The sequence below is a fragment of the Klebsiella michiganensis genome, from assembly GCA_000963575.1.
Taxonomy (GTDB): Bacteria; Pseudomonadota; Gammaproteobacteria; order Enterobacterales; family Enterobacteriaceae; genus Cedecea; species Cedecea michiganensis_A.
The window spans coordinates 2766425-2824095 of the sequence record CP011077.1 but is presented as its reverse complement, the minus strand read 5'-3'; the positions used below and the strand labels follow the sequence as shown (position 1 = coordinate 2824095).

Here is a 57671-nt window from a genome sequence, read left to right as displayed (position 1 = left end):
GCTTGAAGAGCTGGTTGATTTACAGAAACGTCAAAACGCCTTGCTGCGTCGTTTGTGTGAAGCGAACGAACCAGAGCCGGAACACAAACCGGCTGAGAAGGCTGAAGAAGAAAATGACGACGATTTTGTTCGTCTGGTAGCAGAACGCTAATCTGGCTGGAGGTGGGATGAGCTGGAAAAACCCCTGGTACAATCCGCAATTATCCCACCATCTGCCCGATGGATTCCGCAACACGGAGCCCGCGATAAGGCAGCCTGGCGACGTCCAAAAGTGGCGGCAGGAGCGCAAAGCGCAGAAGCTGCCACATCCCCCTGCCGACGGTTATTCCTCGTTTATTCAGCGCTGGTGGCAACCGGTCGATCTGCGCGGCAGCGATGACCGCGTATGGTGGCTGGGACATGCCAGTCTGCTATTGCGGCTTAACGGCTATTTTTTGTTGACCGACCCTGTTTTCTCCCGTCGTGCATCCCCGGTTTCTTTTGCCGGCCCGTCCCGGCGAACCGAAGTCCCGCTCGACCTTAACCAGTTGCCCCGGCTGGATGCGGTGCTTATTTCCCATAACCATTACGACCATCTGGACCGCAAAACCGTCCGTCGCTTGATCAAGCGTTTTCCTGACGTTCATTTTTTTGTGCCTCTGGGCCTGAAAGCGTGGTTCAGCCGGCGCGGCATTGAGCAGGTAACGGAGCTGGACTGGTGGCAAAGCTTTAACTGGTGCGGCATGGTTTTCACTGCCGTCCCGGCTCGGCACTGGAGTATGCGAACGTTTTGGGATCGCAACCGTTCGCTTTGGTGTGGCTGGGTTGTGGAGCAAGGGGCTTTGCGTTTTTGGTTCAGCGGTGACTCCGGTTACACCGAGTCGCTGGCCGAGATAGCGAAACGATTGGGGCCATTCGATATGGCAGCGTTACCTATTGGCGCCTACGAACCCCGCTGGTTTATGGGCGATCATCACATGGATCCCCAGCAGGCGGTAACTTTATGGCAAGCGATCGGCAAACCCGTGACAATTCCTATCCACTGGGGCGTTTTCGAACTTGCTGATGAGTCTCTCGATAAGCCGCCGCAGGAGTTGCTTGCAGCCTTGCAGGAGCAAGGGGAAAACGACAACCTGTTTTCACCGCTGCCTATCGGTCAAAGTTTACCCTTCAGCAAAAATAAGAATTAATTATTATTACCTGCAATGACGGCTTTATTTCTATGGGGCTAAATTAACCTCGGAGCAATCACGGGTTAAAGGCATCGAAACGTTTTTATTGCCTTATTCTGGGGCAAAGTGTCATTAAACTTTCATTATATTGGTGCAGAATAACAGCTCTGTTGTACAGGCTTTATTCTGTTGAGCGTAAAAAAGGCTGCAATGTAATCCGGTGACCGGTCACGATGACTTGCTTTAGGTTGATTTGTGCATAGGTATGCATAAAAAATCATAAAGATATATCCTTATAAAAGGATTTTATTGTGCCCGCGTCTGGACGAAATGTACGCTTTACGCTAAGGTTCAGAAGTTGTCGGAATGTTGTTAAAACACAACCTGTTGCGACAATTTTTAATGATGGAAATATACGTCAAAAAGCGCGGATTACTTTCTCAAAGTAATCGTGTAATTTTCTGAATCTGTGCGGCAGATCGACACATGCTTAAAAATGGCTTTCCATTGTTTACGTTGTGTGTGATAACACGTTGGGTTAAACGAGGTACAGTTCTGTTTATGTGTGGCATTTTCAGTAAAGAAGACCTGAGTAAACACGTTGTCGTTGAATACCGCTTCTCTGCCGAGCCTTATATTAGTGCCTCATGCAGTAATGTCTCTGTTTTATCTAAGTTATGCCTGCGGGCGAAGAATACAATCTAAGGAATTTGCAAAATGGCAAAGATTAAAGGTCAAGTTAAGTGGTTCAACGAGTCTAAAGGTTTTGGTTTCATTACTCCAGCTGACGGCAGCAAAGATGTATTCGTACACTTCTCTGCAATCCAGGGTAACGGCTTCAAAACTCTGGCTGAAGGCCAGAACGTTGAATTCGAAATCCAGGACGGCCAGAAAGGCCCTGCTGCAGTTAACGTGACTGCCATCTAATTCTTCTGGATTAGAGCTCAGGCGCGAATAACGCCGAATTGTGATAAAAGCCTCGTTTCGACGGGGCTTTTTCATTTCTGTCGCTAATCTACTGTTTTTAAAGTTATTAACAAACTGAATCATTTGTTGCCTCTTGTTGCAAAGCTGCGAAGGTTTTAGCACTGTTCTCCCGGCAAAACGCGTCGAATCTGGTTAAATCTTTCAATCGCTTAGGCTGAGCAAGGAATGGTTGTGAAGAAGGGTGTTCCCGCATTAACCGGTAATTTTATCCAGTGGCGTTTTGGGCTTCTGTGCGTGGCCATCACGGGGAGTCTGATTTTTCTGCTTGGACGTATCGCCTGGCTGCAAATTATCTCCCCGGATAACCTGGTTAAGCAGGAGGATATGCGTTCCCTGCGCGAGGAGCCGATTGAGGTGCCCCGGGGGATGATCGAAGATCGCAATGGAAAGCCCTTAGCGGTCAGCGTGCCGGTTGAAGCAGTATGGGCCGACCCGAAAACGGTGATGGAGAAGGGTGGCGTACTGGTCAACAGCCGCTGGCAGGCGCTGGCCTCTGCGCTGCATGTCCCTCTCAGTGAGATTGCCGCACGCATTCACAGCAACGAACGCGGCCGTTTTATCTACCTTGCCCGCCAGTTGGACCCTCAGCAGGCACAGTACATCGACAAACTAAATATCCCTGGCATCGCACTGCGCGATGAATCTCGCCGTTTTTATCCTGCGGGCCGGGTAGGGGCGAACCTGATAGGATTTACCAACATTGACGATCAGGGCATCGAAGGGATCGAGAAAAGCTTCAATCAACAGCTCACCGGCAAAGAAGGTGAACGCCTGGTACGCAAAGACCGCTACGGCCACGTAGTGGAAAATATTACCGAGAACCCCGCCAGCCCCGCGCATAACATTCAGCTCAGCATTGATGAACGCCTGCAAACCGTCACGGAAGATGCGCTTAGCAACGCCGTGTCCTGGAACAAGGCAGAGTCCGGTGCTGCGGTGGTCATCGATGTGCAGACCGGTGAAGTATTGGCGATGGCCAACTACCCAACCTTTAACCCGAATAACCGCGATAATGCAAAGCTGGACGACTTCCGTAACCGCGCGATAAGCGACACCTTCGAACCCGGCTCGACGGTGAAACCGATGGTAGTGATGACGGCGCTGCAGCAGGGAATTGTCCGGCCTGACAGCGTTATAGATACCCACCCGTTTACTCTGGATGGGCACCACATCCGCGACGTTGGGTACTATCCGCAACTGACCCTGACAGGCGTGTTGCAAAAATCGAGTGATACCGGCGTGTCACGTCTGTCACTGGCAATGCCCGTGCAGAATATTTGGGACACTTATCATAAATTTGGCTTTGGAGTGCCAACGGCCATCGGCCTGACGGGGGAAAGCCGTGGCCTGTTGCCGGTGCGTCAGCGCTGGGGGGAACTGGATCGGGCCACTTTTGCATTTGGCTATGGCCTGATGGTGACTCCGCTGCAGCTGGCCCATGTTTACGCCACTATCGGTAGCTTCGGTATTTCACGCCCGCTGTCCATCACGCGCGTTGATCCGCCGGTGGAAGGGCAAAGGGTGATGCCTGAAGAAATCGTGCATGAAGTGGAACACATGATGGAGAGCGTGGCGCTGCCCGGCGGCGGCGGGGTTAAGGCGGCGGTGCATGGTTACCGCGTGGCGGTGAAAACCGGTACGGCCAAAAAGATCGGCCCCGATGGTAAATATGTGGATCAGTACATTGCCTACACCGCGGGTGTGGCACCGGCCAGCAATCCTCGCTATGCGCTGGTGGTGGTGATTAACGACCCGTCCAATGGCAAGTACTATGGGGGAGCGGTTTCCGCCCCCGTTTTCAGCCAAATCATGGGCGATGTTTTAAGGCTCGAAAATATTGAGCCGGATGGACTGCCCGCCGGAGACAACAGCATGATGGTGCTGAACAAAATGGAGAATGACCGCGCCGCCATGTAGCGGTTTGGCAAAAGGGGCGTTACACTTGCGCCCTTTGTTGCCTCTGGAGTTTTCTATGTCCTGGCTTTGTCCACTCTGCCATTCCGTGCTAAGCGCCAATGCGAACAGCTATCGCTGCCCTCAGGGGCATCAGTTTGATATCGCCAAAGAAGGTTATGTCAATTTGCTGCCCGTTCAGCATAAACGTTCGAAAGACCCGGGTGACAGCGCGGAAATGATGCAGGCTCGCCGGGCATTTCTCGATGCCGGACATTATCAACCGTTGCGCGATACCCTTTGCCAGCTGTTAAAAGCGCTGGCGCCCTCTGCGCTATTGGATATTGGCTGTGGGGAAGGTTACTACACGGCGGGATTTGCAGCGGTAGTGGCAGAGAAGGGCGGTGAGACCTGGGGGCTGGACGTTTCAAAAGTAGCGATTCGCTACGCGGCCAAACGTTACCGCGAGATTAAGTTCTGCGTGGCGTCCAGCCACCGCCTGCCGTTTGCCGATGAGAGTCTGGACACCATTGTGCGTATTTTTGCTCCCTGCAAGGCCGAAGAGCTGGCGCGAGTCGTGAAACGTGGCGGCGTAGTGGTGACGGCTACGCCGGGTCCACGCCATTTGATGCAGCTAAAAGGGCTGATTTATCAGGATATTGTTTTGCACAGTGAAGAGGTTGAAGCCATGCCTGGCTTTACGCTACAGCAGACGCTGCAGCCAGGCTGGATGATGAACCTGCGCGGTGATGAGGCTGCCGCTCTGCTGCAAATGACGCCGTTCGCCTGGCGTGCACGCCCGGAAGTCCGGGATGCGCTTAAGGCGGAAACGGCGTTTAGCTGTGAAACTGACTTTGTGGTGCGGGTCTGGCAGCGCGATTGATCAGTTAAAAGGGGCGAAGTGGCTGTACATAATCTGGCAGCCGATGCCTATCAGCACGATACCGCCGAGGATCTCGGCGCGTTTGCCCAGCATAGGCCCGATAAAGCGGCCGACCATCATTCCCAGCGTAGACATGATAGCGGTAGCGCAGCCGATGGCTAACGCAGTCTGAATAATATTCACCTGCAGGAAGGCAAGCCCCACGCCCACGGCCATCGCATCAAGGCTGGTGGCAATTGCGGTGGTGACCAGCAGCCAGAAACCGTGGCGATGAATTTTTGGGGCATCTTCCTGAGCCGCCCCGCGGAAACCCTCCAGCACCATACGTCCGCCGAGGAATACCAGCAGAACAAAAGCCACCCAGTGGTTCCATTCCAGCACAACCTTGCTGGCGAGCAGGCCAAGGCCCCAGCCGATAAGCGGGGTAATGGCTTCAATGACGCCAAAGATCAAACCGGTGCGCAGTGCTTCAGAAAATTTAGGTTTATGCAGTGTGGCACCCTTGCCGATGGAAGCGGCGAAGGCATCCATGGACATGCCGAAAGCGAGCAGGAGAGTTGCGGAGAGATTCATAGTTACGCCTCAGTTGGGGATATCCATATACACGCAAACCATCCCCAACTTTACGATGGCGCGTGCCTATGGTCTCGCCTACTCAGAACTCTGAGGCGTACATGCCACGTTAATCTCAGGAGCGGATATAACGAGTATGTTGACATGTACATTTCTGCCTGTGGCAGAAATCGGCTACTCCCCAACGACGGGCGCAACCTTAACATATTTTTTTAAATTAAAACAATCTTTGAATTCTATTTTTTTCATTACTTATTGATAACGATTTTCATTTTAACGGGATATGCAATGAAAAGGTTAAAATAAAGCCATGCAAATCTTATGAAATAGCAAAGGCTATGTTTCGAGTGGCTAAAAACGACCCACAAATATAGACTTTGCTATAATTGTAACTCACTGAGTTGAAACCATTAATTTGTAAATCTTTTCGAGGTCATCAATATTCTTTACGCGAATCAATAAGCGACGCTGCTCTAATTGCATCACCAGCACGCCATCTTCCGATAAATTCATTTCTTTAATACGGTTATATTCCACCCAAACATTGGCGAAGAAAAAACCATGACTTTTGAAGATGATCTTCGGCTGCCTAAACCAGGAAAGATAAATGGCCATTAGCGCCAGAGCAGATAATAACCATGTGGTTAGCGGGGTGCCGTGAGAGGTCACGTTGTTGTAGATAAGGATGCCGACAAGGAAGACAAAGATGGCGCTGTCGACGCGATTGCGGCGAAGCAGCGGGATTTTGAGCAGGGTTTTTCCCTTCAGTTTGTCCATTACGAACTCATCGTAAACGGCAAAAGCCAGCAGCAACGCGATAAAAATAACCAGCACGACATCCGTTAACGTCATGAAACCTCCCGTCAAAGATAAAAAAACCGGGGGCGTATAGCCCCCGGTTATCAGTACATATTACAGGCCCAGCAGGCCGATAGCGTAACCCACAATCCCGATGACGAAGAAGCCCATGATGATCCACAGCGCGTTGACTTTTTTACGCAGCAGCCACATACAGGCAAAGGTCAGCAGCAACGGCACCAGGCCCGGCATCAGCTGGTCGAGGATGGTTTGCACGGTGGTCACTTTAACTGCCCCGGTCTGGTCGGTAATTTTTGACACCACCAGCGGGATGTTAACGTGCGTCCACTTGTTAACCAACGCCCCCATGACAAAGAGGCCGAGAATAGACGCCCCTTCCGTCAGTTTTTGCAGGAAGCCGCCGCCCATATCCTTAACGATATCGACGCCTTTGCGGTAGCCATAGGCCACGCCATAGTAGCGGGTCAGCAGGCGCACTGCGTTGAACAGAATAAAGAACAGCAGTGGGCCAAGTAGGCTACCGCTCATGGCGATACCGGCACCCAGGGCGGCAAAGACCGGGCGCACGGTACCCCAGAAAATAGGGTCGCCTACGCCTGCCAGCGGCCCCATCAGACCAACTTTGATGCCGTTAATCGCACCGTCGTCAATCTCTGCGCCGTTAGCGCGCTGCTCTTCCATTGCCAGAGTAACCCCAAGCACAGGGGCGGCAACGTAAGGGTGGGTGTTAAAGAACTCCAGATGACGTTTGATAGCCTGACGGCGGGCGTCGTTGTTTTCCGGGTACAGTCGTTTGATAACCGGCACCATACAGAAGCAGAAACCTAACGCCTGCATACGCTCGAAGTTCCATGAACCCTGGAACAGGTTAGAACGCAGGAATACGCCACGGATATCACTCTGGGTGATTTTCTTCTCAGTCGCTAATTTAGTGGAATCAACCATTTCGCTCACCTGTTAGTCCAGTTCGTTATCAAGATCGTTAGCGGCAGCAGCCTGGGCCGGCGCGCCGGCGCTACGGTTATATTTCGGGCTCAGCTGAATGTAGAGAATGGCCATTACTGCGCCAATCACACCCAGTGCCACCAGGTTGAAGTTGGTGAACGCCGCGGTAACGAAACCGAGGTAGAAGAACGGCATCAGGTAGCCCGCGCGCATCATGTTGATGACCATCGCGTAACCGACCACCACGATCATGCCGCCGGCGATGTTCAGGCCGCTGGTCACCACTTCTGGAATGGCGTTCAGCATGTTCTGAACTTCACTGGTGCCCACGGAGATGGCGACGATAACCGCTGGAATAGCGATACGCATTGCCTGCAGGAACAGGGAAGAGACGTGGATCCAGGAAAGCGCCGTCAGGTTGCCGTTATTGGCCGCCTTATCCGCAGCGTGCTGGAAGCCCACGGTGATAGTACGAACGATGATGGTCAGTACCTGGCCCGCTGCAGCCAGTGGGATAGCCAGGGCGATACCCGCCCCAATGCTTTGATGCCCGGCGATGACGAGGATGGTTGAGATAATAGAGGCGAGGGCGGCATCCGGGGCCACGGCGGCACCGATGTTCATCCAGCCCAGGGCAATCATCTCCAGCGTACCGCCGATGATGATGCCGGTTTTCATGTCGCCAAGTACGGCGCCGATTAAAGTACAGGCGATAAGCGGACGGTGGAACTGAAATTCATCGAGCACCGACTCCATACCGGCGATACAGGCTACGACAAACACCAGCACAATCTGAAGAGTGGTAATCTCCATTGTACTTCTCCTATTGACGATGACTTATGTGTGAAATCTGAGCAATATTATTAGTGATGACAATCATTTAACTTTAGCGATCAGATCCATCATTTTCAGTTTTTGATCGGTAGACACTTTCCGTGCTTCAAGCTCAATACCGCGGTCATTTAGCTTTTTGAAGGCCTCAATATCTTTCTCATCAACGGAAATGGCGTTGTTAACCTGGGTTTTGCCCTGGCGGAAGGCCATGCCGCCGATGTTGACGGAGGTGATTTTTACGCCACCTTCAACAATGCGCTCCACGTCGGTTGGGTTAGTGAACAGCAGCATCACGCGTTCCCCAGCGTATTTCGGGTTGTTGTAAACGCGGATCATTTTTGCGACATCAACCACATGCGCGGTGACGCCCGGTGGTGCGACCTGGGTCAGCAGCGTTTTGCGAACGGTGTCTGCCGCCACTTCGTCGCTGACGACGATAATGCGGGTAACGTTGGTTTCTTTCGTCCAGCGGGTGGCAACCTGGCCATGAATTAAACGGTCGTCAATACGCGCCAGACCGATGTTCATGTAATCGTTCGGGCCCATCGGTTTGGCCGGTGCAGCGGCTTTAGGCGCTGCGGCAACGGGGGCCGGTGCGGCTTTCTCAATCGGCTTGGCTTTCAGCGCTTTCACACCTTCACGGCCGGTTTCAACCGCGTGTGCAACCAGATCGTCGAACGTTGGATTGTCGTCCCGCGACATAAGGGTTTCGACCAGCATCGGGATATTCACCCCGGCGACCACTTCGTAATTTTCTTTATCCACAACGATACGACTTGCTGCGTTGAATGGACTGCCACCCCAGGTATCCACGAGGAATAACACGCCTTTGCTGGTGTCTAACTTCTCCAGTTGAGCGTTATATTTCTCGATCAGGGTTTCAGCATTTTCACCCGGCACGAAATCTATCCAGCCAACGTTCTCTTGTTCGCCTAATAGCATTTCGGCGGTTTTCAGCAATTGTTCCGCTGCCCAGCCATGTGTGCCTATGACAATAGCAATAGTCACTTGCTACCTCCTGTTTTTGTCATTACAACACCCCTCGAAGGGTGCGGTGGTGTATCGGTATCGTTTTTAGCGAATCGATTCAGATAACACGTTCAAGTAAAGAACAAACCATTTGCCGGAATTATTTTAGACAGTGAAAAAATAATTTATGTGATGAAGATCCGTAATTTAACTTTGCCGTGATTTGATGCCATTACGCTGTAAAATATGGTCAGCGTAAGTTGCAAAAAAATTGCAAAGTCAGGTAAATCTTTGCCAAGCCCTGGTTTACTTTGATAATGTTAGCGTCCGATTCACTTTCAGGAGTAGCGGGCAGTAGCCCACCCTATGGACCGTCACCGACGTCTTTTCACTGCCGGGATGCCGAAATCCCACCCTCTCAGCGGCGTTTTATGCCCGCAAATACGATTCATTAGCCGCTTTGCGTCCGTAACCTACGGAATGCCGATTTGCTGCGCCCTTAACGGGAGTCTGACATGGAACTGTTAATGGACCCGCAAATCTGGGCCGGTTTGCTTACGCTGGTTGTGCTGGAAATCGTACTGGGTATTGATAACCTGGTGTTTATCGCCATTCTTGCGGACAAACTTCCGCCTAAGCAGCGTGATAAGGCCCGACTGATCGGCCTGTCGCTGGCGCTGATTATGCGTCTGGCACTGCTGTCGCTGATTTCGTGGCTGGTCACGTTAACCGCGCCGCTGTTTAGTATCGCGGATTTCACCTTCTCGGGCCGCGACCTGATTATGCTGGTGGGCGGTATCTTCCTGCTGTTTAAAGCGACCACGGAACTGCACGAGCGCCTTGAAAACCGTCAGCATGATGACGGGCACGGCAAGGGCTACGCCAGCTTCTGGGTAGTGGTGCTGCAGATTGTCGTGCTGGATGCTGTCTTCTCGCTGGATGCGGTGATTACCGCCGTGGGGATGGTGAACCATCTGCCGGTGATGATGGCTGCGGTCGTCATTGCGATGGGCGTCATGCTGCTTGCTTCCAAGCCGCTGACCAACTTTGTTAACCAACATCCGACGGTGGTTGTGCTCTGTCTGAGCTTCCTGCTGATGATTGGTCTGAGCCTGGTGGCTGAAGGCTTCGGTTTCCATATTCCAAAAGGTTATCTGTACGCGGCCATTGGCTTCTCGATCATCATCGAGCTGTTTAACCAGATCGCTCGCCGGAACTTTATTCGACATCAGTCGCGCCAGCCGCTGCGCGCGCGTACCGCCGATGCGATTCTGCGCATGATGAGCGGCAAGCGTCAGGAACGCGTACAAAACAGCGAAGACAGCAAGGTCATGACGCCAATCGAGGCGGAATCCTTTGCGGATGAAGAGCGCTACATGATTAACGGCGTGCTGACCCTGGCTTCACGCTCATTGCGCAGCATTATGACGCCGCGCGGTGAGATCTCCTGGGTTGATGCGATGAAGAGCGTGCCGGAGATCCGTGAACAGCTGCTGGCCTCTCCCCATAGCTTGTTCCCGGTATGCCGTGGCGAACTGGATGAAATCATTGGCGTCGTGCGCGCGAAAGAGCTGCTGGTGGCGCTGGACGAAGGCGTTGATGTGGCGGCGATTGCCGCTCAGTCCCCGGCCATTGTCGTGCCGGAAACGCTGGACCCGATCAACCTGCTTGGCGTGCTGCGTCGCGCTCGCGGTAGCTTCGTTATCGTAAACAACGAATTTGGCGTGGTACAGGGGCTGGTCACACCGCTGGACGTACTGGAGGCGATTGCCGGTGAATTCCCAGATGCGGATGAAACGCCTGAAATCGTTCGCGATGGCGACGGCTGGCTGGTCAAAGGTTCAACGGACCTGCATGCGCTTCAGCAGCGGCTGGATATCCATCGCCTGATGCACAGTGAAGAGGATATTGCCTCTATCGCTGGCCTCGTGATTGCGGTGAATGGCCATATCCCTAAAGTTGGGGATATCATCGAAGTGGCACCGTTGCGTATTCAGATAGTCGAAGCCAACGATTATCGCGTCGATTTGGTTCGCGTGGAGAAAGAACGTTCCCCACACGAAGACGAAGAAGAATAAGTCAGCGCAGAGGGAAGGCCGGGATAGCCCGGTCTTCATGGCGAGGGGGCGGCGGTGTGTTGCCCTCGAGCCAGTGGGCAAAATCCTTCAGCGGCATGGGTTTGGCATACAAAAAGCCCTGCAGCACATCTACACCGTTACGTCGTAAATATTCCGCCTGTTCCTGCGTTTCCACCCCTTCAGCCACCAGATCGATGCCCAGCCTTTGCCCGAGCGCAATAATAATGTCCGTAACCGTCGAGTTTACCGCATCGGTGCCGATGGCGGCGGTAAAGGATTTATCGATTTTCAATACGTTGGGATTCAGTGTTTCAAGATAGGCGAGTGAGCTGTGGCCGGTGCCGAAATCATCAATAGCCAGGTCGATACCGAGCCTGTGCAGCTCCTGAACGACGCTGTGATCCATTGCGGGCAGGGCGTTACGCTCGGTGAGTTCCAGCGTCAACTTTTGCTTAGGCGTAGCCGGGAACCAATAACGTTTCAGGTCGCGAATAATGGCGCCGTCGTGAAAGTGGCTGGCGGCAACGTTGAGGCCGATATGAAACCCCGGCGTTTTGGGGAAAATCTCCAGATGGCGAACGGTTTCATCCAGCACAAAGCGCGTGAGCGGGGCAATTTGCTGCTGCTGTTCCGCGAGGGGGATAAACACCTCCGGCGAAATCCAGCCCAGTCTTGGGTTATTCCAGCGCAGCAGCAGTTCCACGCCAACACACTGTAAATTTCGGGCGCTGACCAGCGGCTGGCAGAAGACTTCAAATTCCCGGGCGGCGAGGCCGAGGTTGATCTCCCAGGAAAAGCTCATGCGATTGGCGGTCGCGAGCCAGGCAATATAGCCCACCAGCAGGCTGAGCAATAAAGCCAGCGGGAGCTGGGCCGGTAAATTCTGTAGCGTTAGCTGGTCGGCAGAAGGGCCAATTGCGGTAATGGAATAGGGATAAAGTTTAGATGCGGTTTGCCTGGCAACCTGATCCTCATCCGTTTTAACCGTGCCGAGCAGACCACCTCCGTATTCCAGATGATCGCCGCCGACGTTAAGTACCGCTCGCGTCACCCAGGGATGCTCGGGCTTAAGCAGCAGACTGGTCAACATCTGAATATTAATAATCTGCATGACGCCATCGCGGGTTTTCCCCGGCTGCGGGCGCCAGAAAATCAGTACCGGCGTGCCTTTTAAGAGCGAACTGTCCCGCGATAAAAAGAGCAAAGGATCGGGTGAGGGCAGGCGCGTGTGAAGCTAATGAATTCCCACGTCGCGGCCGCCATAAATACTGGAGCAGTACAGGACGCCATCTTTAATTAAACCAATGGCGCGCACCGTTTGCATTTTGGCGGCGTGTTCGCGAATTTTTAATTGTGCATTATCGCAGGAAGTGCCGATAAGCTGCATGATGTCGTCGCTGACGGTATTCAGTGGGGCGAGAAGTGTATCGAGCGTGGTAATGATTCGGTGGTTAAACTGGATAACGCGCTGTTCGTTAAGGTTGCGTTCGGTCGCGTACCGGACGCTAAGCGTGACAATTAAAACCAAAATGGCAAGCGCCACGCAGACAATAACTCGCCTGCGGCGATAGTCAGAAATAATCCGCTGTGCCGTTTGCATCCCTGTGTCCCTGTTTCTCGCCGCAAGAGGTAAGGCGTAACGTTATCATCAAAGTGTAGCGGGATATCAGAGAGCTAAAAAATAAAAAAAGATAAGATAAAAAAAACGCCGCATAAGCGGCGTTTCGTTATTACTGTTTAATCGCACTGAACCTTAATGGCCAGCCCGCCTCGCGATGTTTCGCGGTATTTGGCGTTCATGTCCTTACCGGTTTCGTACATGGTCTCAATGACCTTATCGAGCGAAACGCGCGGGGCGCTGGTACGACGCATTGCCATTCGGGTGGCGTTGATAGCTTTCACCGAGGCAATCGCGTTACGTTCGATACAAGGCACCTGTACCTGCCCGGCGACCGGGTCACAGGTCAGGCCGAGGTTATGCTCCATGCCAATTTCAGCCGCAACGCAAACCTGCTCCGGGCTAGCGCCCAGAATTTCAGCCAGTCCTGCCGCCGCCATCGAACAGGCGACGCCCACTTCACCCTGGCAGCCCACTTCTGCCCCAGAAATAGAAGCATTCATTTTGTACAGCACGCCAATTGCGCCGGAGTCCAGGAAGTAGCGAGTCCAGGTGTCCGGCGTGACCGGTTCAATAAAGTGGTCATAATAAGCCAGTACCGCAGGCACGATCCCGCAGGCACCGTTGGTTGGCGCGGTTACCACGCGGCCACCGGCGGCGTTCTCTTCGTTCACCGCCAGGGCAAACATGTTCACCCAGTCAACCACGTTCATCGGGTCGTTGGAGAGCTTGTCGGTGGACACCAGCATCCGGCGCAGGGCAGAAGCACGACGCGGGACACGCAGCGGGCCGGGCAGTACGCCTTCGGTGTTCATACCGCGATCGATACAGGCGCGCATGGTCTGCCAGATATTTGCGAAGTACTCTTCAATCTCCTGGCGGCTATGCAACGCCAGTTCGTTCTGCATCACCATGCCGGACACGGAAAGTCCGGTGTCCTTGCAGTGCTGCAGCATTTCCTGCGCGGAATGGAACGGGTAAGGCACGGAGACTTCGCTGACCGCGTCTTTACCAAAGTGTTCCTCGTCGACGATGAAGCCGCCGCCGATGGAATAATAGGTTTTGCTGTAAATCTCTTTGTCGCCGCTGTAGGCGTGGATCTGCATGCCGTTTTCATGCAGCGGCAGGTTGTCGCTGCGAAAACGCATGCCGTTATCCTGCGGGAAATCCACTTCATGACGACCTTGAGCAATTAGCAGGCGGCCACGGGTTTCAACGTCGCGAATAAAAGCAGGAATAGCGTCGATATCTACGTTATCGGGCTGGTTGCCGGCCAGACCCATAATAATCGCGATATCGGTGTGGTGGCCTTTCCCCGTCAGGGAAAGGGAACCGTAGACGTCCACCGCGATGCGGGTGGTACTGTCCAGCAGCCCTTGTTCGATCAGTGCGTCGACAAACTGTTTCCCGGCCTTCATTGGCCCGACGGTATGGGAGCTGGATGGCCCGATGCCGACTTTGAACATGTCGAATATGCTAATCACTCTAAAACTCCTCTGATAGCACCCTGTTTCATGGAACATGATGCTTTGAAATGGCTAAGCGCTAGTTTAAAAATTTATTGGTTCCACCAGGAAACTATTCACATGAATTAAACTAATGCTTAACCATAAATCACCTAATAGCAGATGATTTATGGTCTTTCTGTTGCTTAAATATAGCCATTTTCAGCGTTTTAAAGTGTCGCCTGGATCGCTATCTACCTGTAAAGAGAGTTCGCGAATAATGCCCGCCGTCATGCCCCAGACAAAATAGCGTTGATACCAGGAGAGCCAGACGCGATGCGCATTGCCGCGGCGATGAATATCTAACGGATGATAGCGCCCAAGGCGCAGCGCTTCGGCGAGCGGCATTTCAAACACCGCAGAGACTTCATCTTCACTGGCGCGCCACGGCAAATCAGGGGGAATGATGCCAACAATAGGCGTTACCTGGAAACCGGTCACGCTGTCTACCGGGGGAAGAGTACCGATAACCTCGACGGATTCTGGCGGAATGGCGACTTCTTCCTGCGCCTCCCGCAGCGCGGCGGCTATCAGCGAACTGTCGGTGTCGTCTACCGCTCCGCCGGGGAAGGCCACCTGACCGGCGTGTTTGCGTAGCATCAGCGAGCGCTGGGTGAGCAAAAGCCCCGGCTGAGGCCGCCGCACAATCGGCACCAGTACCGCCGCCTGACGTTTGTTGCTGACCGGCCCGCTGTCTGCCGGGCGTAGCAGTTGAAATCGGGCAAGGAAATCATTCAGCGTCAGGGACGAACCAGGCATGCATTAATTCTCCAGTAAGGGCAGGATACGATTAACTTTATCAAAAGTTTCCTGATATTCCGCCGCTTCGTTACTGTCGGCGACGATCCCGCCCCCGGCAGAACAGTATAATTTCCCGCCTTCGGCAGTCAGCGTGCGGATGGTGATGCTGGTATCCATCTTTTCGCAGAAGCTAATGTAGCCGATACTACCGCACCATGCGTTGCGACGCTGAGGCTCGAGCTCTTCAATAATTTCCATGGCCCGAACTTTGGGCGCACCGGTGATTGAACCGCCGGGGAAGGTGGCGCGCAATAGATCGCAGGCGCTAAGCGTCTCGGGCAGCGCGGCGGTAATGGTGCTCACCAGGTGATGTACCGCCGGGAAAGGTTCCACGACAAAAAGCTCCGGCACTTTGACGCTGCCCGGGACTGCGACGCGGCCGATATCGTTTCGCAGCAAATCAACAATCATCAGATTTTCAGCGCGATCTTTGGCTGAGTTAGCCAGGCGTTCGGCTTGCGCGGCGTCTGCCTGCGGATCGGCAAGGCGAGGCAGAGTGCCTTTAATCGGGCGAGTTTGGATTTGCTTGTCCTCAAGCAGTACAAACCGTTCCGGGGAATGGCTAAGAATACAGCTCTGCGGTAGCCGCAGAAAAGCGCTGAACGGCGCGCGGTTCGCCTGATTTAGCGTTTCGAAAGCCTGCCATTCATCCCCTTCAAAGCTGGCGCTGAATCGCTGAGCCAGGTTGACCTGGTAGCAATCCCCGCTTCTGAGATAAGCCTGGATCTGGCGGAATTTCTCACCGTATGTTTCCCGGGACATATTGGACTGCCATTGGCTGGTCAGCCGGAAAGGCTGAATCTCCTGCCGGGGGGAGAGTGCATTCAGCCAGGCCAGACGAGCCTCAATGTCTCCCCGGCAGACCAGCGTCAGGCGCTGCAGGTGATGGTCTGCAATTAACGCCCAGTCATAAATGCCGACGGCCATGTCCGGCGTGGTTAAATCCTGTTCAGCCGTCGCCGGGAGTTTTTCAAAGCGGCGGCCCAGATCGTAACTGAATAACCCAAGCGCACCGCCGCAGAATGGGATATCGGCATTGGGTGGGGTGGTCAGGTCAAAGCTGTCCAGCGTTTGCTGTAACAGCTCCAGCGGGCATTCGCCGTACCGCGATGAAAGGCCGTCGCGTTCAATAACGGTTTCCTGGCCACGGGTGACCAGCGTCGCAAGCGGGCTGGCGACCATAATATCGAAACGATTATGCGGGTGTTCGGCAAAGCCAGAATGAAGCAGCATGGCCCAGGGCTGAGCGGAAACAGCACGGAAATAGTGCTGAACGGCATCGGCCTGCCAGCTGAGTTCGCGAAAAGCGGGGGAGGTTGTAACATTCATCTTGGTAGCATCGTCAGGAGCAGAGTAAAATAGCGACTTCAGCACTGTAACAGGAGTTCAATATGATTTCAGGATTACCGGCGCTTAGCCACGAGCAGCAGCAGCAGGCCGTCGAGCGTATTCACGAACTGATGGCCGACGGCATGAGCAGCGGCGAAGCCATCGCCCTGGTTGCCAGTGAGATCCGTGCCTCGCATACCGGAGGTAACATCGTCGTACGCTTTGAAGATGAAGACGGCGAAGAAGAAGACCCGCAGGACTAGCCGGGCCTCAGCGACTTAGCGTTACACGGCGGCGATGATTTTGATTTCCACTTTGTAACGCGGGTTCATCAACTTAGCCTGTACGGTGCAGCGTACCGGCGCTTTACCCGCCACGACCCACTCATCCCACGCTTTATTCATCGCCGCAAAATCTTCGCCATCGGGCAGGAAAATCGTTGCATCAAGAATGCGGGTCTTATCGCTGCCGAGCTCGGCCAGCAGGGTGTCGATTTGCTGAAGGGTGTTTGCCGTCTGCTGATAAGCGTCGGCATCCAGGTTTTCTGGCACGCCGGTGTAGTACACGGTCTGGTTATGGATAACCGCATCAGACCAGCGGGCTTCAGGTTTAATACGCGCAATACTCATGGCAACTCCTTAACAACAAACGATATGTGCGGCACAGACTGCCACAATCCGCAGCCCGGTGCTACCGCCTGGCTGGATAAACCTCGCCGGGGCTGACATAATCACTGGCAATTTAACCAGGGGGTAACGTGACGGACGATTTTGCAGCAGACGGCCAACTGGCTAAGGTCATTCCCGGTTTCAAGCCGCGTGAGGCGCAGCGCGAAATGGCGGAGGCCGTAACCCGGGCGATTAAAGCCGGCGGTGAGCTGGTGGTAGAAGCCGGCACTGGTACAGGGAAAACTTACGCTTATCTTGCCCCCGCGCTGCGTTCTGGCAAAAAAGTCATTATTTCTACCGGCTCGAAAGCGCTGCAGGATCAGCTGTTTTCCCGCGATCTGCCGACGATATCGCGCGCGCTGAAATTTACCGGTCGCGTGGCGCTGCTGAAAGGGCGCTCTAACTACCTTTGTCTGGAAAGGCTGGAACAGCAGTCGCTGGCGGGCGGTGATTTGCCGGTGCAGGCGTTAAGCGACGTGATGCATTTGCGCGGCTGGGCCAGCGAAACCGTGGATGGCGATATCAGTACCTGTGGTACCGTCGCCGAAGACTCCACCGTCTGGCCGATGGTCACCAGTACCAACGACAACTGCCTGGGGCAGGACTGCCCGCAGTATAAGGACTGTTTCGTGGTCAAGGCGCGCAAAAAGGCGATGGACGCCGACGTGGTGGTAGTGAACCATCACTTGTACCTGGCCGACATGGTGGTGAAAGAGAGTGGCTTTGCGGAGTTGATTCCTGAGGCTGAGGTAACGATTTTCGATGAAGCTCATCAGATCCCGGATATCGCCAGCCAGTACTTTGGCCAGTCTATCTCCAGCCGACAGCTACTCGACCTCGCCAAAGACATTTCTATTGCCTATCGCACAGAAGTCCGTGATGCCCAACAGCTACAAAAAAGTGCCGACAGCCTGGCCCAGCGCACGCAGGATTTCCGCCTGCAAATAGGCGACCCTGGCTACCGGGGCAACTTACGCGAGCTGCTTGCGGACGCCAATATTCAGCGTTCTCTGCTGCTGCTCGATGACGCGCTGGAGCTGTGCTATGACGTGGCGAAGCTTTCTCTGGGGCGCTCAGCCCTGCTGGATGCCGCTTTTGAACGCGCGGTGATTTATCGCGGGCGAATCAAAAGGCTGAAAGAGATTAATCAGCCGGGCTACAGCTACTGGTATGAATGTAACGCCCGCCATTTCACGCTGGCCCTGACGCCGCTTTCCGTGGCCGACAAGTTTAAGGAAGTTATCCGGGAAAAAGCAGGATGCTGGGTCTTTACCTCGGCCACGCTTGCGGTGAATGACAAAATGAGTCATTTCACTGAACGGCTGGGCATCGACGACGCGGAAACGCTGCTGCTTGCCAGCCCGTTTGATTACGCCAAACAGGCGCTGCTGTGTGTGCCGAGGGGGCTGCCAACGCCCAATCAGCCCCACGCTGGCCGCCACCTGGCTAACCTGCTGCGTCCGCTTATCGAAGCCAACAACGGGCGCTGCTTTATGCTTTGTACCTCCCACGCCATGATGCGAGACCTGGCCGAGCAGTTCCGGGCCACCATGACGTTGCCCGTGCTGCTGCAGGGGGAGACCAGCAAGGGTCAATTGCTACAGCAGTTTGTTGAGGCCGGTAACGCCCTGCTGGTGGCAACCAGCAGTTTCTGGGAAGGCGTAGACGTGCGGGGCGACACGCTCTCCCTGGTCATCATCGACAAGTTGCCCTTTACCTCCCCGGACGATCCGTTGCTCAAGGCCCGAATGGAGGATTGCCGTATCCGCGGCGGCGACCCGTTTGACGAGGTGCAACTGCCCGACGCGGTGATTACCCTCAAGCAGGGCGTGGGTCGCCTGATACGAGATGTGGAAGACCGTGGGGTATTGGTTATCTGCGATAACCGTCTTGTCATGCGGCCATACGGCGCTGTTTTCCTCAACAGCCTGCCTCCTACGCCACGTACCAGGGATATAAATCGGGCAGTTGAGTTCCTCAATGCCTCAGGCGCGCAGTAATTTGTGCCAGGCTATGGTATGATGCGCGCCGTTTTTTGACCTTATCTCCGCCAGAGGTTGGCAAGCCCATGCGAATTTTAGCCATCGATACTGCAACAGAAGCCTGTTCTGTTGCCCTGCAAAACGACGCGGCGTCCTACGCCCATTTCGAGCTCTGCCCGCGTGAACACACGCAAAGAATTTTGCCGCTGGTCAAAGAGATCCTGAACCAGGGCGGGATTACTTTGTCTGATGTGAACGCACTTGCCTACGGGCGTGGGCCGGGCAGTTTTACCGGCGTGCGAATTGGGATTGGTATCGCGCAGGGGCTGGCGCTGGGCGCTGAGCTGCCGATGATTGGCGTTTCAACGCTGGCGACGATGGCTCAGGGGGCATGGCGCAGAACAGGGGCCACTCGCGTGCTCGCCGCAATAGATGCCCGCATGGGCGAAGTCTACTGGGCTGAGTATGTCCGTGATGAGCAGGGCGTATGGCACGGCGAAGAAAGCGAAGCCGTCCTCAAGCCTGAAGACGTTGCCGGGCGGTTGAAGCATCTGAGCGGCACCTGGGCTACAGTCGGAACAGGCTGGCAGGCATGGCCTGATATGGCGAAGGATAGCGGGCTTTCATTGCAGGACGGTGAAACCACGCTGCCTGAAGCTGAGGACATGCTTCCTCTGGCGCAGCAGGCGTTTCATGCCGGAAAAACTGTTGCCGTAGAACATGCTGAGCCGGTCTATCTGCGTAACGAAGTCACCTGGAAAAAGCTACCTGGCAGAGAGTAAGACCCACCCCGCCATACGGCGTGGGAGGTTAAGGAGATGAGGTATGGCTGTTTATAATGTCAAAAAATGCAGCTGGCTGCTGGCCGCCGCTGCGGCGCTGGTACTGAGCGGCTGCGTGAGCGTACCGGATGCCATCAAAGGGACTTCCGATACCCCGCAGCAGGACCTGGCGGTGGTGATGAATGCGCCGCAGCTCTACGTTGGGCAGGAAGCGCGCTTTGGTGGGCGAGTGGTGAATGTGGACAACCTGCAGGGCAAAACGCGTCTTGAGATTGCCACTGTTAGCCTCGATGAGGGGGCTCGACCGGCGCTGAATGAGCCTTCACATGGGCGTATTTATGCTGACGTGAATGGTTTCCTTGATCCGGTGGATTTCCGTAATCAACTGGTCACGGTCGTTGGGCCAATCACCGGCACAGCAGAAGGCAAGATTGGCCAGACGCCGTATAAATTCATGACCATGCAGGCGACGGGATACAAGCGCTGGAACGTGGTTCAGCAGGTCGTCATGCCGCCGCAGCCAATCGATCCGTGGTTCTGGGGCGGGCCTTACCCGTATCGCCACCATTACGATATGTGGGGCGGCTGGTACAATCCGGGGCCTGCACAGGTGCAAACCGTTGTAACCGAATAATCTGTTGTTTTTAAAATATTTTCAAACAGCGGCCTGGCCGCTGTTTGTTTTTATCCAGGACGGATGAAAAAATTTAGTGATGTGCTTCGCAACCTTTAATCAGGCTAATTAATAAACTGGTACGCTGAGTTAATATTATGTTAACGAAATGTATTCCCTGGGGTTGTGATGACGACAAATAATAATTTCAGAGGTGGATCCTTGAATAAGGTTTGGCTTAACCGCTACCCGGCCGACGTTGCGGCTGAAATAAATCCCGACCGCTATCAATCCCTGGTTGATATGTTTGAGCAGGCCGTCACTCGCTACGCCGATAAGCCTGCGTTTATCAACATGGGGGAGGTGATGACCTTCCGCAAGCTGGAAGAGCGCAGCCGGGCATTTGCCGCCTACCTTCAGCAGGGGCTGGGCCTGAAAAAAGGCGACCGCGTGGCGCTGATGATGCCAAACCTGCTGCAGTATCCTGTCGCGCTGTTCGGCATCCTGCGCGCCGGCATGGTGGTGGTTAACGTAAACCCGCTCTATACGCCACGAGAGCTGGAGCACCAGTTGAACGACAGCGGCGCCAGCGCGATTGTCATCGTGTCAAACTTTGCCCATACGCTGGAGAAAGTGGTCGAAAAAACGCAGGTGAAACATGTGATCCTGACTCGCCTGGGCGATCAGATCTCCGGGGCCAAAGGCACGCTGGTCAACTTCGTCGTGAAGTACATCAAGCGCCTGGTGCCGAAATACCATTTGCCGCACGCCATCTCTTTCCGCCGGGCGCTGCAAAGCGGTTACCGCATGCAGTACATCAAGCCTGAAATTCTTAATGAAGACTTAGCCTTCCTGCAGTACACCGGGGGGACAACCGGCGTAGCCAAAGGTGCCATGCTGACGCACCGTAACATGCTGGCCAACCTTGAGCAGGTCAGAGCGGCATACAGCCCGCTACTGCATGAGGGTAAAGAGTTGGTTGTAACCCCGCTGCCGCTCTACCACATTTTTGCCCTGACCATTAACTGCCTGCTGTTTATCGACATTGGTGGCCAGAACCTGCTGATTACCAACCCGCGTGATATTCCTGGTCTGGTTAAAGAGTTGGCGAAATATCCTTTCACCGCCATGACCGCCGTGAACACGCTGTTTAACGCTTTGCTGAACAACAAAGAGTTCCAGCAGCTGGATTTCTCGAGCTTGCACCTCTCCGCGGGCGGCGGTATGCCAGTTCAGCACGCCGTTGCTGAACGTTGGGAAAAACTCACCGGGCGCTTCCTGCTTGAAGGCTACGGCCTGACGGAATGTGCGCCGCTGGTCAGCGCCAACCCGCATGATATAGATTACCACAGCGGATCTATTGGCCTGCCGGTACCCTCTACCGATGTAAAACTGATAGATGATGCCGGCAATGAGGTTCCGCCGGGCGAACCGGGTGAGCTTTGCGTTAAAGGCCCACAGGTAATGCTGGGCTACTGGCAGCGTCCGAAAGAGACCGATGAAATTCTGCAAGATGGCTGGCTGCGCACCGGAGATATTGCGGTGATGAACGACGAAGGTTTTATGAACATCGTTGACCGCAAAAAAGACATGATCCTCGTTTCCGGATTTAACGTTTATCCCAACGAAATTGAAGACGTGGTGATGCAGAATGAAGGCGTGCTCGAAGTTGCTGCCGTCGGCGTACCTGCCGGCGTGAGCGGGGAGCAGGTGAAAATCTTTGTGGTGAAAAAAGATCCTGCGCTGACGGAAGAGGCGCTTATCGCCTTCTGTCGCCGTCAATTAACCGGCTACAAAGTGCCGAAACTGATTGAATTCCGCACTGAACTGCCAAAATCGAACGTCGGGAAAATTTTACGACGAGAACTGCGTGACGAAGCGGGCAAGACAGGCAACAATAGCGCCTGAGCTCCAAGTCACTCGTCCTGATGCCGGTTCGCCGGCATTTTTTATGGGCGCAACCTAAGAGAACTGAATTTGACTTACCAGATGATTACTACCGATGAAGGGCTGGCCGCCGTTTGCCAGGCTGCTCGTCAGTTCCCCGCCCTGGCGCTGGACACCGAATTTGTTCGCACCCGTACCTACTACCCGCAGCTGGGGCTGATCCAGCTTTATGACGGCCAGCAGGTTTCGCTGATAGATCCCTTAACTATCAGCGACTGGTCGCCGTTCAAAGCGCTGCTGCAGGATCCTGACACCATCAAGTATCTGCACGCGGGCAGCGAAGATCTCGAAGTCTTCCTGAATGCCTTTGGCATGCTGCCCGATCCATTTATCGATACCCAGATTCTGGCTTCGTTTACCGGCCGCCCGCTGTCCTGCGGCTTTGCCACCATCGTTGAGTCCTACACCGGTATTGCGCTGGATAAAAGTGAATCGCGCACCGACTGGCTGGCGCGTCCGCTCACCGAGCGGCAGTGCGAATATGCGGCGGCAGACGTGCTTTATTTGCTGCCTATCGCGGAAAAACTGATGGCCGAAACGAAAGCTGCGGGCTGGATCAATGCGGCTCTCGATGAGTGCCACCTGATGTGTTCCCGCCGTCGCGATCAGCTTGATCCGGAAGAGGCCTGGCGCGAAATAGGCAATGCCTGGCAGCTTCGTACCCGGCAACTGGCCTGCCTCAAGAAGCTGGCGGCCTGGCGCTTGCGCAAAGCCCGCGAGCGCGACATGGCGGTGAATTTTGTCGTCCGTGAAGAAAACCTGTGGCAGGTGGCGAGATATATGCCTGGCTCTCTCGGGGAACTGGATTCGCTTGGTCTGAGCGGCAGCGAAATTCGCTTCCACGGTAAAACGCTTATTGCTCTGGTTGCTGAGGCGCAGGCGCTGCCTGAAAGCGAGCTGCCCCAGCCGCTGCAAAATCTGGTGGATATGCCGGGTTACCGTAAAGTGTTTAAGGCAATTAAAGCGCTGGTGCAGGAGGTGAGTGAGGCCCAGGGGCTGAGTGCCGAATTATTAGCCTCCCGTCGTCAAATCAATCAGCTGTTAAACTGGCACTGGAAATTGAAGCCACAAAACGTGATGCCGGAATTAATTAGCGGCTGGCGGGCAGAATTAATGGCAGAAGCGTTAACGAAATTACTGGCGGAATACTGATTGCTTATATGACCTGGGAATAATTACAGTATTATTCTCAGGTTGAAATATATTAGCGGACTGCAACGAGAAAGATCTTAATAAACGTTAAGTGACTGCGTAAAAATAAAGCCCCCTGTAAATGCAGGGGGCTTTTTATTCAGGCCGACTTACTGGCTTCTTCCGCTTCCGGGAGCGTGACGTTCAGCTCCAGAATTGAAATATCCCCATCCCGCTGTTCCAACTGGACGCTGACCATTTCCGGGTCGATTTGCACGTACTTGCAAATCACGTCGAGAATGTCCTTACGCAGCTGTGGCAGGTAATGCGGTTCCGCATCGCTACGGCGACGCTCAGCAACAATAATCTGTAAACGCTCTTTCGCGATGTTGGCGGTGTTCTTTTTTCGTGACAGAAAAAAGTCGAGTAATGCCATAACTTATCCTCCGAACAGGCGTTTCAGGAAACCCTTCTTCTCTTCTTCAATGAAGCGGAAAGGGCGTTCTTCGCCGAGCAAGCGTTCCACGGTATCGGCGTAGGCTTTGCCTGCATCCGATTCACCGTCAAGAATCACCGGCTCGCCCTGGTTGGACGCACGCAGCACTGACTGGTCTTCCGGGATAACGCCAACCAGCGGAATGCGCAGAATTTCGAGCACGTCTTCCATGCTCAGCATATCGCCTTTATTGACGCGACCTGGGTTGTAGCGGGTCAGCAATAAATGCTCTTTAATCGGATCTTCACCGTTCTCAGCGCGGCGGGATTTGGACGACAGAATGCCGAGGATCCTGTCTGAGTCACGCACCGAAGAGACTTCCGGGTTGGTGGTAATCACCGCTTCATCTGCAAAGTACAGCGCCATCAGCGCGCCGGTTTCGATACCTGCCGGGGAATCACAAACGATAAACTCGAAGTCCATGTTTTTCAGATCTTCCAGCACTTTGGCCACGCCTTCGCGGGTCAGGGCGTCTTTATCGCGGGTTTGTGAAGCAGGCAGGATATAGAGCTGTTCAGTGCGTTTATCACGGATAAGCGCCTGATTCAGCGTGGCATCGCCCTGAATAACGTTAACGAAATCGTACACAACGCGGCGCTCGCAGCCCATGATCAGGTCAAGGTTACGCAGGCCAATGTCGAAATCAATAACGACGGTTTTTCTTCCCTTTTGGGCCAGACCCGTGGCGATGGCCGCGCTGGACGTGGTCTTACCAACGCCCCCTTTACCCGATGTAACAACAATAATGCGTGCCATAAAGGATTTCCTTGTTAAAAGGGCTTAATTCAAAGATTGAACGGAGAGCGCACCACTCGCCAGATTGAGGCGAGCCGCTTTTCCATAATAATCGGCTGGGATCTGCTCACTCAGCCAGTACTCGCCCGCAATAGAAACAAGCTCTGCTACCAGGTTAGTACAAAATATTTGTGCATCACGATCGCCACTTGCACCAGCCAGCGCACGACCACGCATCATGCCGTAAATATGAATATTACCATCTGCTATAAGTTCTGCACCGGCGCTGACGTGATTGGTCACAATCAAGTCACAGTTTGGCGCATAAATGCGCTGGCCGGAACGGACCGGGGCATCAATTAAACGCGTTTTTGTGACCGGTGTAACATCCGGCGCGGCGACCACAACGGGCTCTGCAGGTGCAGCTTTCGGCGTTCTTGCGGCCTTTTCTTTTCCTTCGGTCAGCAAGGGCAGGCCAGCGCGCTCAATCTCAGCCTTTAGGGCCTCATCTTTACAGCCGCTGATACCCACAACGCGCAGACCAGTTGCGGTGACGGCCTGTTGTACTTTCTTCCAGTTGGCGGAACCATCGAGACTGGCGACGTTAACGACCACCGGGGCATTCTTTAAGAATGCGGGAGCCTGGGCGATTTTATCTTCCAGAGCCTGGCGAATAACCTCAGGTTGTGCATCATGCAAATGAACCACAGATAAGGTAAAACTGCTGCCCTTTAACTCGATTGGCGTGTTTGACATCCTGACCTTACTCAATTCAGTTTCAATCCCCACAATTGTGGGACGATATTCCGAAGTACATCAGGCATGTTATAGTCCAGCTTATATTCAGGCAAGCCACTCGCTGGCGAAAATAGAGTAAAAAAAATGTTTTGTGTGATCTACAGAAGTACTAAACGTGACCAGACATATCTTTATGTCGAAAAAAAAGACGATTTCTCTCGCGTGCCGGAAGAGCTGATGAAAGGCTTTGGTAAACCGGTACTGTCGATGCTGTTGCCGCTGGACGGCAGTAAAAAACTGGCTAATGCCGATTTGGATAAAGTGAAACAGGCGCTGGAAAATGAGGGTTATTATTTACAGATCCCACCGCCAGTAGAAAGCTTGCTCACCATGCACCTGGAAAAGAGTCCTAAAAAATAATTTTCGGACTGAAGGCCAATCTTTTCCAGGTATTCAGCCTGAAAATGTGTAAAACACATTATTGCGGAAAAGACGATGAAAAATGCAGCCCTGCGTTATACCTTCAGCGCCTTAATTCTCGCCAACGGGGCCGGTTATCTCAGCCCCGCAGAGGCGGCCTCTGCCGCCTCAGTGCCTCAAGCCACAACGCTCGCTGAACAAGGGCGAGACCCGGCTGAATTCCCGGCTTACGTCGAAAAATTAAAGCAACAAGCCAGAGTGCAGGGCATCAGCAATGCAACGCTGACAAAAGCTTTTGCCAATATTCATTTTGTTGATCGGGTCATTCAATCCGACCGCAATCAACTGGAAAAGAAAATAACGCTTGATGACTATTTAAACCGCGTTATCACCCCCGCAAAAATAAAACAGGCGCGTAGCCTGGCGAAGCTTCATCAGGCTGAGCTGGAAAAAGTCAGTGCGAATACGGGGGTTCAAAGCCGCTATATCGTCGCCCTCTGGGCAATGGAAAGTCACTTCGGCAAGCTTCAGGGTAAAGAAGACGTCATTTCTGCTTTGGCGACGCTCGCTTTTGAGGGCCGCCGCGAAGCATTTTTTACCAATGAACTCATCGCCGCGCTGAAAATCATCCAGCGGGGTAATGCCAGCGCGGCGCAGATGAAGGGCTCGTGGGCCGGGGCGATGGGGCAAAACCAGTTTATGCCGAGTTCGCTGCTGCGTTACGGCAAAGACGGTGACGGAGACGGTAAAATTGATATCTGGAATAACACCCGAGACGTTTTTGCTTCCACGGCAAACTACCTGGCGGTAGAGGGCTGGCAGCGTGGCGGGGCGTGGGGCTATGAGGTGAAACTGCCGGCAGGCTTTAATACCGCACTGCTGGGCACCAGTCCGGGGCAGGGCAAGCCTGTGGCCCGGTGGAAAAAACTAGGGATAACGCTGCCGGGAGGAACCCATCTCCCTGCCTCCTCAAAAACGGCCTGGCTGGTGAAGCCAGACGATGGTCTGGATCGTTCGTTCCTCGTCTACAACAACTTCCGTACCCTTATGCACTGGAACCGCTCTTACTATTTTGCCATTAGCATTGGTAAAATGGCGGATGCCATTGCCCAATAAGGCACGCTTAGAAACACTTCCCCGGTATTCAGCGGGGATTTTTTTATCTAGTATCAAAGGCAGTTAACACAAACGACACAGAGGAAAGGCATGTATCAACATCATAACTGGCAGGGTGCGCTGCTGGATTTTCCGGTAAACAAGGTAGTCTGTGTTGGCAGCAACTATGCCAAACATATTAAAGAGATGGGCAGTGCCACGCCGGACGAGCCGGTGGTGTTTATCAAGCCTGAAAGCGCGCTGTGTGATATTCGTCAGCCGCTGGCATTGCCGCAGGAATTTGGCTCCGTACACCATGAAGTGGAGCTGGCGATTTTGATTGGCTCAACCCTCAAGCAGGCAAGCGAAGCCCACGTCCAGAAAGCTATTGCCGGCTATGGCGTTGCGCTGGACCTCACGCTGCGCGATCTGCAGGCCAAACTGAAAAAAGCTGGCCAGCCGTGGGAAAAAGCGAAGGGGTTTGATAACTCTTGCCCAATCTCCGGGTTTATCCCTGCGGCGCAGTTTACTCACGATCCGCAAAATACTCCGCTTGAGCTGAAGATCAACGGTGCAATCAGGCAGCAGGGTAATACTGAAGACATGATTCACAAGATAGTGCCGCTGATTGCTTACATGAGCAAATTCTTCACCCTGCGCGCGGGGGATGTGATCCTGACGGGGACTCCTGAAGGCGTAGGCCCGCTGCTTAGCGGCGATGAGCTGGAAGTGAGCTTTGCCGGCCATAGTCTGACGACGCGCGTTTTATAAACAATTTGCCGCTTCAGGGCGGCAAAACTTGCATCCGGGTGTCAGACTGTTTATAAGGTGCAGCTTAATTTTTAAATGCAGGAACCGCTATGACACCCACTCCTTTTTGGCAAAGTAAAACTCTCGACGAAATGAGCGACGCCGAGTGGGAATCTCTGTGCGACGGCTGCGGCCAGTGCTGTCTGCATAAGCTGATGGACGAAGATACCGACGAGATTTACTTCACCAACGTCGCGTGTAAGCAGCTCAATATCAAAACCTGTCAGTGCAAGAACTACGCCCGCCGTTTCGAATACGAGCCGGACTGCATTAAACTCACCCGCGACAATCTGCCGACCTTTGAATGGCTGCCGCACACCTGCGCTTATCGTCTGCTGGCCGAAGGCAAACCGTTGCCGGAATGGCACCCGCTGATTACCGGCTCAAAAGCCGCCATGCACGGCGAGCGCATTTCAGTGCGCCATATCGCGGTGAAAGAGTCCGAGGTACGCGACTGGCAGGATCACATCCTCAACAAGCCCGAGTGGGCGGATTAACTTAACGACCCCGTCAGGCCTGTCAGTTTTTTTGCCAAATGGTCAAATCGCTGCTGGTGGCTGAGACGATAAATTCCCCGTTCCAGGAATAGCCGGCGCTATGAAAATAGTCGGTGGTGAGTTTGTAGCAGTTTTGCCTGAATTTATCGTACAGAACATCCCGTCCCACTGCGTTCCAAAAGAGTGTTTCCTCAGGCCAGCCAGGCGCCACGCGGGTCAATGTTTCACCGCGGTGATTGCATAATGGTAACCCACCGCCACATTGACCCGAGATGGTAACTGTCTCATCTATTAGCGGCCCGATACCTTTGCATGTTAGAAGAATGGGGTCGTACCATTCACCGTAAGCTTCTGTGTCTCTGGCAATTTTTTCGCCATTTCTGCAATCAATGACACCTCTGCCCGAAGATGAAATGACCAGCAACAGATGCGGATATTGCCGTGAAAAGCCAATCTCCGATAGGCCACCGATAGCGATACTGTGGCTGGTGAACAGTTCTGGAGGATAAGCAGGGATTTGGCTAAGTTCAGCCGCAAGGGGATGTTCAGTTTTCCTTTTATGCCACCAAAACATACTCTCCTCCCGGAGATCGTGTCCAGGGTTTGCATGATATTCAACTATTAGAATTTTATGAACCAATAAGAACGTTAATTCTGGGCATGACTGTAGAGTGGGCAATCCTTGACGGGCAATACTTCACTTTTCAGAGGAGGAAAAATGAAAAAACTAGCAACTATCATGGGCATATTGCTGCTCAGCGGCTGTGCGACAGCAGAGCGTGAGGCGCCGAAGCCCCCGCACAGCGTGGGCATGGCGAACCCGGCTTCGGTCTACTGTCAGGCAAAAGGTGGGAAATCTGTGATTGTGAAAACGCCTCAGGGCGAAAGAAGTGATTGTTTGCTGCCTGGGGGAGAACGAATCGACGAATGGACGCTGTACCGGCGCGATCATTCCTGAAAAAAATAACCCACCGAGAGGTGGGTTATTTGTCTACGGAGCTCGCTAACTTAGCGGCCAAACAGGTCGCGACGCTTAGGCTTGAAGAACTGAGCAATCAGCACCAACACCGCAAGGATCAGGAACACGACGAAGATGCCGAGCAGCCACTGCACCATATCCAGCGACAGGAACTCCCACTGGCGAACAGAGCAATCGCCGCTGGCGACAAAGACCTGCGGCAGCCATTTGTCCAGCGGCAGCCAGGTCGGGAAGCGAGCGAAGAAGTCACAGGTCACAAACGGGGAGGGGTGAAGCTGCAGCATGGTGTGTTCCCATGCCAGCTGAACGCCTTTCCCTGCGCTGTAGAGCCAGATGGCCAGTGCACCGTAACGCAGCGGGCTTTTAGGCGCTATCGCGCCCACCAAACCAGCGCCCATCACGCCAAAGAGCGCACAACGCTCATAGATACACATCACACAAGGTTTCAGCCCCATAACGTGCTGGAACCACAATGCCACCATCTCAAGCGCAAAGGCCGTAAAGGCTAAAAGCAGCCATGCGGTGCGCCCAAGAGAGCATTGGTTTAAATATCGCAACATAATCAGTTTCCCTGCAGCATGCGTAGAATCGGCAGTGTAAACCAATTCCCTTTCAGCGCCAGTAGCGCAGATGAAAATAACGCAGTAATCGGATGTTTATAAGGAAAAAATTTGTAACGGGAAGCGGACTTCCCGTCAAATTGCCTTAGTGTGGTGCAAGCAGCGTTTCAGGCGTGGCGAGCCAGCCGCTGTCCAACATCCATTGCGTGGCTGGCGTCAGGGTATATTCCACGCACAGAAGGCCCACAAGGGTCAGAACCAGCGTGTAGGGCAGCGCCATCACAACCATGCGGCCGTAGGAGAGGCGAATCAGCGGCGCCAGCGCAGACGTCAGCAGGAACAGGAACGCCGCCTGACCGTTGGGCGTTGCCACCGAGGGCAGGTTAGTGCCGGTATTGATAGCCACCGCGAGCAGTTCGAACTGCTGCATATTGATGGCGCCATTCTGCAGCGCAGTTTTTGCCTCGTTGATATAAACGGTGCCAACAAAAACGTTGTCGGAGATAGAAGACAGCAGACCGTTAAAAATGTAAAACAGCGACAGCTGGGCGTGCGGGGATGCATCGAGCACGTACTGAATAATCGGGCTGAACAGATGCTGGTCGATGATAACCGCCACGATAGTGAAGAATACGGTCAGCAATGCGGTAAACGGCAGCGCTTCGGTAAAGGCTTTACCGATGGCGTGTTCGTCGGTGACGCCGCAAAGCGATGTCGCCAGAATAATCACCGACAGGCCAATCAGGCCGACTTCTGCCAGATGCAACGCCAGAGCGATAATCAGCCAGACGCCAATCAGCGCCTGAATCAGCAGTTTCATCTGGTCCTGCTTCGTTCGCTTCTTCGCGCTTTGGGCATCAAAGTCATACAGGATCCCGCGCACTTTTTCCGGCAGCGTTTGCCCGTAGCCGAACACTTTAAAACGCTCCAGCAGAACGCAGGTGAGCAGGCCACAAATCAGCACCGGTATGGTCACCGGCATCATGCGCAGGAAGAAATCACTGAAGTGCCAGCCGGCGTTTTTAGCAATGATCAGGTTCTGCGGCTCCCCAACCATGGTCATTACGCCGCCCAGCGCGGTGCCAACCCCGGCGTGCATCATCAGGCTGCGCAGGAAAGCGCGGAATTGCTCAAGAACCTCGCGGCTGTCAGACCGAATATGGCTGTCGTCCTGAACGCTGCTGTCATCCTGAGCTTCCGACGCCACGCGGTGGTAAATGCTGTAGAAGCCCACGGCTACGCTAATGACAACGGCCACGACGGTTAAAGCATCAAGGAATGCGGAAAGAAACGCGGCAGCAACGCAGAAGGCCAGCGACAGCGCAATTTTGGACCGGATCCCTAACAGCAGGCGGGTGAATAGCAGTAACAGGAGCTGCTTCATAAAATAAATCCCTGCCACCATAAACATCAGCAGCAGCAGGACTTCAAGATTTGAAGCCACTTCAGCCCGAACGTGTTCGGGGCTGGTCATGCCGACCAGCACGGCTTCAATGGCCAGCAGGCCGCCCGGCAGTAGCGGGTAGCACTTTAGCGCCATCGCCAGGGCAAAGATAAACTCCACAACCAGCATCCAGCCCGCGATAAACGGGCTGACAAACCAAAAGACCAGCGGATTAACCACTAAAAAGAGAAGCAGCGTCAGCTTGTACCAGTCAGGTGATTGGCCCAGAAAGTTGCGGTACAGCGCCCGCCCAAAGGACATTTCCATCGTATAGTTACCATTATCCGTTGTATTATGTTGATGTTTAGAAAGATAACGCTTCAGGGTACTCGTTTCAGGCTCACGCGATCAAGCCGAAGGAAATCCTGAGTTAAGGCATTTATCGTCAAAATTCAACGCCGATCCCGCATTTGCGCGTCGCCCCCGCTATCTGGCGCGCATGGCATCTGGTATGATGAGTCCAATTTGCAAAACCTGAGTAATGGAAATCTTACTATGGTCATTAAGGCGCAGAGCCCAGCGGGTTTCGCGGAAGAGTATATTATAGAAAGTATCTGGAACAGTCGTTTTCCGCCGGGTTCTATCCTGCCCGCGGAGCGTGAACTTTCAGAACTGATTGGCGTAACGCGAACCACCTTACGTGAAGTGCTTCAGCGTCTTGCGCGTGACGGCTGGCTGACGATTCAGCACGGGAAGCCAACTCGGGTGAACAATTTCTGGGAAACCTCGGGCTTAAACATTCTGGAAACGCTGGCGCGTCTCGATCACGACAGCGTGCCGCAGCTGATAGATAACCTGCTTTCGGTGCGAACCAATATCTCAACGATATTTATCCGCACGGCGATTCGTCAGTATCCGGAGAAAGCGCAGGAAGTGTTGGCCACCGCCAACAAGGTTGAAGACCACGCGGACGCCTTTGCCGAGCTGGACTACAACATTTTCCGCGGCCTGGCGTTTGCCTCCGGTAACCCAATTTATGGGCTTATCCTGAACGGGATGAAAGGGCTGTACACCCGCATCGGGCGTCACTACTTCTCCAACCCCGAAGCCCGCAGCCTGGCGCTGGGTTTCTATCACCGTCTGGCGGATATTTGCCAGCAGGGATTGTACGATCAGGTCTTTGATACCGTGCGCAACTACGGCCGTGAGAGCGGCGAGATTTGGCACCGGATGCAGAAAAACCTGCCTGGCGATTTGGCGATGCATAGCCGCTAAGCCAGAATAAAAAAACGCTTCCTTCTGGAAGCGTTTTTTTTGGCACTTACAGCGGGTTTCGCTGCGGACAACGCTCCAGCAGTTCCACGCTGCCATCCGCGTTTTGCTGCTCCAGCACAACGTCAAACCCCCACAAGCGGTGCACATGCTTGAGCACTTCCCGGCGGCCCTTATCCAGCGGAGCACGGTTGTGTGGGATATAGCGTAAGGTCAGCGAGCGGTCGCCGCGCAAATCCACATCCCAGACCTGAATGTTCGGTTCGAGATTACTCAGGTTGTACTGGGCCGACAGCTGAGAACGGATTTCCCGGTAACCCTCTTCATTATGGATGGCCGAAATTTCCAGATAATTGTTGCGGTCGTCGTCCAGCACGGTGAACAGGCGGAAGTCTCGCATCAGCTTAGGCGACAGGAACTGGCTGATAAAGCTTTCGTCCTTGAAGTCTCGCATGGCGAAATGCAGCGTCTCCAGCCAGTCTTTGCCGGCAATATCCGGGAACCAGTAGCGGTCTTCTTCGGTTGGCGACTGGCAAATACGTTTGATGTCCTGGAACATGGCGAACCCCAGCGCGTAGGGGTTAATGCCGTTGTACCACGGGCTGTTATAGGGCGGCTGAAACACCACGTTGGTATGGCTGTGTAAAAACTCCAGCATAAAACGATCGCTGACTTTCCCCTCGTCATACAGGTGGTTCAGAATGGTGTAGTGCCAGAAGGTGGCCCAGCCCTCGTTCATGACCTGAGTCTGCTTCTGCGGATAAAAATACTGGCTGACCTTGCGCACTATGCGCAGCACTTCACGCTGCCACGGCTCCAGCAGAGGCGCATTCTTCTCCATAAAATACAGCAGATTCTCCTGCGGCTCTGAAGGGAAGCGGTGGGCGGATTCTGCCGTTTTTTCCTCTTCTTTACGCGGCAGCGTGCGCCAGAGCGTGTTCACCTGGCTTTGCAGATACTCCTCACGGCTTTTCTGGCGCGCCTTTTCCTCCTGCAGGGATATTTTCTGCGGGCGTTTGTAGCGGTCTACGCCATAGTTCATCAGCGCGTGGCAAGAGTCCAGCAGGCGCTCCACCTCATCCACGCCGTAGCGTTCTTCACACTGCGTGATGTAGTTTTTGGCGAAAATCAGATAGTCGATTATCGAGCTGGCATCCGTCCAGCTGCGGAACAGGTAGTTGTTTTTAAAGAAAGAGTTGTGCCCGTAACAGGCATGCGCAATCACCAGGGCTTGCATGGTGATGGTGTTCTCTTCCATCAAATAGGCAATGCAGGGGTTAGAGTTGATGACAATTTCATACGCCAGCCCTTGCTGTCCGTGCTTGTACAGGCGCTCTGTTTCGATGAATTTTTTGCCAAAAGACCAGTGCGGATAGTTAATCGGCATCCCGACGCTGGAATACGCGTCCATCATCTGTTCGGAGGTGATGACCTCTATCTGGTGGGGATAGGTGTCCAGACGGTAAAGCTTTGCTACCCGGTCAATCTCGGCCAGGTAGATGTCCAGTAGCTCGAACGTCCAGTCGGGGCCGTCACTCAGACGGATGGGATCCTTTGTGGCGAAATCAGTTACGGTAGCCATCAGCGCGCCCTCATTGTTTTCGACTTTCTCTGGATGGAAAGCCTCACTCTCAAGAATAGACAACTCCTGAAAGATAGCGCCCACAAGTAAAATTTTTTCTTCGCGATTTATTGATCCCAATACCGGGGTTTTAGCTCGTCAGGCAGCATTTTATTTTGACGAAAATGTTTTCCCGTACAGGAGATGCTAATTATCTCGCTCCAGCCCTGGCGGGCAACTCTGTGAGTTTAGTCACCATAATAAAGCCATATGTTGAATAACATATTCAACTGAGTTATCAATATGTAATCAGAAGATTATTCTTTTAGCTAATTGCGGAGCAGATATGCGTGTTGTGGTACTGGGAAGTGGTGTCGTCGGCGTGGCGAGCGCCTGGTATTTACGTCAGGCCGGGCATGAAGTCACCGTCATCGATCGCGAATCAGGGCCGGCGCAAGAGACCAGCGCGGCTAATGCCGGGCAAATCTCTCCGGGCTACGCCGCCCCCTGGGCAGCTCCGGGCGTCCCGTTAAAAGCCATTAAGTGGATGTTCCAGCGCCACGCACCTTTGGCCATCAGTCTCGACGGAACCCAGTTCCAGCTGAAGTGGATGTGGCAGATGCTGCGCAACTGCGATACCCGCCATTACATGGAAAACAAAGGCCGCATGGTACGCCTGGCAGAGTACAGCCGCGATTGCCTGAAAGAGCTGCGCCATTCCACCGGCATCCAGTACGAAGGGCGTCAGGGTGGCACGCTGCAGCTGTTCCGCACCGAGCAGCAGTATGAAAGCGCGGCCAAAGACATCGCCGTCCTGAAAGATGCCGGCGTGCCGTATGAACTTCTGGAAGCCAGCCAGCTCAATCGCGTTGAACCTGCGCTGGCGGACGTTGCCCACAAGCTGACCGGTGGCCTGCGCTTACCAAACGATGAAACCGGTGACTGCCAGCTGTTTACCCAAAACCTGGCGCGAATGGCGGCGGAAGCGGGCGTTGAGTTTCGCTTCAATACGCCGGTCGACCGGCTGCTGTACGAAAACCAGCAAATCAGCGGCGTGCAGTGCGGCCAGGAAGTGGTCAAGGGGGATGCCTACGTGGTGGCTTTCGGCTCCTATTCGACCGGTCTGCTTAAGGGCATCGCCGATATTCCTGTCTATCCTTTAAAAGGTTACTCGCTGACAATTCCTATTGCCGACGAGCAGGGCGCCCCGGTTTCAACCATCCTGGATGAGACCTACAAGATTGCCATTACCCGTTTTGACAACCGCATCCGCGTGGGGGGAATGGCGGAAATCGTGGGCTTCAACACTAAACTGCTGCAGCCGCGTCGCGAAACGCTGGAAATGGTCGTCCGGGATCTCTACCCGCGCGGCGGGCACGTAGAACAGGCAACCTTCTGGACCGGGCTACGTCCGATGACGCCGGACGGGACGCCAATTGTAGGGCGCACGCCGTTCAAGAATCTTTGGCTTAATACCGGACACGGCACGCTGGGCTGGACAATGGCATGTGGTTCGGGCCAGATGCTGAGCGACCTGATTTCCGGGCGCACCCCGGCTATCCCATGTGAGGATTTAGGTATTGCTCGCTATGCGCCAGGCTTTACGCCGTTGAGCGCCCGCCACCTTCATGGCGCACATAACTAAAAGGAGCCGTCATGTCCCGTCCTGTGGTCGCGACGCTGGATCTCAGCGCGCTGCGCAATAATCTTGAGGTGGTGCGCAGAGCCGCCCCGCATTCACGCGTCTGGTCAGTTGTTAAGGCCAATGCTTACGGCCACGGCCTCGACCGCGTCTGGTCGGCGTTAGGTGCGACCGATGGTTTTGCCATGCTGAACCTTGAAGAGGCCATTTTGCTGCGCGAGCGCGGCTGGAAAGGGCCGATTCTGATGCTGGAAGGGTTCTTCCATGCTGATGAGCTGGCGCTGTTCGACAAATATCGCCTGACCACCAGCCTGCACAGCAACTGGCAGGTGAAGGCGATAGCCAACGCCAGGCTGAGCGCCCCGCTGGATGTTTATCTCAAAATTAACAGCGGGATGAATCGTCTCGGGTTTACGCCCGATCGCGTGCACGGCATCTGGCAAAAACTTCGTTCTATCTCGAATGTGGGTGAACTGACGCTGATGGCGCATTTTGCCGATGCCGAGCAGCCAGAAGGCATTGTTGAACCGATGAAGCGTATTGCGCAGGCGGCGGAGGGGATTGATGCTCCTCGCTCACTGTCAAACTCGGCGGCCACGCTGTGGCACCCGGAAGCGCACTTTGACTGGGTTCGCCCGGGGATCATCCTGTACGGTGCTTCTCCGAGTGGGCAATGGCAGGACGTGGCCACCAGCGGCCTTCAGCCGGTAATGACGCTAAGCAGCGAAATTATCGGGATTCAGAACCTGAAAGCAGGCGATACCGTGGGCTACGGCAGTCGCTACACCGCCAGCGGCGAGCAGAGAATCGGGATTGTAGCCGGCGGCTATGCGGACGGTTATCCACGCATTGCGCCAGACGGTACGCCTGTCATGGTAGATGGTGTCATGACCCGCGTGGTAGGCAAAGTGTCGATGGATATGATTAGCGTAGACCTGACGCCTTGCCCGCAGGCTGGTATCGGCAGCCCGGTTGAGCTGTGGGGCAAAAACGTCAAAATTGACGATGTCGCCAGCGCCGCCGGCACGGTTGGTTATGAACTGATGTGTGCGCTAGCGCCGCGAGTGCCGGTGGTGGTGAGCTAATGCGCCTGTTTCTCTCGAGAAGTTGTTTCGTCGTCACGCATACAGCCCTGTTTTATATATCACCCCCGCGCCGGTAAACGACTCGGGGGAGTCACCGTCACTCCCCCGAGGCCCAGGCCTCCCGGCGAAATAAATCGACCGCTAAAGCGGCAGACCTCTGTTTTATCTCCCAGTCCTGGGTCGGCTGAGATGCGTTCCCGACGCTCTCAGCCTCCGGCCGTTCCCGACAGCCTGACCCTGGCCGGTCGGAGAGAAAACGCAGGCGATTGGAGCCGGAACCTAGCCTCCCTTTAGGACTCACATTCCCCTCTGCCACAACGTCGCAGCTTCTTTTTCCCTCACTCTGAGATAGAGAGGGAACAAACAATGTCTCCCGCAGCTTGTTTTCCCCCTTGCCCCTTCGGGGAGAGGGCTGTGGGATGAGGGGAAGCTATTCCTCTTCTTCCTCGGCCACCCGGACACCAATCTTACGCACCAGGTTGTCCTCTTTCTCGGCCACTGTCCAAATCATTCCGGCAAATTCTACCTGGTCACCTACCACCGGCGCACCGCCAAGCATGCCCAGCACAAAATCACCTAACGACTGCTGGGTATCCACTTCTTCATCCAGCGTCAGGCCATAAATGGTCGCCACGTCGGAGAACTGGGCGCTGGCCTCCAGAATAAAGTCGCCAAAGAAACGCTGATCCAAATCGACCGGCGGTGACTGGCTGAACAGTTTGCCCAGCGCAGGAAGATCGCGTTCGCGGCCAATCACGCAAAGTACGTCCCCTTCACGCAGGCGAGTGCTGCCCGTCGGATGAAGCAGCTCATTATTGCGGAATAGTGCGGCAATACGCGTCTCTGCCGGCATATGCAGGTCGCGCAATGCGGCCCCCACGCACCATTTTTCCTCGCTCAACTGGTAAACAAACTGCTCCCACGGATTGTCAGGATGGATATCCAGACCCACGCGGGAAACGGGCCAGCCGACCGGGGGCACCACGACTTTGGCTTTCTTTGCCGCCCAGCCCAGCGACGTACCCTGCAGCAGCAGAGACACCAGCACCACAAAGAAGGCCACATTGAAGAACAGACGAGCGTTATCCAGCCCGGCCATCATCGGGAACACCGCCAGAATAATCGGCACCGCGCCGCGCAGCCCAACCCAGCTGATGAATACCCGTTCGCGCAGGTTAAAACCACGGAAGGGCAGCAGACCGGCAAAAATGGACAGCGGCCGGGCAAAGAAAATCATCCACGCGGAAAGCAACAGGGCAGGCACCGCAATAGGCAGCAGATCGGACGGATTCACCAGCAGGCCGAGCACCAGGAACATACCGATTTGCGCCATCCAGGCCAGGCCGTCGAAGGTTTGCAGGATCCCGAAGCGGTTGCGGATCGGGCGGTTGCCCATCACAAAGCCGCACAGGTAAACCGCCAGAATACCGCTGCCGTCCAGCGCCGTTGTGACGCCAAACACCATGATCCCGCCGCTCAGGGCCAGCATCGGGTATAGCCCCTGGGGCAGGGTGATGCGGTTTATCATCTGCAGCAGCAGATAGCCGCCGCCGAGGCCAAGCACAATCCCCAGCCCAAATTGCTGAATAATGTGCACGAGGAACAGCCAGCTCAGACCCGTCTGGTGCTGCTGGATCATTTCAATCAGGGTGATGGTGAGAAACACCGCCATCGGGTCATTGCTGCCGGACTCAATTTCAAGCGTGGCGCCGACGCGCTCGTTAAGGCCTTTCCCGCCGAGCAGGGAAAAGACCGCGGCGGCATCGGTGGAGCCAACAATAGCCCCGATGAGCAGGCCGTCAATCAGGTTGAGGTTGAACAGCCAGGCGGCGGCAATGCCGGTCAGGCCGGAGGTAATTAATACGCCAATGGTTGCCAGTGAGAGCGCAGGGCCAAGCGCGACGCGAAACGAACTCGCCTGGGTTCGCATCCCGCCATCAAGCAGAATCACCGCCAGCGCCAGGTTACTGATCAGATACGCAAAGGGATAATTATCAAACGGGATACCGCCCAGGCCATCGATCCCGGCCAGCATACCGATAGCCAAAAAGATAACCAGAATGGGAATGCCCAGACGAGAGGAGAAAGAACTTAATAAGATACTGCAAGTTACCAGAACGGAACCCAAAATAAACAGACTGACAATCGCCCCTGCGTCCAAAATCATTCGTCTCCTTTATCTATGCTGTGGAAGTGTAACATGTCACTGGTGGCTCAAACGCCCAAAAAGGGCGCTTAAAGCGGCCTTCTTTAGCGAAGTACCGGGTGCCCGCTTAACGTTAGTCGGGAGGTAACCCCGTCATGAACCAGTTCGCCAAACGCGCCGAGCGGCAGCGTCACGGTTTGCGGTTCGTGTCCAAAAGGCAGGCCGGAAAGGACAGGTATATTCAGGCGTTGTTGCAGCGTTTTACGCATTTCCTCAAAAGTATATCCTGCATCGTAATCTGTGGTCGTTGTACCGTTAAAACTTCCTAAAATAATTGCATTCTGACGGGAAAGGATACCCGCATGGTAAAGCTGCAGCAGCATGCGTTCGACGCGGAAGGGATGCTCATTAATATCTTCCACAACCAGAATTCCGCCTTCGATCTGCGGCAGAAACGGCGTGCCGACCAGAGAGATCAACATCGCCAGATTACCGCCCCATACCGTGCCGCTGGCCCGCATCGCAGGCGCTTCATTTTCCCAGCTTAGCGCTAATTCAGGCTCGCTGAGCGCCCGCCAGAAGTGGTGCCAGGTGTATTCATCCATCTCCTCTGCGCCAAAATTACCGGCAAGCATCGGGCCGCTGAAGGTGATTGCTCCGCACTGTGCCAGCAGGCCGAGCTGGAAAGCGGTGAAGTCGCTATGGCCGCAGATAATTTGTGGCCGGACGCGGAGCGCTGCGGCAAGGCGTGAGAAATCAATGTGCTCAAGCAGGCGGCTCACGCCGTAGCCCCCGCGCACGGCCAGCACGATGTCCGTTTCCGGCGGCAGCGTCGCCAGCTGATTGAGATCCGCCAGTCGTTCACTGTCCGTCCCGGCAAAACGTTGAAAACGCCTCGTCACTGCCTGCTGATTGACGATCCGATGTCCGTTCTCTTCCAGCCGGCGAATGCCCCTGGCCGCGGCCTGTTGATTAACGCAATAACCGGAAGGGGCGATTAAATGAATCAGAGACATGGCATTTCCTTGCTGAATATGAATTGGTTATCATGCCGCTATCGAGAGCGCTTGTCATCGCCGTTATGGCGGGCCACATCAATAAGGATAGAGGCGTGAAATTAAGAGGGTTTATCATTCTGGTGCTATTTCTGGCCGGTTGTTCCAGCCATTCCCCGCAGCAGCAAGCGCCGTGGGATCCGACGATCCCTACCCAGCGGGCGTTGAACTGGATGCCGCTGACCGAACTCTCTGGCCAGCAGTGGGGCGTTAGCCCGAGGCTGATAACGGCGATCATCGCCGTGGAGTCCGGCGGCAACCCGAAGCTGGTTAGCGCCTCAAACGCCATCGGCCTGATGCAAATCAAAGGCTCCACGGCAGGTAAAGAGGAGTATCGTAATCAGGGCTTCAGCGGGCAGCCATCGGACAGTGAACTGAGAGATCCGGCGCGCAATATCGACATTGGCACGGCCTACCTGAGTATTCTGGAGCACGGTATTCTGCGGGGGATCAACGATCCGCAGGTGATGCAGTACGCGCTGATTGTCTCGTACGTAAACGGGGCGGGGGCGCTATTAAGAACCTTTGATTCCGACAGACAGGACGCAATAGACAAGATAAATCGTCTGAGCCCGGATGAGTTTTATCAGCATGTGGCGACCAACCATCCGGCACCACAGGCACCGCGCTACCTGTATAAAGTAACGCGGGCCATGAACGCCATTTAAGCTATTTCACGCGGTTGGTCTTTTCCCGGGCTGACCGCTCAAGTGAGAAAATAATCTTTTGCAGTTCGCGCTCGACGGCCGGGTTCACGTTTAAGAAACGAAAACTCAGGCGCGGAGTAGAAATGGTCTCATTTTTACTGTCCACCACTTTTCGCTCTGAAACCATCACCAGCTGCATATCAAAGTAAAACTTACCCCATTCCACGAGATCCATCTCTACGCGGCCAAAGCGCAGGCCTGGCGCAAGGCCTGGGGGTAACGTGCCATCCACCAGCGCCCCCATCCCGCCGAGAGACAGGTCGCAGAGCCGGAAGGCAAATTGAGAACCGTCGGGTAATTCGGTGCGGCAATAGTACTGGGGCTGCATCGGCGCGGTAATGCGGAAGTATTCCCGGCGCTGAACGAACCACAGCGACGGCGGCAGCGGCGTGATAAACGCTGGCAGATTCTGATATTCCGTTGCCTTCAGGCCGGGCAATGAAAACTCGACTTTTGCCCCCTGAGTTTCAGCGATGAAATCAATGTGGCTGGCCTTCTGCACGGAAAGGTTTTCCTGCGCCTGGCTACCAAAATCGAGCACTAAACGCTCCGCCGAGACTTCGAGGATTTTGCTGATGAACTGCCCGTTAGACCATTCCAGCCGGACGGGAACTTGCTGTCTGTGTAAATCACGTAACACACCTAATACTGCCAGAGGAGACTGCTTCAGGAACTGATCGTTATAGTGACTCAAGGCTCAAGTCCTTGTTGTGTTTTCAGGTTGTGGTAACGAAGCTTATCGGCAAAACCGGATAAAACTTAATACAAATTTTTGACTATTTTTTCCTGAAAATGGGCATAACCAGGTGAGATTCATCACGTTTTTTTGCAACCGAACTATACTCTTTTTGACAGCAGGTCGCTGGCCGGGGCACAGACAGCTTCAGGCGGGCCTGCTAAAGCTCACAATGTAGAAGAGGACGTTCTAAAATGGGTATCCTGGCCTGGATTATTTTTGGTCTTATCGCGGGTGTGGTAGCTAAGTTGATTATGCCTGGCAAAGACGGCGGCGGTATTATCCTCACCTGTATTCTGGGGATAGTGGGTGCGGTTGTCGGCGGCTGGGTGGCGACGGCATTGCACCTTGGCGGACCGGTAACCGGTTTTAACTGGCCAAGTTTCTTTGTGGCGGTGATTGGCGCCATTATTGTGCTGGCTATTTTCAGGATGGTACGACGGTAGAAAGTCATTCATTACAAAAAACGGCCCTTCGGGGCCGTTTTTACATTTAGCGTATTCTATTAGAAGTCATAACCCACTGTTGCAATCACAGAACGTTCCGCCCCCCAATAGCAGTAGCCCGTTCCGTAGCAGCCCGACACATAGTCGCGCCCGGCCAGGTTGGTCGCATTGAGCTGCACGAACGCGCCCTTCAGCGACGGTGTCCATGCCCCCATATCGGCCCGAACCATAGCATCCAGCAGCGTTACGGAAGGCACGCGCCGGGTATTTTCGTTGTCGGCCCATTGTTTGCCGATGTAGCGAATCCCCGCGCCCAGGCTGAGGCCGTAATCGGCTTTGAACGTGCTCCACAGGCTCGCCATTTGATTGGGCGTGACGTATGGCGTGTTGCCGTCGTTACCGTCAATCGCATCTTTGTAACGTACCCGGTTGAGGGTATAGCTGGCGATAGTCGACAGGCGTGGCGTGAGCTGAGTGCGTGCTTCCAGCTCCAGCCCCTGCGAATGGACTTTGCCCGCAGGTTCAAAATATGCGCCCTGAACGTTACGGTTGCCCACGTCTTTCTGGGTCAGATCGTAAACGGCGGCGCTATATAGATCGCTGCTGCCGGCCGGCTGGTATTTAACCCCGGCTTCATACTGCTCGGCCGTGGTGGGTTTCAGCAGCTTGCCTTCGGCATCGGAAAGCACCTGCGGCGTGACGGCCTGGCTGTAGCTGACATACGGAGAAATTCCGTTGTCAAAGGCGTACAGCAGGGAGGCGCGGCCGCTGAAATGGTTGTCTGCGCGGTTGTCCGTCACGTCGCTATCGATAGCTGTCGCCACCAGATGGCTTTTGGTGACCAGATGGTCGTAGCGGCCAGACAGCGTCATATGCCAGCGATCCCACTTCATTTCATCCTGCAGGTAAGCCCCGGTCTGCTCGTACTGGCGTCGGCCCGCTTTAACCAGCAGTCCCTGGTTGATGGTCTGGTAGCTGGTGTCGCGCGGGTCAAAGTAATAATAGCCGCCGGCACCGCCAGAAACGCCTGTCCACGGATTCAGGCTAGTGGTATAGCCGGTGCCGTCCGTCAGATCGTTGGTGAACCGGTGGTATTCCCCCCCAAGCACCACTTTGTGCTGCAGTTCGCCGGTCGCGAAGTCGGCTTCCAGCTGGTTGTCGATGGCCCAGGCATCCAGCGAGGAGTTTTCGCTGCTGTAATAGCGCGAAAGTTCGTTGTGGGCGTCATCCGCCCAGCCAATTTGATAGGCCTGGCGCAGCGCCACGTTAGAGTGGGTATAGCTGGCGTTCGAACGGAATGACCAGACATCGTCGAAGGCGTGAGCAAACTCGTAGCTGTAGATCTGCTGGTGGCGCTTAAAGGCGTCATCGCCCGGCTGTACGTCTGAGAACCCGGTATCCAGCCTGCGTCCCGTCGTGGTGTAAAGACTGCCGTCGCCCGGCACTCCACTGTGGTAGCCGCCGGAGGGATCTTTTTCCAGGTAAGCCCTCAGTACCAGTGAAGTTGCGTCGTCCGGCTGCCACAGCAGAGAAGGCGACACGGCGTAGCGCTCGTCGCGCGTGTTGTCATACTGGGTGTCGCTATTTTTGGTCAGGCCGGTAATGCGGAAGGCCCACTGGTCATTAATCGCGTTGGTGTAATCAAACGCCGTGCCGTTGGTATTGTGATTGCCGTACATCGCCCGGACGTGGCCTTCTTCAACAAACTGCGGGCGTTTCGAGGTTTCCATCACCAGGCCGCCAGGCACGGTCTGGCCGTAAAGGGCGGAAGAAGGGCCTTTGATGACATCAAGGCGCTCCAGGAACCAGGGATCGACCTGCACGATGTTATAGCTGCCCGCGTCGCTCATCAGGCGAAGGCCATCAAGAAAGATGTTATTCACATCACCGCCGTGGAAACCGCGTAGCGCAACGGTATCGTAGCGCGTTGCGCCGCCGGCAAAACCGGTGAACACGCCAGGCGTGTAGTTCAGCGCGCTGTTAATGGTCTGCGCACCCTGGTCTTCCATTTGCTGGCGGGTCACGACGGAAATGCTTTGCCCGGTGGTAATCAGCGGCTCGTCAGTTTTTGTTGCGCCACGGGTTGTGGTAGCGGTGTAACCCATCGTCGGGGATGTTGCCGTATCGGCAGGCTTGGCGGTGACAACCAGCGTTTCTTCAGCCGATGAAGAAAAAGGGGCGAAGAGAGCCAGCGCGCAGAGTAAAGCGGAACGCTTTACGGTAAAAGCCTTTATCATTTTTTTGTCCGGAAGTATTTGAGGTCATCATCCTGATGGAATTCCTCCGTCGGCCTGCGACGGGAAAGCGCGGCGTAGAGATGCGATTTCGAATGCGAATTATTATCGTTATTATTATTGAGCACAAGCGGTGCCGCGTTTTTTATGCATGAAAGTCCATGAAATCACTGATGATTTCATGGGCTTATTGTTTTGAATGAAATGATTAAGAGATGAAACCGGCAGCCGTAGCCGCCGTGAGATTACTGTGCAGCTTTGCCTGCTGCCGCAGGGGAGGCTGTTTTCTCTGCCGTCGGTTTTACCGGGTTGGTTACGGGGCCGGGCGTTGCCGAAGGCAGTTTATCCGGCGCATTGTCGCAGGGCTTCTCTTTCCCGCAGAGCAGGTCGAGCATTTTGAGCGCGACGCCGTTAGTCCAGCCAAAGCCGTCCTGAAGCGGATATTCTCCGCCACCGCCTGTTCCGCTGGTGGTGACATCGTATTTCTCAACCAGCTTATGCTCTGTGTTAAAGACGCTCTGCACATTGCTCAGGAAGCGGAAACTCACTTCCAGCGCGAGATCTTTGTGCCCGTAATTTTGCAGGCCTTCCGCGGCCACCCACTGCAGCGGCGCCCAGCCGTTTGGCGCATCCCATTGCTGGCTGGTTTTGACGCTGGTGGCGGCAAGCCCGCCCGCGTTGAGCAGATGCTGTCGGGTAGCCTTCGCCATTTTATCCGCTCTGTCCTGCGCCGCGGCATGAACATAAAGCGGGAACAGGGCGGCGGCGGTTAGCTGGTTTCGAACCGTACCGCTTTTAAGATCGTAATCCGCGTACCAGCCTTCTTTCGCATTCCACAGATTTTGCTCAATGGCTTTTTGACGGTCATCGGCGGCCTGTTTATAGCGCTCCGCCGCCGAACTGTCGTTTGCCAGAGCGCTGGCATGCGACAACGTTTTTTCAAGCTGATAGAGCAGGGCATTGAGATCCACGGGCACAATGCTTGTGGTTCGGGTTGTGCCCAGCTGGGCCGGATTATCCATCCAGCGGGAGCTGAAATCCCAGCCAGAAGCGGCGGCAGCCCGCAGGTCACGATAAATATCCGTGGCCGCACGCGACGGCGTATTTTTCGCGGTGGTGACGTCGTCCAGGTAAGACTCGGTTCGCGGCGTGTCTTTCTCATCCCAGTAACGGTTGAGCAGGGCACCATTTTTGAGTTTCACCCCCCGGGCATGGGCTTCGCCTGGTTTGAGGGCGTCGCTGCCCTCCATCCACCAGCTGTACTCCTGCTTCAGCTGCGGCAAATAGGTTGTGTAAACGCTGTCGCCTTTATTCTGCGCCAGCAGTTCCACCATCATGGCGAAGAACGGCGGCTGTGAACGGCCCAGATAGTAGCTGCGGTTCCCGTTGGGAATGTAGCCCCAGGTATCGATTTCGTGGGCGAAGTTGTCCACCATATTTTGCACGTCATCCCAGCGCCCACTCTCGGCCAGCCCCAGCAGGGTGAAGTAACTGTCCCAGTAGTAAAGCTCCTGGAAGCGCCCGCCGGGCACAACGTAAGGTTTTGGCAGCGGGAGAAGCGGGTCCCATTTACCGTCGCTGTTAGCGGAGCGGGTCAGTTCTGGCCAGAGCCCGTTGATATGCTCCCGCAGGCTTTGTCCTTCCGGTGGCACATACTTTTTTTCTTCCTTTGGCAGGATAAAGTTCACATCTACAAAATGGCGTAAGTCGAACCCCGAGAGCCGGCGCTGCATACGATAATCGGCAAGGATCATCAGCGGATCGCCATTGGGCACGGCATCGGCGAAGGTTTTCTGGTCGGGGAATAGCTTCGCCGTCTGAACATCAATAAACAAAGGCCCGAAAAGCTCATCCGGGGATTGAGGCTCGGGCGGGCGTGAGTTTTCGGTTTCCTGGGCTGCAAATGAAGCAAGCGGCGTGAGGCCAAATACGGCACCGGCAGCGGCCATCTGGGCCGCAAAGCAGAGCGCATAAGGCCGGCGCAAAACGGGTTTTATCATCATTCCTTCTCCATCGACGGGACGCAACACGCTACGTTGCGATCAACTCCCTGAAAACATTAGTTGAATTTTCCGAATTTCGAGTGTTGTTGAAGATAAAAAGAGAAAAACCAGATTATTTACCCTGTAAAAAAGCCCCGCAGAGCGGGGCGCAGTAGGACGGTATTACCAACTCAGAATTCGCCCGCTCATCACCGGACGCTGATAACGAACGGTCAACTGATTGGCTGGCTTATTGCCTACGATGTAGTTATCGATGTGCCCATCTTCCTGCTTGTCTTTTTTGAGCTTTTCGAACTCGGCCTGGGAGATTCGAATTCCGAAGGTGGTCGTCTTACGCTCCCGTCCGGTTTCACTGTCTTTGACCCACACCGCCTGCGGCACGCCGCGGCTGTTTATCGCTTCTGTTATCAGGTACCAACTGCGGCCGCCTGATTCATCGTAAGTTCGCTCCACGCCAGATTTTTCACCAATGCGATCCACCACAATGAACGTCAGCGGCTCCACCACATAGGCATACATTTCGTCCAGGCGGTTGATAGACTCTATCCATTCCGGCGGTGGAATAATCTCCGTATAGCCGCGGTCGGCTAAGCTACGCTCCAGCCCGGCGACAAAATCGCTGAGTGTTTTCCTGTCGCCACTGGAAAGGGGAAGCCCGAGAAGCTTATTCTTCTTTTCTGCAAAAATTTTTATCCGCTCGGCCCGCGTTTTTTGCTGCTCCACGGCGGTGCTGACCTCTGCCACGGTGGCCTCCACCGTCGGACTATTTTGCAAGATAGCCTGTTTCGCCGCCTCGAATTTGGCTGAAATATCAGAGGACTGGCTGAGGAATGTCGCAAACTGTGGGTCAGCGGTAATCTTCTGCAGCGCGCCGTCAGCCTGCAGCAGACGAGGTACGTCGACGATGAGATTATTGGTATATTCCAGGCGATCTCTTTGTTTGTCGTTCAGCGCTTTCAGCGCCTGTAGCTGTTCCTCGCGCTCAGCACGGGAACCCGCCATCACCAGGTTTTGTGGCTGCTGATGCGAAAACTGTTCCAGCATGCCATTTACCTTATCCTCAACCTCAGCTAACGGCTTCGTGGCCCAGATAAGTGCCGCCTTATTGGCAACATCCAGCGTTCCCTTTATGTAGTGGGCAATCCCCGTCAGGTCTTGGCTTCTTTTTATCTGCAGCGCAATATTGCCGTTTAATACTTCCTGCTGCCTATGGGCGTCATAAAGACGATAGCCGGTAAACAGGGCGCCGCACAGCACCAGCACCCCTAGCCCTTTTAGCCACTTAGGGCTCGTCAAATAAAGCGTCACGCCCAGCCGCTGGCTGAGGGTTAACGTCGGGGACTGGTAGCTCAAACGGTGCGTGAACCAGTTTTTCACGCCTTCTTCGATCAACTCGTCATTCACCACCGTCCCTGATTTCTGGTAGTAATCACGTATTCGCTGGCTGATTTTCTGCCTTAACAGCGGCAGGTCTAAATGTTCGTCAACGGCTATTTGCTGGGCATGCAGCGCGTCGATGATGGCCATCGCCCCAAGCTGATCGCTGAGTTTTATCTTATCCATCAGAAACTGTCCGTAGTCCGGTAACTTCCGCCACCGGTTGAAGAAGATGAGCTAAAACTACTGCGGGACGAACTTGTGCCGGAGCTTCTGGCGGAGGATGAACTCGATTTCCATCCTGACCCGGAAGAGGGCCGCCGGGGGCTGCTATAGCTGCTAACGGTGGCCGGCTTTGGCCTCTTACGGGAGGCTGCGGATATCTTAGTCATAATATCTTTCAGGCTTTGTTCGCCTTTCATATAGCGCTTGATCTGTTTTTCCTCGCTATCAAGGAGGCCCCATTTGAACTCAAGGTCGGGATCGTTAAAGCCATACTGATGGAAAGCGCTCTCCAGCGATTCAGCCAGGCCAAGATCGTGCCGGGCGCTCTGCTGATCGGTTTGTACGGCGGCAATACGGCCGCCGAGGCTTATCTCCTGAGAAATTAGCGTGCGTATTCTTTCAAGCATAATATCGTCATCAGGCGAGGCGGTTCGCGCCACCAGTTCGCTGAGCTTTTGCTGAGGCAGGCGGGACATCTGTTCCGACAATCTGCGCATAATATGCTGAAAATTCTCACCTTCTCCGTTGGCATACTCCTGCATTTTCATCTGCAGCTGGCTAACCTTTTGCTGGCTTACGGTCAGGTTTGCTTCCAGGACCTCAAGCCGCTGGTACTGCTCGGGCAGACCAACACTCTTTTCAACCCGGCTGACAAAGCCTTTGAAATGGTCATCCCGCGCGAGGGCCAACTGGCCCAGCGTTTGCAGTTTGGTTTCGGAGGCCTTTTGCAGCGCGAAAAGCATACGGTAATTGACCGCGTTTTCGTTAAAGCGGCACAGTCCGGCAATCCAGCCGTCGAGGTTACGCCGAAGGCGCCAGGCACGATATTTTTCAGTGCCGTAGCCTTTGTTCAGCAAATAACTGAACAATTTCTGTTGGTCGTAGACCGCCGTTTTCTGCGCGACCTCAACTTCAAGTTCGGCGTGAAGCGCAGTTTGTTTTTCTAATTCAGCGGCGAAGTTTTCCTTGTCTACCCGAGCCTGTTCAGCCTGCGGATCTGCGGCAAGCTGTGCGTCTCGTTCGGCTTCGCGCCGATCAATTTGTTCATCCAGCGTAGCCAGCGCGCTTTGATGCTGCTGAAAGCGCTGCTCTTCGGCAGTCAGCTGCTGGCGGGTAAGGGCAATTTCGTTGTTCAACTGTTGCAGCAGGGGCTGAATGTTTTGCTCATCGACATCAACGGTTGAAGATTCCTGCAAAAGCAGCGTCGCCATTTTTTGGTAAAGCGTGGCGATCTGCTGCTGTAAAGAGAGCTGCTGGCCTCGCAGTTCTGCCACAGAGGCTTCTACCGATGAGAGCTGTAAACGCTGGGTCGCCGTGTTTTGCGCCAGCGTTCGTGCCAGTTTATAGGCTTCCATTTAACTCAGATTCTCCGTGAATCGGGCCGGAATAGTGGCGTTAAAATGCCGCGGATCAGCGCGTCAGCTCTGCTTTATTGACAATGCTGGTAAAACGTCGCTTACCGTCTTCGACAACCGCCGCCAGCTCTTCAGCATTTTTCGTGGCTTCTCCGCGCAGCTCTTCGATCATTTTGTAGCTGGACTCCTGGAAACTGACGATAGCATTCACCAGGGAACGCACAGATTCGGCTTTGATGGTGGAGCCGTAGCCCGCTCGTAGCCCGGCTTCCAGCTGTTTTGTACCGTTGGAAGCAATGGTGTTCAGCCCGTCGTTGATGCCGGCCTTCATTGCTTCCAGCGTTTTAGTACTTTCGTCGAGGCCCTGCAGTGAGGTCATTGAGGCTGAAAGTGCGGTAAAGACGATTTCGTTCGTTGCAAAGAAGGTCACGCCCTGGCGGTAAACACGCTCTTTAATCGCGTTAGTTTGCTGCAGTCGGGCAAACACCGCTTCCGCCGCGTTGTAGGCGATAAGCAGGTTGTCGGTTAGGTCTTTGACGATTTGATAGCGTTCGTCTTCTTTTTGCATTGCGCGCAGGGCCTCATCCCGAACTAGCTCGCGGCGTGAGCGCTCTGCGCCGTCAGAGGTGTCGTTGCCGTCAGCGGCGGTTTGAGCGCTTTGCAGTGTCTGGCGGCACTGGTCTACGCGCTGTTCTGCCAGGGTCATGAGCGCCATGGCATCCACATGGGCCTCTTTCAGGCCAAAACGGAAATCCTGATAGGCGTCGAGAATGACTTTTTCGCGGGAGATTTGCTCATCGGAGGCTTTGGCGACTTCCAGCCAGGTCTTCTTGATGGCGTTAAAGCGATCGGGAATAGAACCGCGGCGGAGGGTCATCCAGCCGGACTTGATGCGCTCCATCAGATCCAGTTTGCCGTCATCCAGCCAGTCCACCATTTGCGTGGCGTCCTGGCGGATAGAGTCGAAAGCAGCGACGATTTTTGTCTGACGATTGGCAACATCCATGCTGGAAATATTGTCGCGAACGACGGCGTTGAACGCGCTTTGCTGCTGCAACGTTCTGCCTATGGCAGTCACGCGATCGGTATCCAGGTCCACAATCGCATCCAGCAGAACCAGCACCGGCGTTTCGGCTTCCGGGGCCGGCATGATGCCCAGCTTCTGTAACTTTTGTATGGCTCGGGTGGTATAGCTGGCAACGGCAGATGTCATCATCGGTTCCTTTGTTGATGTCAAAATATTTCAGCCAGTACTATACCCTGATGTTTTGCCTCTGTAATCACCCCTGCGGGTTCACCAGCCAGGTGCCGGAGTTCGCCACTACAATGGTTTGCTTGCGGGAGGTTTCTCCGCCGCTCAGCGTTAACAGATACTTCCCTGCCGGAAGCTGAAGTGACGCAAAACCGTTGGCGGCCGGCACCAGTTTTTGTGTTTTCCCGTTTACAGCCAGCTGTTCGCCGTCGTTCATTCGAACATAGACGCGGGCAAGCGTGCTTTTAACGGCGGTGGGGGCCTGGCTGGCCTGCGTCGGGCTTTGATTCGCAGCATGCGGCGCGGGGGCCGGTTCTGGCGAGCTCACGGAGGGGCTTCCCCGGCCAAAAAGGACTGCGCCGACAATCAGGCCCGCGACGGCGCCCGCGCCAATTTGCAGGGCAGGTTGATAGCGTTTCCAGAGCGGCAGCGGCGACGTGTTATCAGGATCTTCTACCGGTACCAGCGCGGTACCGGTTTTTTTACTGCTCACCAGTTCACGCACGTCCCCAGGCTGGAGGTTCAGCAAGGCCGCAAAATCTTCAATGGATTGGGGGCGATCTTCCGGCTTCAGCGACAGGGCCTTGTCCACTGCCTGCAGTAAATTGAGGGAGTAACCTTCAGGCTGACTTTCCGCGAGCCGGATGCAGCTGTCCTGAATACTGCGCGCGACGCTGGCAGGGGGTGCATTGCCGGTAATGAGCGTATACAGCACGGCACCGACGGCGTAGATATCGGTCCACGGCCCTAGCTGGCTTGCCAGGTCTCCGGTGTATTGCTCCAGCGGGGCAAAACCGGGATGAAGCAGGGTATTACCTTCGTCCAGTGAACCCTGGCCCCGGCGTGGCGCGCCGGTATTGAGCAGGATAGGCAGGCCGTTATCCTGAATTTGAATGCTTTTCAGCGACAGGTTGCGGTGCAGATGCTCGGCTGCATGCAGCGTTGCCAGCGCGCCGCAAAGCATCGGCAACATCCGGCGAAGCCACGCCTCATCAATCAGCGACGGCTGCTGCTTTTGTAGTTCATCGAGCGTAATCCCGCTATAAAACAGCGTCACCACATAAGCTGTATTGTTGTCGCTCCAGATGCGCAGCACCTGGGGCAGATTAGGGTGGTTAAAGTGCGCCAGTTGACGCGCCTCTTGCATGAAACTGTTCAGGCCGGTGGTGTAAACCAGATGATCGCGTTCGCTGTGCAGCACCAGCTCCATCACATCATTGCGCATGACGTAAGCTTTAGGCATGTATTCACGGATAGCCACCAGGCGTTCGAGCTGGTGATCCCACGCCCGGTAAAGAATACTGGTCACGCTGGCGTCGATGGCTTCCTGAATTTCAAATTCGTCAAAGCGGTAGCCAAGCGGCAGAGCGTTGGGGACTCTTGGGATAAAATCGTTATCTAGCATAATGTTCTCTGCGCGTAATCATGCAATATGCGGCATATTTATTTTTGGGCGCGCCAGGCTCCAGCGGCCGGGTCGCGCAGCTGCGGGTGCAGTGACTCGACCAGCAGTAGCGTGATGGACGTGCCTGGCGTCAACCACCCGGACCAGAGTTTACGCACCTCGTTTAGCCGGGTCTGGAGGCGCTGCTCGTCTAATGCCATATCTCGAGATACCTCGACGGCAACGGTGCCGCTGGTTTTCCAGCCATTGATTTCCGGGTGGTAAGGCAAAATCAGCCAGCTCTGGGGGGCCTGTTCATTGCTGACGACCATGCGCTCATTGTTCACGCTGGTGATAAGCAAGCTGTCGGCATCGGCCGCGGGATTCAGCCCGCTGACCGGGAAGCCGTGAACAAACGTCATCATAATCCGTTTCTCGCCGCCGGCGCCGTGCTGAATCACTTCGCTGCTGCCGTTCAGCCAGCCGCCTTTTTCACATTTACCATTCTCTTTAGCCGGAATAAAAAGAGAACTGCTGCCCGCGTCACCCTGCCAGAATGTGCGTAAGTGGCAACCGTCCTGCAGGGTAAACTCCAGCCATGGCGTGCGGTCGAGAGGAGCGGAAAGATCTTCCGGGCGTTCATTGCGGGTGGCAACCGAAGAGAGTGGGGATTCTATCGTAACATCCCAGTCGCTGGCCTTGGTGGCGGAACCGCGAGCGAGGGATGCGCCTTCGGGATCTTCCAGCTGCCAGTTGACGCGCTCAATCTCGCTACACTGGTTTTCCAGAAGCGCACCGAGGCGGGGCATAAAAGTTTTCAGAATAAGAGGGTTTTTATCCCCGTTTGCCACAATGCGTACCGGCAGCTCACTTCCGCACCAGCTTTGCGGGGCATTGCTTTTGATGTCGTCTATCCATACGTCCAGCTTTTGGGAAGGCGACTGAACGATGCGGTAGTTCCCTGCCCAGACGGTAGTGGATGCCAGCAGCAACGCTATACCCGAAAGCCAGAGTTTCATAAAGATCCTTGTTAGCCTGTGTGTAAAGAGAGGGCAACGTCAATGTCTGCACAGGTTGCCTGCGTGACCGTTGCCAATCTCATACGGAAGTCTTTGATGAGAAAACCCCCGAAGGGGAAGTTTAATTAATGATCCACGTTCCGTTATCGGCGTTCTGGCAGGCTTTGCTTTTATTATCTACCGCAACGCAGGTGGATTTTTTCGCCGCGCGACGTGGGCGCGGACGATCTTTTTTCAGCGTCTGGTTATACAGTTCGCTTTTCACCAGGGCTCTCAGCGGCACATACCCCAGCAGTTCCTGTTTGTCCTGCTCGGCGATAGCAAACCAGTGGTTTTCTACTTCGCCTAGTACCGTGTAGCTTTGGCCGTTTTCAAGCTGAGCCAGCACTTTGCCGCCAAAATCGGGCTTGCTCATGATAGAGCCCGGATAAAGTGCCCGATAGTCAGCATTTACTGGTGTAAATTCTGCTGGTACTTCAACGATGTAGCGATGAGTCAGGGTGACGCCGTTTACTGTGCTGGTCACAATGGTGTCGTCGGTCATCTTCGGCGGTGGCGCTTTACAACCGACAACCGTAGTGACAACAAGAAGGACTAACAGGCTTCGCAATTTCATTGAGACGTTCCCTGAGAAAAAGGTTAAAACCCAACCGCCGTGGGAGCAAGGAGCGCCGCACAGGATAATTATCCACGACGTGAGATACGCCCACGCAAAACGGCGTGGCGGCCTGAGAGTCTCGCCTGCGCAAGGAATTCGCGTGGTTTCAGCATAGTAGCGTGATTTTACATAGCCCGGTTAACAATTCAATGGTGTTATAACAGCGGAATAACCTATTACGCACATCAGGGTTTGATGTCGGGTTGGTACAGAAGAAAATTGGGTTGGTTTAAAAATAATCAGCGGGTCATCTAAGTGGAATAAAAAGCATGAAGATGGCGTTAATTTTTTGAATTTGTTTGATAAATTCAAAGTTTTCGGCGAAGTCTGATTTTTATTCTGCAGTCAATGCGAATGGCCTTTTGGGGTTTCCCTGAGGTTATTCTTAAAACAACGAAAAAAAGCATCGGGCGCGCTTCACGCCGCCCGCCCGGGAGCCTGAGGATCAGGCTCCGCTCGATTGCGAAAATAGCCGCAAAGCGCGCTCACCCGTCTCATCAATCGGCAGGTAAACCAGCAGCCTTGAACCGTCCCTCGGCGCGGAGTACCAGTTGACCTGCTGCATACCGAAGGTGCCTATCTGCGGGTGCGTGTACTGCTTTATGTGGTTTTCGATGTTGCGGATTTCGTAGCGCTGTTCCCAAAGCGTTTTAAACGCGGGGGAGGCGGCGAAAAACGATTCCAGCAGAGTTTCCCAGCGCGGATCGCCGCGATGTTCGGTGATCCCGGCGCGGAACCAGCCCACAAACTTGGGCAGCACATCTTCGTTACAGTCAACCCGGCTGCGCCAGGTGGCATTGGTCAGATACTGATAGATGCAGTTGCGATGCTCCGGCGGTTCATCGTCGAGATCGACCCCCATCAGCTGGCAAAAATGTGAATTGTAGCCGAGGATGTCGAAGTTCGGCTTCTGAATGCTGGCGGGGTTGGGCATCAGGGCGTCCAGCATTCGGCGAGCGGCGGGACTGAGCCCCTCGCACTGTGCCGCCGCAGGCGCTTCGGAAGGGGGCAGGCCGGCCAGTATAAACAAATGACGGGTTTCCGCCGGGGAGCACTGTAGCGCGCTGGCGATAGCCGTCATGGCGGTAGCGGAAGGGTTCACTTCCCGCCCCTGCTCAAGCCAGGTGTACCAGGTCACGCCGATATCAGCCAGCAGCGCTACTTCTTCCCGGCGGAGGCCGGGGGTGCGCCGCCGCCCGCTGCGCGGTAAACCCAGCCGCTGCGGATCCAGGCTTTCACGGCGGGTGCGTAAAAACAGCGCCAGCATTTTACGACTGTCGTCCAGCGGGCCATGACGCAGCTCAGGCTGAGTGATGAGCATCACAAATACTCCAGAATAGTAGTGCCAGTACCAGTATAAGTAAGAACTGGTACCCGGTTAAATGTTCATGGATCCTACGTCGGTATCCTGAACTATGCAATGGAGTCCCTGATGAATAATTCGCCTGTTTCACCCGGCCGTGCAGGCCTGGTGCTGCTGTTGACGGGCCAGATGCTGCCGCTAATCGACACGTCTATTACCAATGTGGCGCTGGACTCGATCACCCAGTCCCTCGGCACCACACCAACCCAGCTTGAACTTATTGTGGCGCTTTACGGCGTCGCCTTTGCCGTTAGCCTGGCGGTGGGCAGCAAACTGGGGGATAACCATGGCCGCCGCAGGACGCTGCTTTGGGGCGTGGCGCTCTTCGGGATAGCCTCTTTCCTGTGTGGCATTTCCGGCTCGGTCAGCGAACTGCTGGCGGCCCGTACCCTGCAAGGCGTTGGGGCCGCGCTTATCGTGCCGCAGATCCTTGCCACGCTGCACGTCACGCTCAAGGGCACCGCTCACGCCCGCGCCATCAGCCTGTATGGTGGTATTGGCGGAATTGCCTTTATTATCGGCCAGATGGGCGGCGGCTGGCTGGTGTCGGCGGATATCGCCGGGCTGGGCTGGCGGAACGCATTCTTTATCAACGTGCCTATCTGCCTGCTGGTCCTGGTGCTGAGTCGGTTTTATATTCCTGAAACGCGGAGCGAAAGCCATTCACGCATTGACTGGCAGGGCACCGTCACGCTTGCGCTGGTGCTGTGCTGCCTATTGTTCCCGATGGCGCTCGGGCCAGAGCTGCACTGGCCGTGGCCGATGCAACTGATGCTGGTGGCCACGCTGCCGCTGGGTTACCTGATGCGTGTCGGGGCGCTTAACCAACAGCGGCGTGGACTACAACCGCTGCTGCCGCCAAGGCTGCTGAAACTGGGCAGTATCCGGTTTGGCCTGCTGATCGCGCTGCTGTTCTTTACCTGCTGGTCGGGCTTTATGTTCTGCATGGCGCTGACGCTGCAGTCGGGCATGGGAATGGCGCCGTGGCAGTCCGGGAACAGCTTTATCGCCATGGGTATTTCGTATTTTGTCTCAGCGTGGTTTGCCCCGAGGCTTATTGTGCGCCACTCGCTGAGTACTATTCTGCTGAGCGGGATTGCCATCCAGGTTGTGGGTCTGCTGGGGCTGATATTTACGCTCTACCACTTTGGCACTCACGCAGGCCCGCTGGCAATCGCCCCTGCGACGCTGGTGACCGGTTACGGCCAGGCGCTGATTGTGAACAGTTTTTACCGCATCGGGATGCGCGATATCGACCTGAACGATGCCGGGGCGGCAAGCGCCATATTAAGCACCTTGCAGCAGTCCGCGCTGGGGCTTGGCCCGGCGGTGCTTGGGGCATTGTTCCTGCATCTGCAGCGCCAAAGCGGGGATTATTCCGTGGCGATGATCGGGTTCCTGGCCGCTGAGATCGTGATGATGCTGGTGCTTGCGGTCGCCGCGTTGACCCTGCGTCAGCTTTTGTCCGGGGTGAAAGTCTCTTTAAGATAACGCCCCGGCGGCAGGCCGATAATTCGGGTAAAGGCAGTGGTAAAGCTGCTGGCGCTTTGATAGCCCATATCATAGGCCACCTGCGTTATCGGCACGCCGTTAATTGTTCAAATAAACCGCAAGTCACTCCTCAAATAAAAGCAACCTTCTGCTTAATACTGGGATCGAAATAACATGTCGTGGTAATATTAGCCCCCATGTGATATTTGCATTAATTACCATCCGTTATTACATCAATGTGAATAACATCTGTCCTTTTTAATGTGACGTTTATCACTTTTTCTTGTTGCTCAGAAGGATGTTGCCTGGGTGAAGCATTTAAATACACGTATCTCTGAGGGAATTATGGCTGGCGAAATTATTCTGAACCTTGATTTGCCTGAATATCAAGATGACTTTCACTCTCCTGAAAACGGCGGGGAGCAAAATGGACTTTGGCAACAAGAGGCTAACAAAACGCTGGTCAGCCACCTGGACAAAATGGGTAGGGCGGCAAAAGATTATAAAAAGAATGTCAGCCAATGCAAAAATCAAGCTACCAAATTAAGTAGTTACCACCATGCGATTTTTATCAGCGGTGCACGGGGCACAGGGAAGACGGTTTTCCTGAGGAATATCCAGGCTGTTTGGGATGCTAACAAAAAAAAACATGTGCAAAGCGCAAGTGATTTACCGGATCTTCATTTTATTGATGCAATAGATCCTACCTTGCTAAATATACACGATCGCTTTTCTGAAGTGATTATTGCTTCTGTTTATGCCGCTGTTGAAAAAAACTTAAAGTTACCGAAAATAGATCAAGAAAAAAAAGACGGTTTCTATAGCGCGTTGAAAATCCTGTCAGGGGCTTTAGGCGTTGCCTCCGAGTTTGATGAATATCGCGGGATCGACCGGCTGCAAAAATATCGCTCCGGTATTCACCTCGAAAAATATTTCCACAAGTTTCTTATTGCCAGCGTAGATTTGCTCGACTGCGACGCTTTAGTGCTGCCGATTGATGATGTCGACATGAAGATCGACAATGCCTTTGGCGTGCTGGACGATATCCGCTGCATCCTTTCTTGCCCACTGATTCTGCCGCTGGTCAGCGGTGACGACGATCTTTACCGACATATTACGACCATGCAATTTGAAGGCTCACTTGCGAAAAACAGCCACGCCAGTAATTTTAACGAAGGCAAGATTATGGCAGAGCGTCTGTCAAAGGCATATTTGACCAAGGTTTTCCCTAACCATACTCGTTTACCGTTGGTACCTATCAGTCAGCTCCTCTCCAAACTCAAAATTCGGAGCCAGACGCAAAACGGCCCCTGCACATTTTCTGAGTATGAAAGCAAAATTAAGCGTGTGTTTTATCCGTTGTGTAACGGACAAGAGCGTAGCACTGACTGGCCAAAACCTGACAGCGCCCGTGAAGTGACGCAACTAGTCAGGCTGT

At 54.5% G+C, this 57671-nt stretch carries 52 protein-coding genes and 1 pseudogene (2 of these 53 running past the window's edge); 24 read left to right on the top strand and 29 right to left on the bottom strand.

Annotated elements, in window-relative coordinates; all coding sequences use genetic code 11:
- The 5 genes from VW41_13105 to rrmA form a co-directional block, all read left to right on the top strand.
- A protein-coding gene (locus VW41_13105) for a hypothetical protein (GenBank protein ID AJZ89904.1) crosses the window boundary here: on the top strand, positions 1-151 show its 3' portion. The gene continues 131 nt to the left of window position 1, outside the view; only the last 151 of its 282 coding nucleotides appear in the window; its start codon lies beyond the left edge, outside the window; it ends in the stop codon at positions 149-151.
- 16 nt (positions 152-167) lie between these two features.
- Positions 168-1169, top strand: a complete 1002-nt coding sequence (locus VW41_13100) for a beta-lactamase (GenBank protein AJZ89903.1) — start codon at positions 168-170, stop codon at positions 1167-1169.
- Between the two features lie 699 nt (positions 1170-1868).
- Positions 1869-2078, top strand: a complete 210-nt coding sequence (locus VW41_13095) for a cold-shock protein (GenBank protein AJZ89902.1) — start codon at positions 1869-1871, stop codon at positions 2076-2078.
- 225 nt (positions 2079-2303) lie between these two features.
- Positions 2304-4055 (top strand): peptidoglycan synthase, encoded by a 1752-nt coding sequence (locus VW41_13090; protein AJZ89901.1) that lies wholly within the window; start codon positions 2304-2306, stop codon positions 4053-4055.
- A 55-nt stretch (positions 4056-4110) separates the two neighbouring features.
- Entirely contained in the window at positions 4111-4914 is an 804-nt protein-coding gene (rrmA, locus tag VW41_13085) for a 23S rRNA methyltransferase (protein ID AJZ89900.1), read from the top strand.
- On the opposite strand, the gene VW41_13080 is transcribed toward rrmA, so the two are convergent.
- From VW41_13080 to VW41_13060, 5 genes are all read right to left on the bottom strand, one after another.
- The gene (locus VW41_13080) at positions 4915-5487 is read right to left on the bottom strand and encodes a hypothetical protein (GenBank protein AJZ89899.1); all 573 of its coding nucleotides are present in this window, start codon (positions 5485-5487) and stop codon (positions 4915-4917) included.
- A gap of 393 nt (positions 5488-5880) precedes the next feature.
- Complete coding sequence (locus VW41_13075) at positions 5881-6339, bottom strand: hypothetical protein (protein ID AJZ89898.1); 459 nt, start codon at positions 6337-6339, stop codon at positions 5881-5883.
- A gap of 60 nt (positions 6340-6399) precedes the next feature.
- Positions 6400-7251 (bottom strand): PTS mannose transporter subunit IID, encoded by an 852-nt coding sequence (locus VW41_13070; GenBank protein ID AJZ89897.1) that lies wholly within the window; start codon positions 7249-7251, stop codon positions 6400-6402.
- Positions 7252-7263: 12 nt separating this feature from the next.
- Positions 7264-8064 carry a PTS mannose transporter subunit IIC gene (locus tag VW41_13065; GenBank protein ID AJZ89896.1) on the bottom strand — a complete coding sequence of 267 codons (801 nt, stop codon included), beginning with the start codon at positions 8062-8064 and terminating at the stop codon, positions 7264-7266.
- Positions 8065-8127: 63 nt separating this feature from the next.
- A complete protein-coding gene (locus tag VW41_13060; GenBank protein ID AJZ89895.1) occupies positions 8128-9093 on the bottom strand; it encodes a PTS mannose transporter subunit IIAB in 966 nt (321 codons plus the stop codon).
- A gap of 476 nt (positions 9094-9569) precedes the next feature.
- Between VW41_13060 and VW41_13055 the strand changes: the two genes are divergently transcribed.
- Positions 9570-11132 (top strand): membrane protein, encoded by a 1563-nt coding sequence (locus VW41_13055; GenBank protein ID AJZ89894.1) that lies wholly within the window; start codon positions 9570-9572, stop codon positions 11130-11132.
- 1 nt (position 11133) lies between these two features.
- Here VW41_13055 and VW41_13050 read toward each other — a convergent pair.
- The 4 genes and pseudogenes from VW41_13050 to pabB form a co-directional block, all read right to left on the bottom strand.
- Positions 11134-12732 (bottom strand): annotated as a pseudogene (locus VW41_13050) (c-di-GMP phosphodiesterase).
- A 137-nt stretch (positions 12733-12869) separates the two neighbouring features.
- A complete protein-coding gene (locus tag VW41_13045; GenBank protein AJZ89893.1) occupies positions 12870-14234 on the bottom strand; it encodes a serine dehydratase in 1365 nt (454 codons plus the stop codon).
- 183 nt (positions 14235-14417) lie between these two features.
- Complete coding sequence (locus VW41_13040) at positions 14418-15014, bottom strand: NUDIX hydrolase (GenBank protein ID AJZ89892.1); 597 nt, start codon at positions 15012-15014, stop codon at positions 14418-14420.
- Between the two features lie 3 nt (positions 15015-15017).
- Positions 15018-16385, bottom strand: coding sequence for an aminodeoxychorismate synthase (gene pabB / locus VW41_13035; GenBank protein ID AJZ89891.1), 1368 nt, complete (start codon positions 16383-16385; stop codon positions 15018-15020).
- Positions 16386-16447: 62 nt separating this feature from the next.
- On the opposite strand from pabB, the gene VW41_13030 reads away from it, so the two are divergent.
- The gene (locus VW41_13030; protein ID AJZ89890.1) at positions 16448-16648 is read left to right on the top strand and encodes a hypothetical protein; all 201 of its coding nucleotides are present in this window, start codon (positions 16448-16450) and stop codon (positions 16646-16648) included.
- A 21-nt stretch (positions 16649-16669) separates the two neighbouring features.
- Here the strand turns inward: VW41_13030 and VW41_13025 are convergent, their stop codons facing one another.
- The gene (locus tag VW41_13025) at positions 16670-17014 is read right to left on the bottom strand and encodes an endoribonuclease L-PSP (protein ID AJZ89889.1); all 345 of its coding nucleotides are present in this window, start codon (positions 17012-17014) and stop codon (positions 16670-16672) included.
- A gap of 128 nt (positions 17015-17142) precedes the next feature.
- Here VW41_13025 and VW41_13020 point away from each other — a divergent pair, with 128 nt between their 5' ends.
- The 5 genes from VW41_13020 (at position 17143) to VW41_13000 (ending at position 23529) form a co-directional block, all read left to right on the top strand.
- A complete protein-coding gene (locus VW41_13020; GenBank protein ID AJZ89888.1) occupies positions 17143-19053 on the top strand; it encodes an ATP-dependent helicase in 1911 nt (636 codons plus the stop codon).
- Positions 19054-19121: 68 nt separating this feature from the next.
- Complete coding sequence (locus tag VW41_13015; protein AJZ89887.1) at positions 19122-19817, top strand: hypothetical protein; 696 nt, start codon at positions 19122-19124, stop codon at positions 19815-19817.
- A 43-nt stretch (positions 19818-19860) separates the two neighbouring features.
- Complete coding sequence (locus tag VW41_13010; protein ID AJZ89886.1) at positions 19861-20451, top strand: membrane protein; 591 nt, start codon at positions 19861-19863, stop codon at positions 20449-20451.
- A 168-nt stretch (positions 20452-20619) separates the two neighbouring features.
- Positions 20620-22338, top strand: coding sequence for a long-chain fatty acid--CoA ligase (locus VW41_13005; protein ID AJZ89885.1), 1719 nt, complete (start codon positions 20620-20622; stop codon positions 22336-22338).
- Positions 22339-22419: 81 nt separating this feature from the next.
- Positions 22420-23529 (top strand): ribonuclease D, encoded by a 1110-nt coding sequence (locus VW41_13000; GenBank protein ID AJZ89884.1) that lies wholly within the window; start codon positions 22420-22422, stop codon positions 23527-23529.
- 139 nt (positions 23530-23668) lie between these two features.
- On the opposite strand, the gene minE is transcribed toward VW41_13000, so the two are convergent.
- The 3 genes from minE to minC are packed head-to-tail and all read right to left on the bottom strand — an operon-like array spanning position 23669 to position 25495.
- Complete coding sequence (gene minE / locus VW41_12995; GenBank protein ID AJZ89883.1) at positions 23669-23944, bottom strand: cell division topological specificity factor MinE; 276 nt, start codon at positions 23942-23944, stop codon at positions 23669-23671.
- A gap of 3 nt (positions 23945-23947) precedes the next feature.
- Positions 23948-24760, bottom strand: a complete 813-nt coding sequence (locus VW41_12990) for a cell division inhibitor MinD (protein AJZ89882.1) — start codon at positions 24758-24760, stop codon at positions 23948-23950.
- 24 nt (positions 24761-24784) lie between these two features.
- Positions 24785-25495 (bottom strand): septum formation inhibitor, encoded by a 711-nt coding sequence (gene minC, locus VW41_12985; GenBank protein ID AJZ89881.1) that lies wholly within the window; start codon positions 25493-25495, stop codon positions 24785-24787.
- Between the two features lie 126 nt (positions 25496-25621).
- Between minC and VW41_12980 the strand changes: the two genes are divergently transcribed.
- The 4 genes from VW41_12980 to VW41_12965 all read left to right on the top strand — a co-directional run bounded on the left by VW41_12980 (position 25622) and on the right by VW41_12965 (position 28299).
- Positions 25622-25897: a hypothetical protein gene (locus VW41_12980; protein ID AJZ89880.1), complete on the top strand. Its 276-nt coding sequence runs from the start codon at positions 25622-25624 to the stop codon at positions 25895-25897.
- Positions 25898-25972: 75 nt separating this feature from the next.
- Entirely contained in the window at positions 25973-27013 is a 1041-nt protein-coding gene (locus VW41_12975; protein ID AJZ89879.1) for a lytic murein transglycosylase, read from the top strand.
- Between the two features lie 90 nt (positions 27014-27103).
- Positions 27104-27763: a hypothetical protein gene (locus VW41_12970; protein ID AJZ89878.1), complete on the top strand. Its 660-nt coding sequence runs from the start codon at positions 27104-27106 to the stop codon at positions 27761-27763.
- 89 nt (positions 27764-27852) lie between these two features.
- Entirely contained in the window at positions 27853-28299 is a 447-nt protein-coding gene (locus VW41_12965; protein AJZ89877.1) for a hypothetical protein, read from the top strand.
- 22 nt (positions 28300-28321) lie between these two features.
- Here VW41_12965 and VW41_12960 read toward each other — a convergent pair whose 3' ends face one another.
- Entirely contained in the window at positions 28322-28873 is a 552-nt protein-coding gene (locus VW41_12960; protein AJZ89876.1) for a hypothetical protein, read from the bottom strand.
- A 144-nt stretch (positions 28874-29017) separates the two neighbouring features.
- Here VW41_12960 and VW41_12955 point away from each other — a divergent pair, with 144 nt between their 5' ends.
- Positions 29018-29257, top strand: a complete 240-nt coding sequence (locus tag VW41_12955) for a hypothetical protein (GenBank protein ID AJZ89875.1) — start codon at positions 29018-29020, stop codon at positions 29255-29257.
- Positions 29258-29307: 50 nt separating this feature from the next.
- On the opposite strand, the gene VW41_12950 is transcribed toward VW41_12955, so the two are convergent.
- Together VW41_12950 and nhaB are read right to left on the bottom strand one after the other, a co-directional pair.
- Entirely contained in the window at positions 29308-29838 is a 531-nt protein-coding gene (locus VW41_12950) for a disulfide bond formation protein B (GenBank protein ID AJZ89874.1), read from the bottom strand.
- Positions 29839-29983: 145 nt separating this feature from the next.
- Positions 29984-31549: a sodium/proton antiporter gene (nhaB, locus tag VW41_12945; GenBank protein AJZ89873.1), complete on the bottom strand. Its 1566-nt coding sequence runs from the start codon at positions 31547-31549 to the stop codon at positions 29984-29986.
- A gap of 228 nt (positions 31550-31777) precedes the next feature.
- Between nhaB and VW41_12940 the strand changes: the two genes are divergently transcribed.
- Positions 31778-32497 (top strand): fatty acid metabolism regulator, encoded by a 720-nt coding sequence (locus tag VW41_12940; protein AJZ89872.1) that lies wholly within the window; start codon positions 31778-31780, stop codon positions 32495-32497.
- A 46-nt stretch (positions 32498-32543) separates the two neighbouring features.
- Here VW41_12940 and VW41_12935 read toward each other — a convergent pair whose 3' ends face one another.
- Complete coding sequence (locus VW41_12935; protein ID AJZ91960.1) at positions 32544-34076, bottom strand: SpoVR family protein; 1533 nt, start codon at positions 34074-34076, stop codon at positions 32544-32546.
- Between the two features lie 325 nt (positions 34077-34401).
- Here VW41_12935 and VW41_12930 point away from each other — a divergent pair, with 325 nt between their 5' ends.
- Positions 34402-35700, top strand: coding sequence for an amino acid dehydrogenase (locus VW41_12930; GenBank protein ID AJZ89871.1), 1299 nt, complete (start codon positions 34402-34404; stop codon positions 35698-35700).
- An 11-nt stretch (positions 35701-35711) separates the two neighbouring features.
- Positions 35712-36782 carry an alanine racemase gene (locus VW41_12925; protein AJZ89870.1) on the top strand — a complete coding sequence of 357 codons (1071 nt, stop codon included), beginning with the start codon at positions 35712-35714 and terminating at the stop codon, positions 36780-36782.
- Between the two features lie 430 nt (positions 36783-37212).
- Here the strand turns inward: VW41_12925 and cvrA are convergent, their stop codons facing one another.
- Together cvrA and VW41_12915 are read right to left on the bottom strand one after the other, a co-directional pair.
- Positions 37213-38943, bottom strand: a complete 1731-nt coding sequence (gene cvrA, locus VW41_12920; GenBank protein ID AJZ91959.1) for a potassium/proton antiporter — start codon at positions 38941-38943, stop codon at positions 37213-37215.
- 89 nt (positions 38944-39032) lie between these two features.
- Entirely contained in the window at positions 39033-39944 is a 912-nt protein-coding gene (locus VW41_12915; GenBank protein AJZ89869.1) for a peptidase S66, read from the bottom strand.
- A 95-nt stretch (positions 39945-40039) separates the two neighbouring features.
- Between VW41_12915 and emtA the strand changes: the two genes are divergently transcribed.
- On the top strand, positions 40040-40651 hold the full coding sequence (emtA, locus tag VW41_12910) for a lytic murein transglycosylase (protein ID AJZ89868.1): 612 nt from the start codon (positions 40040-40042) through the stop codon (positions 40649-40651).
- Between the two features lies 1 nt (position 40652).
- Here the strand turns inward: emtA and VW41_12905 are convergent, their stop codons facing one another.
- Positions 40653-41384, bottom strand: a complete 732-nt coding sequence (locus VW41_12905) for a flagellar brake protein (protein ID AJZ89867.1) — start codon at positions 41382-41384, stop codon at positions 40653-40655.
- Positions 41385-41620: 236 nt separating this feature from the next.
- Here VW41_12905 and VW41_12900 point away from each other — a divergent pair, with 236 nt between their 5' ends.
- The gene (locus VW41_12900; protein ID AJZ89866.1) at positions 41621-41872 is read left to right on the top strand and encodes a hypothetical protein; all 252 of its coding nucleotides are present in this window, start codon (positions 41621-41623) and stop codon (positions 41870-41872) included.
- Positions 41873-41931: 59 nt separating this feature from the next.
- Here VW41_12900 and VW41_12895 read toward each other — a convergent pair whose 3' ends face one another.
- The 9 genes from VW41_12895 to VW41_12855 form a co-directional block, all read right to left on the bottom strand.
- Positions 41932-44109: a ferrioxamine B receptor gene (locus tag VW41_12895; GenBank protein ID AJZ89865.1), complete on the bottom strand. Its 2178-nt coding sequence runs from the start codon at positions 44107-44109 to the stop codon at positions 41932-41934.
- Between the two features lie 242 nt (positions 44110-44351).
- On the bottom strand, positions 44352-46106 hold the full coding sequence (gene treA, locus VW41_12890) for a trehalase (GenBank protein ID AJZ91958.1): 1755 nt from the start codon (positions 46104-46106) through the stop codon (positions 44352-44354).
- Positions 46107-46271: 165 nt separating this feature from the next.
- Positions 46272-47672: a hypothetical protein gene (locus tag VW41_12885; GenBank protein ID AJZ89864.1), complete on the bottom strand. Its 1401-nt coding sequence runs from the start codon at positions 47670-47672 to the stop codon at positions 46272-46274.
- On the bottom strand, positions 47672-49066 hold the full coding sequence (locus VW41_12880; protein AJZ89863.1) for a hypothetical protein: 1395 nt from the start codon (positions 49064-49066) through the stop codon (positions 47672-47674). Before VW41_12880 ends, VW41_12885 begins: the two co-directional genes overlap by 1 nt.
- A gap of 55 nt (positions 49067-49121) precedes the next feature.
- Positions 49122-50279 carry a merozoite surface protein 3b gene (locus VW41_12875; protein AJZ89862.1) on the bottom strand — a complete coding sequence of 386 codons (1158 nt, stop codon included), beginning with the start codon at positions 50277-50279 and terminating at the stop codon, positions 49122-49124.
- 67 nt (positions 50280-50346) lie between these two features.
- Positions 50347-51723 carry a nuclease PIN gene (locus VW41_12870; GenBank protein ID AJZ89861.1) on the bottom strand — a complete coding sequence of 459 codons (1377 nt, stop codon included), beginning with the start codon at positions 51721-51723 and terminating at the stop codon, positions 50347-50349.
- Between the two features lie 38 nt (positions 51724-51761).
- A complete protein-coding gene (locus tag VW41_12865) occupies positions 51762-52721 on the bottom strand; it encodes a hypothetical protein (protein ID AJZ89860.1) in 960 nt (319 codons plus the stop codon).
- Positions 52722-52842: 121 nt separating this feature from the next.
- On the bottom strand, positions 52843-53337 hold the full coding sequence (locus VW41_12860; protein AJZ89859.1) for a hypothetical protein: 495 nt from the start codon (positions 53335-53337) through the stop codon (positions 52843-52845).
- 487 nt (positions 53338-53824) lie between these two features.
- A complete protein-coding gene (locus VW41_12855; GenBank protein AJZ89858.1) occupies positions 53825-54700 on the bottom strand; it encodes a DNA-binding protein in 876 nt (291 codons plus the stop codon).
- Positions 54701-54811: 111 nt separating this feature from the next.
- On the opposite strand from VW41_12855, the gene VW41_12850 reads away from it, so the two are divergent.
- A complete protein-coding gene (locus VW41_12850) occupies positions 54812-56233 on the top strand; it encodes an MFS transporter (protein AJZ89857.1) in 1422 nt (473 codons plus the stop codon).
- Between the two features lie 345 nt (positions 56234-56578).
- A protein-coding gene (locus VW41_12845) for a hypothetical protein (GenBank protein ID AJZ89856.1) crosses the window boundary here: on the top strand, positions 56579-57671 show its 5' end (the start). It continues 1469 nt past the right edge of the window; the window shows 1093 of its 2562 coding nt (coding positions 1-1093); the start codon lies at positions 56579-56581; the stop codon falls past the right edge of the window.

Excerpts from the sequence above, each read along its gene's own strand:
- minE (AJZ89883.1), bottom strand. The coding sequence starts at position 23,944 with ATGGCATTACTCGACTTTTTTCTGTCACGAAAAAAGAACACCGCCAAC.
- VW41_13065 (AJZ89896.1), bottom strand. The coding sequence starts at position 8,064 with ATGGAGATTACCACTCTTCAGATTGTGCTGGTGTTTGTCGTAGCCTGT.
- VW41_13070 (AJZ89897.1), bottom strand. The coding sequence starts at position 7,251 with ATGGTTGATTCCACTAAATTAGCGACTGAGAAGAAAATCACCCAGAGT.
- VW41_12855 (AJZ89858.1), bottom strand. The coding sequence starts at position 54,700 with ATGCTCATCACTCAGCCTGAGCTGCGTCATGGCCCGCTGGACGACAGT.
- VW41_12965 (AJZ89877.1), top strand. The coding sequence starts at position 27,853 with ATGACACCCACTCCTTTTTGGCAAAGTAAAACTCTCGACGAAATGAGC.
- nhaB (AJZ89873.1), bottom strand. The coding sequence starts at position 31,549 with ATGGAAATGTCCTTTGGGCGGGCGCTGTACCGCAACTTTCTGGGCCAA.
- VW41_13095 (AJZ89902.1), top strand. The coding sequence starts at position 1,869 with ATGGCAAAGATTAAAGGTCAAGTTAAGTGGTTCAACGAGTCTAAAGGT.
- minC (AJZ89881.1), bottom strand. The coding sequence starts at position 25,495 with ATGTCAAACACGCCAATCGAGTTAAAGGGCAGCAGTTTTACCTTATCT.
- VW41_12980 (AJZ89880.1), top strand. The coding sequence starts at position 25,622 with ATGTTTTGTGTGATCTACAGAAGTACTAAACGTGACCAGACATATCTT.
- VW41_12950 (AJZ89874.1), bottom strand. The coding sequence starts at position 29,838 with ATGTTGCGATATTTAAACCAATGCTCTCTTGGGCGCACCGCATGGCTG.
- VW41_13090 (AJZ89901.1), top strand. The coding sequence starts at position 2,304 with ATGGTTGTGAAGAAGGGTGTTCCCGCATTAACCGGTAATTTTATCCAG.
- VW41_12865 (AJZ89860.1), bottom strand. The coding sequence starts at position 52,721 with ATGAAACTCTGGCTTTCGGGTATAGCGTTGCTGCTGGCATCCACTACC.
- VW41_12955 (AJZ89875.1), top strand. The coding sequence starts at position 29,018 with ATGAAAAAACTAGCAACTATCATGGGCATATTGCTGCTCAGCGGCTGT.
- VW41_12990 (AJZ89882.1), bottom strand. The coding sequence starts at position 24,760 with ATGGCACGCATTATTGTTGTTACATCGGGTAAAGGGGGCGTTGGTAAG.
- VW41_12850 (AJZ89857.1), top strand. The coding sequence starts at position 54,812 with ATGAATAATTCGCCTGTTTCACCCGGCCGTGCAGGCCTGGTGCTGCTG.
- rrmA (AJZ89900.1), top strand. The coding sequence starts at position 4,111 with ATGTCCTGGCTTTGTCCACTCTGCCATTCCGTGCTAAGCGCCAATGCG.
- VW41_12895 (AJZ89865.1), bottom strand. The coding sequence starts at position 44,109 with ATGATAAAGGCTTTTACCGTAAAGCGTTCCGCTTTACTCTGCGCGCTG.
- VW41_13075 (AJZ89898.1), bottom strand. The coding sequence starts at position 6,339 with ATGACGTTAACGGATGTCGTGCTGGTTATTTTTATCGCGTTGCTGCTG.
- VW41_12940 (AJZ89872.1), top strand. The coding sequence starts at position 31,778 with ATGGTCATTAAGGCGCAGAGCCCAGCGGGTTTCGCGGAAGAGTATATT.
- VW41_12935 (AJZ91960.1), bottom strand. The coding sequence starts at position 34,076 with ATGGCTACCGTAACTGATTTCGCCACAAAGGATCCCATCCGTCTGAGT.
- pabB (AJZ89891.1), bottom strand. The coding sequence starts at position 16,385 with ATGAATGTTACAACCTCCCCCGCTTTTCGCGAACTCAGCTGGCAGGCC.
- VW41_13080 (AJZ89899.1), bottom strand. The coding sequence starts at position 5,487 with ATGAATCTCTCCGCAACTCTCCTGCTCGCTTTCGGCATGTCCATGGAT.
- VW41_12875 (AJZ89862.1), bottom strand. The coding sequence starts at position 50,279 with ATGACATCTGCCGTTGCCAGCTATACCACCCGAGCCATACAAAAGTTA.
- VW41_13100 (AJZ89903.1), top strand. The coding sequence starts at position 168 with ATGAGCTGGAAAAACCCCTGGTACAATCCGCAATTATCCCACCATCTG.
- VW41_13015 (AJZ89887.1), top strand. The coding sequence starts at position 19,122 with ATGCGAATTTTAGCCATCGATACTGCAACAGAAGCCTGTTCTGTTGCC.
- VW41_12870 (AJZ89861.1), bottom strand. The coding sequence starts at position 51,723 with ATGCTAGATAACGATTTTATCCCAAGAGTCCCCAACGCTCTGCCGCTT.
- VW41_12900 (AJZ89866.1), top strand. The coding sequence starts at position 41,621 with ATGGGTATCCTGGCCTGGATTATTTTTGGTCTTATCGCGGGTGTGGTA.
- VW41_13040 (AJZ89892.1), bottom strand. The coding sequence starts at position 15,014 with ATGCCTGGTTCGTCCCTGACGCTGAATGATTTCCTTGCCCGATTTCAA.
- VW41_12925 (AJZ89870.1), top strand. The coding sequence starts at position 35,712 with ATGTCCCGTCCTGTGGTCGCGACGCTGGATCTCAGCGCGCTGCGCAAT.
- VW41_13030 (AJZ89890.1), top strand. The coding sequence starts at position 16,448 with ATGATTTCAGGATTACCGGCGCTTAGCCACGAGCAGCAGCAGCAGGCC.
- treA (AJZ91958.1), bottom strand. The coding sequence starts at position 46,106 with ATGATAAAACCCGTTTTGCGCCGGCCTTATGCGCTCTGCTTTGCGGCC.
- VW41_12915 (AJZ89869.1), bottom strand. The coding sequence starts at position 39,944 with ATGTCTCTGATTCATTTAATCGCCCCTTCCGGTTATTGCGTTAATCAA.
- VW41_13055 (AJZ89894.1), top strand. The coding sequence starts at position 9,570 with ATGGAACTGTTAATGGACCCGCAAATCTGGGCCGGTTTGCTTACGCTG.
- VW41_13005 (AJZ89885.1), top strand. The coding sequence starts at position 20,620 with ATGACGACAAATAATAATTTCAGAGGTGGATCCTTGAATAAGGTTTGG.
- VW41_12975 (AJZ89879.1), top strand. The coding sequence starts at position 25,973 with ATGAAAAATGCAGCCCTGCGTTATACCTTCAGCGCCTTAATTCTCGCC.
- VW41_12885 (AJZ89864.1), bottom strand. The coding sequence starts at position 47,672 with ATGGATAAGATAAAACTCAGCGATCAGCTTGGGGCGATGGCCATCATC.
- VW41_12970 (AJZ89878.1), top strand. The coding sequence starts at position 27,104 with ATGTATCAACATCATAACTGGCAGGGTGCGCTGCTGGATTTTCCGGTA.
- VW41_12930 (AJZ89871.1), top strand. The coding sequence starts at position 34,402 with ATGCGTGTTGTGGTACTGGGAAGTGGTGTCGTCGGCGTGGCGAGCGCC.
- VW41_12860 (AJZ89859.1), bottom strand. The coding sequence starts at position 53,337 with ATGAAATTGCGAAGCCTGTTAGTCCTTCTTGTTGTCACTACGGTTGTC.
- VW41_13025 (AJZ89889.1), bottom strand. The coding sequence starts at position 17,014 with ATGAGTATTGCGCGTATTAAACCTGAAGCCCGCTGGTCTGATGCGGTT.
- VW41_12960 (AJZ89876.1), bottom strand. The coding sequence starts at position 28,873 with ATGTTTTGGTGGCATAAAAGGAAAACTGAACATCCCCTTGCGGCTGAA.
- VW41_12880 (AJZ89863.1), bottom strand. The coding sequence starts at position 49,066 with ATGGAAGCCTATAAACTGGCACGAACGCTGGCGCAAAACACGGCGACC.
- VW41_13000 (AJZ89884.1), top strand. The coding sequence starts at position 22,420 with ATGATTACTACCGATGAAGGGCTGGCCGCCGTTTGCCAGGCTGCTCGT.
- VW41_13010 (AJZ89886.1), top strand. The coding sequence starts at position 19,861 with ATGGCTGTTTATAATGTCAAAAAATGCAGCTGGCTGCTGGCCGCCGCT.